This window comes from Pseudomonas sp. IPO3749, from assembly GCF_013386605.1.
GTDB classification, from domain to species: Bacteria; Pseudomonadota; Gammaproteobacteria; order Pseudomonadales; family Pseudomonadaceae; genus Aquipseudomonas; species Aquipseudomonas azotoformans_A.
In genome coordinates this window covers 1-43,425 of record NZ_JACARN010000069.1, presented here as the reverse complement: position 1 = coordinate 43,425, position 43,425 = coordinate 1, and the positions used below count along the sequence as shown (strand labels likewise).

The window sequence follows — 43,425 nt, the reverse complement described above, 5'->3', positions numbered from 1 at the left end:
CCTCCTCCACCGCCACCAATGTCTGGGGGGGCCGGTGGAGAAGGCGATTCATCATCTGCAAACAGCTCTGGAAAAAGCGCCTTCAACAATGCGAGCCAACTGTCAGATGCGTCTTTTTTTAACGCCTCGATAATCGCCTTGAACTTCTCCTCTCCGAGTTTCTTGCGCACCTCATTGAGCTTGTCACGCAAGTCCTGGACGGTTTGGCTCTTGGAGGTTTTCTGCGCCTCCTCCAATGCCTTCAGAAGATTGGATACCACCGCCTTATCGGCATCCAGGCTGTGAACACCATCGGTTTTGTCCTGGGTGTTTTCAGCACCAAAAGCAGCGGTTCTGTCGCTAAAATAAACCCGAGCCGTTTGGCCTGATATCTGTTGAGCCCATTGCATAAATTTCCCCCGCCCGTAAGCCACCGTTGGTGTACTTGGTAGGGAAAAGTGCGTCGGCCGTTCCAGTAAAAACGAGTGGTCTCGTAGGGACGCAGGCAGTACGAAAAGTCGCGCCTACAAAATGAACGCGCAAAAAAAACCCCTCGTTGAGGGGTTTTCTTTTACCAGCGTCAGACCAATGACATTACGTCATCTGAATGATGGTCTGCATGATGGTGCTCTGGGTGGAGATGGTCTTGGCGTTCGCCTGATAGTTGCTCTGGGCCTTGATCAGGTCCACCAGCTCGTTGGTCAGGTTGACGTTGGAGTTCTCCAGGGAGTTGGCCACGATCGAGCCCAGGGTGCCGGCTTGCGGGGTGTCATAACCTGGCTGGCCCGAAGCGAAGGTCTCTTTCCAGGTAGTGCCGCCGTTGGGCTGCAGGCCTTGTTCGTTGTTGAAGCTGGCCAGAGAGATCTGGCCAATGGCCTTGCTCTGCTGGTTGCTGAACGTTGCGAACAGTACACCGCTGCCGTCGATTTTCAGGCCGGTGATCTGGCCGGTGGCGTAGCCATCGGTGACCGGTGGGTTGCGGTACGTGGCCGAGTTGTACTGGGTAATGTTGGCCATGTTGACGGCGATGCCGGTCGGGTTGGCATTCGCACCATTGGCCTTCCACACACCATCAGTCACAGTGCCAGGGACCCAACCGGTAATAGTCAGAGTCTTGTCGGACACACCGCCGGTCACGACGCTAGTCAGCTTGCCATTGCCATCAAAGGTCAATGCCGACGGCACTGGCGGAGTCGATGGCGTACCGGTTGGCGCAGAACCGTTAGGGTTGCGACCATCGATCAGGGTATAGGCATTCCACTTATTGCCGTCGGTTTTCACCAGGTACTGCACCATCGGGTGTGCGTTGCCCTGGGAGTCGTACAAGGTGGTGCTGTATTGAGTGGTAAAGGTGCTGGTGTCGTTCGGGTTGAACGGCTTCGCCACCTGGTCGATCACCGGCTCCGAGGAGTTCAGGTTACTGGTGGAGTCCACTTTGGTGGACGCCTTCGGCGGCAGGTTCGACAGGTTCAATTGCAGGTCGGTCAGGCCGCCCTTGATGATCTTGCCGTTCTCGTCCGCGGCATAACCTTGCAGGCGCGAAGTGCCGGTGTTGTTGGTGATGTAGCCATCTTTGTCGGCACGGAAGGCACCACTACGGGTGTACTCCAGCGAACCGTCGCTGCCCTTCTGCACGAAGAAACCGCCGCCCTGGATCGCCATGTCCAGGATGCCACCGCTGCCGTTCACGTCACCTTGGGTGAACTGCTGGGACACGGCCGCCAGGTTCACACCGTTGCCGATACTGTTCTGGCCAGTACCCAGTTTGGAGGCGGCGTAGATGTCCGCGAATTCCGCACGGGACGACTTGAAGCCAGTAGTCGCGACGTTGGCGATGTTGTTGCCGGTCACGTCCAGTTGTTTGTTGGCCGCATAGAGGCCGCTAAGGCCGATGTTAAAAGACATGTTTCTCTCCCTCTGCCGTATTTAGCCGGCTCTATGTACCGATAGTCTGAATTTGCGACAGCTTGACGCTGCCCATGCCGCCAGCCAGGTTCAGCAGCATTTCGCCGCCGGTCTTGCTCAGGGTCACGCTCGTTACCGTTGCTGGCAGCGAAGTGGTCAGGGCAACGGCGTCACCCTTGTCATTCTTGGTGGTGGCATTGAAGGTGTAGGTGCCCGCAGGAGCGACCTCGCCCTTGTCGTTTTTGCCATCCCAGATAAAGCTCTGGCTGCCGGCACTCTGGGCGCCCATTTCGATGGTGCGCACCAGGTTGCCGTCTTTATCGGTGACCTTGACGGTGACGTTGCCCGTCGCCGTTGTCACATCCACCGAACCGGTCATGCTCTTGCTGGTATCCACCATGGCCTTGTCGGTCTGGATGATGATCGAGCGGCCTACCAGCGACGACGCCTGCAGCGCTTGCGACGAGCTGAAGTTGCTGGAGATCGCATTCACCGAGTCATTCAGGGTGTTGATGCCTTCCAGGCTGCTGAACTGCGCCAGCTGGGCCACGAACGCGCCGTTGTCTTGCGGCGACAGCGGGTTCTGGTTTTTCAACTGGGTAACCAGCAGTTGCAGGAACGCATCCTTGCCCAGCGACTGTTTGCCGGTCGCGGCCTTGGAAGCGTCACCCAGGCTGCTGGCGTTGTCTGTCGCGGTCTTGACCTTGGAGTTGAAAAGGTCCTGGACTGGCGTGTTGTTACTCGTATCAACAATGGCCATTATTTGGCGCCCCTTATCACTGACCCAGGGTCAGGACCTTCTGCATCATGGTTTTGGCGGTGTTCATCATTTCCGCGTTGGTCTGAAACGAACGGCTGGCGGAAATCATGTCGGCCATTTCCTCGACCACGTTGACGTTCGGGTAGTAGACATAACCCTTTTCGTTCGCGGCGGGATGGTTGGGTTCGTAGCGGGCTTCAAGGTTGCTTTGGTCTTCGACCACGCCGAGCACTTGCACACCGGAGCCTGCTGCACCTTGGTCCTGGAACAACGAATCGCTGCCGCCCGCCTGGCCGCCCTGGAACATGGTGGCGAACACCGGGTGACGGGCGCGGTAGGTCTGGTCAATGCTCGAAGACACGGTCTCGGCGTTGGCGATGTTACTGGCGACGGTGTTCAAACGCGTGGTCTGCGCGCTCATGCCACTGCCGGCAATATTGAAAACACTGGACAGGGACATGGCTTACTCTCCACGCAGGGCTGACATCAGCCCTTTGAATTTGCTGTTAAGCAGGGTGAAGCTGGCTTGAAAGTTCACCGAGTTCTCGGCGTAGGCCGATTGCTCCAACTGCGCGTCGACGGTGTTCTGGTCGATCGACGGCTGCATCGGCGTGCGATACAGCAACGACTCGTCACCATTGCTCAGGCCTTGGGCTTCGATATGACGGCTGTTGGTCATGTTCAAGGCGAAGGTGCCGTTCTTGGTCTTGTCCTGCTGTGCGGCGAGCACGGCGGAGAAGTCCAGGTCCCGAGCCTTGTAGTTCGGGGTGTCGGCGTTGGCAATGTTGTTGGCCAGGACTTCGGCACGCTGGGCGCGGAAGCCCAGGGCTTGTTCGTGGATACCGAGCGCTTTATCGAAGCTGATGCTCATGGCGGAAACCTTTAAGGGCTGACCTGCTTTTCGTTAACTGGGTTATAGCAAGGTGCATGCCAATCTTACGAAGGCCCGTATATCAAGGGTTTGGGGGGCGGTTGCCGGCGGCAATGCCAGAAAAGCGGCAAGCGGTTTCCGCGTGGCGCCAGTAAAGCGGCAATGGCGTTTGCCGCTTTGCGGCCAAAAAAATGGGAGGCCTTTGTGGGGCCTCCCATTGTTTGTTCAAGCGTGCGTCACTTGGCCTGGTAGATGATCCCCGGACTGCATTGCACCATCTGGTAATGATCCGGCAGACCGTTCAGCGCTTCGGAAGCACCGAGGAACAGATAACCGCCACGCTTGAGCGTGCCATGGATGCGCAGCAGGATGTCTTTCTTCACTTCGGCCGAGAAGTAGATCAGCACGTTGCGGCAGAACACCATGTCGAACTTGCCCAGGCTGGCGTAGCTGTCGAGCAGGTTGAACGAGCGGAATTCCACGCGGCTCTTGATCGGCGCCTTGACCGCCCAACGCCCTGCCCCTTTCGGGTCGAAGTAACGCTGCAGGCGTTCCTGGGACAAACCACGGCCCAGGGCCAGGCTGTCGTACTCGCCGGTCTTGCAGTTGGTGAGCATGGTGCCGGACAGGTCAGTGGCGACGATTTGCGCCCCAGCCTTCAACTGGCCCAGATTGGTCCGCTCGAACTCATCGATGGACATCGAAATCGAGTACGGCTCCTGCCCCGAAGAGCAGGCAGCCGACCAGATGCGCAGGCGCTGGCCGGGGCTGGCCTTGATGGCTTCCGGCAGCACTCTGCTCTTGAGCACTTCAAACGGGTAGGTGTCACGAAACCACAGGGTTTCGTTGGTGGTCATGGCATCGACCACCATCTCCTTGAGCCCGCTGCGCGGCTGCCCCTGGATGCGCTGGACCAGCTCACCCAACGACTTGATGCCCTGCTGCTCCATCAGTTTGTTGAGACGGCTGGATACCAGGTACTGCTTGTTTTCACCGAGCAATATGCCACAGGCTTTTTCCAGGAAGACCCGGAACTGTTCGAAATCCAAATTACCCGTAGACAATGATACCGCCTCTTAAATCGTGTGACCGCCAGGGGAAATCCCCCTAGCCGTGATCTGCTGCCTTGATCCGGTCGACTACCCGGGATGCCAGGTCATCAGGACGGAATTTGGCCAGGAAGTCATCGGCACCGACCTTCTTGACCATCGCCTGGTTGAAGACACCCGACAACGAAGTATGCAGGATGATATGCAATTTTTGCATGCGTGGATCGTTGCGTATCTCGGCCGTGAGGGTGTAGCCGTCCATTTCCGGCATCTCGATGTCGGAGATCATCATCAAGAATTCTTCTTCCGGCTTCTTGCCGTCATCCACCAGCTTGCGCAGGTAATCCAGGGCCTGGCGACCGTCATTGAGGGCCACCACTTCCACGCCGACCGTTTGCAGGCAACGGGTCACCTGTTTACGCGCCACCGAGGAATCGTCCACCGTCAGCACTCGCAGGGAAATTGCCTTGTGCGCAGTTTCGGCGTCCACCACCCCCACGGAAATCGATTCAGAGGTGGGGGCCACTTCGGCGAGGATCTTCTCCACGTCGATGATTTCCACCAACTGGTTATCGACCCGCGTCACCGCCGTCAGGTAGTGATCGCGACCGGTGCCCTTGGGCGGCGGATGGATCTCTTCCCAGTTCATGTTGACGATGCGCTCCACCGAGCGCACCAGGAAGCCCTGGGTCTTGGTGTTGTACTCGGTAATGATCACGAAGGGGTTCTCGCGGTCCTGCAAACCCGCCGAACCGGTTGCCAGGGCCAGGTCAAGAATCGGGATCGTCGCGCCACGGATGCTGGCAACGCCGCACACCACCGGGCTGGACTTGGGCATGATCGTCAGCTTGGGGCATTGCAGCACTTCCCGCACCTTGAACACGTTGATGCCATACAGCTGCTTGCCATCCAGGCGAAAAAGCAACAACTCCAGGCGATTCTGCCCTACCAGCTGTGTGCGCTGGTTTACTGAATCCATTACTCCTGCCATGCCCAGACTCCTACGCTAAAACCTTTAAAGGTGCGACGCGCACCCAACACTAAACGGCACGGCCTTTGCTATTTACAGATCATGGATATTAAAACGACAGTTTCCCGACGCCTTCACCTGACCCGGTTCTGCAGATTGCTCTGCGTACCGCTGGCGTTGCTTGCCTTGGGCCTGGGCGCCACGGCCCGCGCAGACAACGTCACCTTGCCTGATCTACTTATCGGCGTCACTCAAGGCTTTCTTGAGTTCACTGTAGAAGATTATCTGGCGACTACCCAGACGCCAGGGCGATATGAAATCCAGGTCAACCAGCTGGACCCACGGTTGCGCATGCCCATGTGCGACAAGGAATTGACAGCCACCCTGGAAAGCCCCGCCCAGCCCATCGGCCGCGTGACGGTCAAAGTGCGCTGCGACGGCGCCTCGCCCTGGACCGTGTTCGTGCCGGCGCAGGTCAAGCTGTTCCGCGATGTGGTAGTGGTTGCTCGGCCATTGAAACGCACCGGCATCATCGGTTTCGACGACGTTGTGCTGCGCGAACGCGACATCAGTATGATCAGCCAGGGCTACCTGACCTCACTCGACCAGGCGGTCGGGCAGAAATTGACCCGACCAGTGGTCACCGACCAGGTCATTACTTTGGTGCATCTTGAGCAGGCGGAGGTGATTCGCAAAGGCGACCAGGTAGTGATTTCCGCCAGCAGCGGCGCGTTGCAGGTCAAAATGCCGGGGGAAGCGTTGTCCAACGGCGGTATGAGCGAACAGATTCGCGTCAAGAACCTCAACTCCAACCGGGTGATCAAGGCGCGGGTCACCGCACCGGGTCAGGTGGAGGTGGCTTTATAGATTACTGGTATCGGACGCGCGCTTTTCCTACACTGTCGGTTGGATGCCGGCCTGCAGGTTTTATTGTCAATCGAGCCTAAAGTTTGTCCGGGTATGGCCGAAAACATGGCAAGCGTCCAAATACCCAGAGGTTTTTTGATCATGGTCATCGATTTCAGTCGTTTAAATAACACCCCGACTACGTCGGCCCCTACGCGAGCTACTGGCACCAAAGACAGCGTAGAAGCCAAGGCCCAGCCACTGCCCGCCAAGGCAGAACAGGCCAGCGCCAGCCAGAGCGGGGAATCCGTACACCTGAGCAATGAGGCTCAACAGTTGCAGAAGGTCACTGACTCGCTGCGCGATCAACCGGTGGTCAATAAAGCCCGTGTGGCCGAATTGAAACAGGCAATCGCCGATGGCAGCTATAAAGTCGACAGCAACCGTGTAGCCAGCAAGCTGCTTAATTTCGAAGCCGAGCGCTAGGCAAAGGCCTGCGCCGGGCTTTTGGACGCTTAAACCCCAAGGCCAGCCATGCATCACGACGAAAATCTGCTTCAACTGATCATTGATGATCTAGCGCCGACGCAACAGCTGCTCGAGCTGCTCAGGGAAGAATCCCTGGCCCTTTACGGCCGGGATATGCCCCTGCTGGAAGAAATCCTCGCGCGCAAGCAGTCGCTGATTGTCCTGCTGGAACAGCACGGCAAGAAGCGCAGCCAGATCCTCGCCAGCCTGGGCCTGCCGGCAGACCATGATGGCTTGGCGCAGTTGGCCAGCCACTCCACGGTCGGCGATCAATTACTGGCCCAGAGCAAAGAACTCAATCAATTGCTCACCCAGTGCCAGGAAGCCAACCTGCTCAACGGTCAGTCGATCCAGCTCCAGCAAGCCACGACCGCCAACCAGTTGCGTATACTTCACGGCGGAGAGCCTCCGGCGCTTTACAACGCTCAGGGTTCCACCTCGCGCCTGGTCAAGCCAAGCACCCGCAGCCAAGCCTGACGCCGCTTTACAGCGCGGCCTATCCAAGGCGCGCCACATACTGGCAGAATGCCTGCTCTTGCGTGTAGTCGTATTTTGTCTGGAGATGGAAGAACCGTGTTCAACGCCCTTAATGCGGAAGATGCCCCGCAGCCACCCAAGGTCCTCACCACGCCTCTGGAAATCGCCAGCACCCTACGGATGCTGCAAGACAGCCATGACCCGCTGATCATCACCTTCCACGAACGCAGCCAGCGCTTCCAGAGCTACCTGGTGGACGTTGACCGGGACAGCAAGACCCTGGCGCTGGACGAAATGATCCCGCGTGACGGTGAACGCTTCCTGGAAAGCGGCGAACCGTTTCGTATCGAAGGTTTTCATGAAGGCGTGCGCGTCGCCTGGGAAAGCAACGGCACCTACACCATCAGCGAAAAAGACGGTCACCGCATCTACACCGGCGCCATGCCCGACGAAGTGGTCTACCACCAGCGCCGCAATGCGTTCCGCGCCGCCTTGAAGCTGGCCCAACTGGTCAATATTGAATTGGGTGGCGAGAAGCTCAAAGCCCCCGTCAGCGGCAAACTGCTGGATATTTCCGCCACCGGCTGCAAACTGCGCTTTGAAGGGGATATCTCCGAGCGCCTGCAACTGGGCCAGGTCTACGACCGTTTTATCGCCGCCCTGCCCTTTGGCAGCATGACCACTTCGGTCGAACTGCGTTACCTGCACTTCGAAGAGAAGATCAACACCACTTTCGCTGGCGTGCGCTTCCACAACATGAGTGGCTTGGTGCAGCGCCAGGTCGAGCGCTTTGTGTACCAGTTGCAACGCGAAGCACGACGCTTTGACAAAGACGACGATTTTTAAAGCTTAAAGATCGCGGCAAAAAAAACGGGCAGATCCTGATGGGATCTGCCCGTTTTGCATTCAGGGTCGCGCCCTGCTCAAGTCGTGAGGATGCTCGTCTGGCCCCACAGGTTCAGGAGGCCCCACGAAAGGCGGTTCCTCTGCCTCCGGACTTGGCTCCGTTTGCGGTTCAGGCTCCGGGACAGTGGTTTGCATTTGTTCCTGCACCACCGCCTCATCCACCCGCGGATCAAGGCAGGCCACCAGTGGCGAGCTGGACATGCTGTCGGGCATCGCCACGTGGTGCAACGGCGCATCGTCCACCTGATGCAGGTTGGTGACCGCTTTTGGCCGGATGCGCCACACCAGGATCAATGCGCACAGACTGAAAAACGCATACAGCATGTGACTGCCGAACAGCTTCATCACCACACCGGCCAGCAAAGGCCCGACACTGGCGCCAACACCGTACGTCACCAGCAGCATGGCTGTCAGCGATACGCGGCGATCACCCTCCACATGGTCGTTGGAGAACGCCACCGCCAAGGGATAAAGACAAAACTGCACCAGGGAGCAGACGAAGCCTGCCACGAACAACACTTCCAGCGGCACCTTGGTCAGTATCGCCAACGGCAACGCCGCCACTGCCAGGCACAGCGCAAAGCAACGGATCAGCAGCGCGCGATCATAACGGTCAGACAACCAGCCCAACGGCCACTGCACCACCAGCCCGGCAAAAATACAGCTACCCATGAACAGACCCACTTGCTCGGTGGTCAAGCCTTGCTGAGAGGCATACAGCGGCGCCAGACCGTAGAACGAGCCGACAATCAACCCCGCCCCAAGCACCGTACTCAGCGACTGCGGCACCCGCTTGATAAAGAAGCGCGGCTCCATCGGCGCGGGGTGCAGAGGCGCCGGGTGAATCCGGCGCGTCATGGCCACTGGCACCAGGCACAGGGCAAAGCACAGCGCGACCAGCATCAGCAGTTCAAGGCCCAACTGCGGGTGCATGACCAGAATCAGCTGGCCGAGCACCAGGCCCAAGTAGGACGCGATCATATAGCCGCTGAACACCACGCCGCGCTGCTTGGCGTCGGCCTGCTCATTGAGCCAGCTTTCGATGACCATGTACTGGCACATCATGCCCAGGCCCACGATCATCCGCAGCACGATCCAGGCCGGCAACCAGTCGATCAGACCATGCCCCAACACCGCCGCACCGACGATCCCGGCGCAGGTGGCGTAGGCGCGGATATGCCCGACCCGGGCAATCAGGCGGTGCCCGATCTTGCCACCCAGCACCAGGCCAAAATAGTTGGCCGCCATCAACGCACCGACCCACAGGCTGTCGACATGATCGGCCGCCAGGCGCAGGGCCAGGTAAGTACTGAGCAGGCCGGAGCCGATCAGCATCATCAAGGAGGCAAAATAAAGGGCTCGAAAAGATTTCCAGATCTGGCGCATCGGCGTTCCGAGCGGCTCCTTGCGGTGAGAGACAGGGCTATCGGCATGATAGTCCGGGGTGGCCGGGTCCGGACAGGCGGTATGCGCTGTTTCCGGGGATTATTTTGCTTCAAGGCTCAGACGCTGCCTGGCTGCTCGCGGGATACACAGATTGCTATAAATACACGATGCCAGGGCTGTGAACCCAGAACCCCGGCAAGGTTCGACCCATCTTCGGAAAACGCCCACAAAAAAGCCCCGCCAGACGGATCTGTGCGAGGCTTTGAATCTGGTGTCCCAGGGCCGGTTCGAACGGCCAACCTTCCCCTTAGGAGGGGGATGCTCTATCCAATTGAGCTACTGGGACAAATGACAGCCGTTGCGCTAAAGGCGCGGCGACGGACGGCGTGCATGTTAACGGCCGAGGTAGGTTTTGTCATGTCGTCCGTGGGCTTTTTGAGTGTAGGTCGATGCCAGCCTTATTTATCCTGCCCTGACCCCGCAAACACGGGGCCTGCGAGGCCATCGTGCAAAATGCACTCCCCCAAAACGCCATCATTGCAAATTGCAACCTTCCAGCCGCTTAAAGTAGACTTAAGCACTTGATTTTATTGAAGTAATAGATTGGCACGACACCTGCAATACTTCTCCTACAAACCCAATAAGCCACGGCGTTAAGCGGAGAACATGACCATGAACAGTGCCCTTCTGTTAGCCCTCAACACCATAGCCCTGGCGACATTGCTGATGTTTCACTTTCAATCGACTGGCACCAATGACCCTGCGCAGCTAAGCCAGGCTGTGCCACATCATCTGCAACAACGCCCGCAACTGGCGGTGATGACACCCAACGCGCAATCGCCCGCACGCCTGACCCAAGACACTCAGTCCGCACCCGCTTCTGAACACTGGGTTTTCTGAGGAAGCCTCTGATGAATAAATTTGCCTGGCTGTTTTTGTGCCTGACCGCATTAACAGGGATTCTGGGCCTGGGGGCTGACTCCCAGGACAGCCAAACGACTGCATTTGTCGCCAGCGGCGTGTTTGCCAGCCTATTGTTGCTCACCTTGATCGTGGGTCGCCGCATCAAATTCGACCCCGTCCTGCGCTAACTCCCCCTCCCTACCTTATGTCGCCTCCCCCTCGCTAATCGGCAAATTGCCACTAGTCTTAAAATTAAGGGCAAAAGGCCACTTTGTTATAGGATGAGCGGCCTGAAACCCTGTGGTGGCCTGGACTTGCAGGAAGTTCCCTCGCGGATTCACGCGTGGAAAAGTTTTCCAACCAGTCCGCAAAAACGCAAATGAGTGCTGGCATAAAGCCTTTAGGCAGTTCAATATTTGTCACAGAATTGACGCCAAGGAAATGTCAAATCTGAGGCATGATGCGGCCTCTTTGCAATTCGGGTTGAACTTTGGTCGTGAGCCTTGTCTTAACACTCATCTTGCGGCCAATTCCAGAAACCGCTCCCCTGAACTAACCGGTTAAATATATGCGCCCATTGAAACAGGCAATTTATTCCAGCCGTACGGCTGACAAGTTCGTCGTACGTCTGCCAGACGGAATGCGGGAACGCATTGCCGAGGTGGCTCGCAATCATCACCGCAGCATGAACTCCGAAATCATCGCGCGCCTGGAACAAAGCCTCATTCAGGAAGGTGCGTTGGGCGAAGAGTTGAGCATGCGCCTGGACAGCCCCGAGCTGTCGCTGCACGAACGCGAACTGCTGCAGCGTTTTCGTCAGCTCTCCCACCGCCAGCAAAATGCTCTCGTCTCGCTTATCGCGCACGACGTTGAGGCGGCCGCAGAAGCCAATTGATCTGCACCTGAAAGCCGAAGCCAGCCATGTGCTGGCTTTTTTTTTGCGTGGGATTCGGGAAGAAGATTTGAGGCGGGGGCAGATTTGCCCCCGCGGGGTGGAATCAGAGCAGGAAGATCGTTGCCAGGCCCAGGAAGATGAAGAAGCCACCACTGTCGGTCATGGCCGTGATCATCACGCTGGCACCCATTGCCGGGTCGCGCCCAAGGCGGGCCAGGGTCATGGGGATCAACACCCCCATGAGCGCCGCCAGCAGCAGGTTGAGGGTCATGGCGGCGGTCATCACCACACCGAGCGACCAGCTGCCATACAGCAAGTAGGCCACCACACCGATCACCCCACCCCAGACCAGGCCGTTGATCAGGCCAACCGCCAACTCTTTGCGCAGCAAGCGCGACGAGTTCGCTGTACTGACCTGGTCCAGCGCCATGGCGCGCACAATCATGGTAATCGTCTGGTTACCTGAGTTGCCGCCGATCCCGGCCACAATCGGCATCAGCGCAGCGAGCGCCACCAGCTTCTCGATCGAACCTTCGAACAAGCCAATAACCCGCGACGCGATAAAAGCGGTGATCAGGTTAACGGCCAGCCACGCCCAACGGTTATGCAGTGAGCGCCAGACCGAGGCAAAGATGTCTTCCTCCTCACGCAAACCTGCCATGTTGAGGACTTCGGTCTCACTTTCTTCACGAATCAAGTCGACCATTTCATCGATGGTCAAACGGCCGATGAGCTTGCCGTTCTTGTCGACCACCGGCGCCGAGATCAAGTCATAACGCTCAAACGCCTGGGCAGCCTCGTAGGCGTCTTCATCCGGGTGAAAACTCACCGGATCACTGGCCATGACGTCGGCTACTTTCTTCTCAGGGTCGTTGACCAGCAGACGCTTGATCGGCAACACGCCCTTGAGAATGCCTTCGTAATCGACCACAAACAGCTTGTCGGTATGGCCCGGCAACTCTTTGAGACGACGCAGGTAACGCAAGACCACTTCCAAACTGACGTCTTCGCGGATGGTGACCATCTCGAAGTCCATCAGCGCGCCGACCTGATCCTCGTCGTAGGACAGCGCGGAGCGCACACGCTCACGCTGCTGGCCGTCAAGAGCCTCCATCAGCTCATGGACAACATCACGGGGCAGCTCGGGGGCCAGGTCGGCCAGTTCGTCAGCGTCCATTTCCTTGGCCGCAGCCAGGAGCTCGTGATCGTCCATGTCGGCGATCAGGGTTTCACGGACCGAGTCGGATACTTCGAGCAGGATGTCGCCGTCGCGGTCAGCCTTGACCAACTGCCAGAGGGTCAGTCGATCATCCAGTGGCAACGCTTCGAGAATGTAGGCGACGTCGGCGGAGTGCAGGTCGTCGAGCTTACGTTGCAGCTCGACGAGGTTTTGCCGGTGAACCAGGTTTTCGACCAGGTTGTTGTTCGGGCCGTCCTGGCGATGCGTAAGGTCTTCGACCACGCGTTGGCGCTGCAGCAGCTCGATGACTTGAGCCAGGCGATCCTGCAGGCTTTCTTGTGTTTTCTTTACTTCTACTTCGGTCATAGGCGAACTCCACTCCCAGCAGCGGGGCACGCCGGAAGGATCAATCAGTCAATTCATGATTGGTAAAGCGGGGTACTGAGCAACTACTGGGTAAGTCCATGGAGGTATTCCACAAGCCCCGGCGGGGCTGACGGGCGCAATGATACACCGCCCGGCCACTTTAAACGTCAAAAAACTGGAAAGAACAAGCGCTTGCGAGCCAAAGCTGAGCATTGGCTGTATCTATGAACTGCGACGACGCAGTGGAGGAGGAGAACACATGAAGGCGAGAGAAAAAGAAAAAATCCTACACAAACCCCAGACGGCAAAAAGCCCGCACTAGGCGGGCTTTTTGTTTGTATGGTGCACTCGACAGGATTCGAACCTGTGACCGCTCGGTTCGTAGCCGAGTACTCTATCCAGCTGAGCTACGAGTGCAGATTGTGTTTTTAGACCAGATCACAACTGGTTGTAACCGAATCACCTGCATGACTGCAACTGATTCTTAAATGGTGCACTCGACAGGATTCGAACCTGTGACCGCTCGGTTCGTAGCCGAGTACTCTATCCAGCTGAGCTACGAGTGCATTTGTTGCCGCGCATTATAGGCCGTTCAATCTCTATGTAAAGCTATTTTTTCGTTAATTTTCAACAACTTAGCGAAAAAACCAGATTGCAACGTACTAAGCAAATAATGGCGGAGAACGGGGGATTCGAACCCCCGACACCCTTTTGAGGTGTACTCCCTTAGCAGGGGAGCGCCTTCGGCCACTCGGCCAGCTCTCCGCAACACGGGGCGTATATTAACCACGTTCATCCCCGTTTGCAAACATAAAAAACGATAAAAATTAAAGGCTTGGTTCTTCGTCCTTCTCTTTCTTGATCCGCAGGTAGATTTCCTCGCGGTGTACCGCTACCTCTTTCGGAGCGTTAACCCCGATACGCACTTGATTGCCTTTGACGCCGAGCACGGTCACGGTGATTTCGCCATCACCGATAATCAGGCTTTCTGCGCAACGACGAGTCAGAATCAGCATACCTTTCTCCTCACGCATTTCAGTTCAGGAACAACAGTCTGCAAAAAAAAGGCCTTCAACCTACAACCCAAAGGCCATAGCCCTACCCGCCTAAGTATTGTCGAGCGCACGCAAAAGAACATGCGCCCTACAAAAAAAGGAAAGGCGCGGTAAACCGCGCCTTCCTGGCACTTCGTCACTCGCCCTGTCGGGCCGGAGCGTCCAGCTCAAAAGCGGTATGCAGCGCGCGTACAGCCAGTTCCAGGTACTTCTCTTCGATCACCACCGAGACCTTGATTTCCGACGTGGAGATCATCTGGATGTTGATGCTTTCCTTGGCCAGGGCCTCGAACATGCGGCTGGCAACGCCCGCGTGAGAGCGCATGCCCACACCCACGATCGACACCTTGGCGATCTTGGTATCGCCGACCACTTCACGGGCGCCGATTTCCTTCGCAGTGTTCTGCAGGATCCGCTCCGCCGCATCGTACTCGTTGCGGTGCACGGTGAAGGTGAAATCGGTGGTGTTATCGTGCGAAACGTTCTGCACGATCATGTCGACTTCAATGTTCGCGCCGCTGATCGGGCCCAGGATCTTGAAGGCCACGCCCGGGGTGTCTGGCACGCCACGGATAGTCAGCTTGGCTTCATCACGGTTGAAAGCGATACCGGAAATGATCGGCTGTTCCATGGATTCCTCTTCATCAATAGTAATGAGGGTGCCCGGACCCTCTTTGAAGCTGTGCAATACGCGCAGCGGAACGTTGTACTTGCCGGCGAATTCCACCGCACGGATCTGCAACACCTTGGAACCGAGGCTGGCCATTTCCAGCATCTCTTCAAAGGTGATCTTGTCCAGGCGCTGGGCCACGGACACCACACGCGGGTCAGTGGTGTAGACGCCGTCCACATCGGTATAGATCTGGCATTCATCGGCCTTGAGCGCCGCTGCCAGCGCCACGCCGGTGGTGTCCGAACCGCCACGCCCGAGGGTGGTGATGTTGCCCTGCTCGTCCACGCCCTGGAAGCCCGCTACAACTACCACGCGACCGGCTTTCAGATCCGTACGGATTTTCTGATCGTCGATCTGCAGGATGCGCGCCTTGGTGTGCGCGCTGTCGGTCAGGATACGCACCTGGCTGCCAGTGTAGGACACCGCCGGCACACCGCGCTTGTTCAGCGCCATGGCCAGCAAGGCGATGGTCACCTGCTCGCCGGTAGACACGATCACATCCAGCTCACGCGGGAGCGGCTGTTGATCACCACTGATTGCCTTGGCCAGATCGATCAGGCGATTGGTCTCGCCGCTCATGGCCGACAGCACCACCACCAGGTCGTCGCCGGCATCGCGGAATTTCTTAACCTTGTCGGCCACCTGCTCGATTCTTTCGACAGAACCGACCGAGGTGCCTCCAAATTTCTGTACGATCAAAGCCATTTCTAAGCCGCCTCAGCCCGTAAAGGGGCGCCTAATATCCAATCAACCAGCACCGAACAGGCCCGTGACTAGACCACGGGCCGGTTAACAGTGCCTTAAATACCTGCCTCGACAAACGGCACGGTCAGGGCCAGGGCTGCGTCCAGGCTGCCGGCGTCTACACCACCGCCTTGCGCCATGTCCGGACGACCACCGCCCTTCCCGCCCACTGTCGCGGCGGCTTGCTTCATCAAATCACCGGCCTTGAGTTGGCCAGTCAGGTCCTTGGTTACACCGGCAACCAGAACGACCTTATCCTCATGGACACCGCCGAGCAGGATCACTGCGCGGCCGAGCTTGTTCTTCAACTGATCGACCAAGGCCAACAGCGCCTTGCCGTCCTGACCGTCCAGGCGTGCGGCCAAAACCTTCACATCCTTGACGTCCACCGCCGAAGCCGACAGATCGTCGCCCGCCGCGCTGGCTGCCTTGGCTTGCAACTGCTCCAGCTGCTTCTCCAGGGCGCGGTTGCGCTCCAGCACAGCGGACAGTTTGTCGATCAGGTTGTCGCGGCTGCCCTTGACCAGGCTGGCCGCTTCCTTGAGTTGTTCTTCTGCCGCATTCAGGTAGGCCAGGGCCGCAGCGCCGGTGACCGCCTCGATACGACGCACACCGGACGCCACGCCACCTTCGCTGATGATTTTCAGCAGGGCGATGTCACCGGTACGGTTGGCGTGGATACCGCCACACAGTTCTACCGAGAAGTCGCCGCCCATGCTCAGTACGCGCACGCTGTCGCCGTACTTCTCGCCGAACAGCGCCATGGCGCCCTTGGCTTTTGCAGTCTCGATATCGGTTTCTTCGGTTTCTACTGCAGTGTTCTTGCGAATCTCGGCGTTGACGATGTCTTCCAGGGCCTTGATCTGCTCCGGCTTGATCGCTTCAAAGTGGCTGAAGTCGAAACGCAGGCGCTGGCTGTCGACCAACGAACCCTTTTGTTGCACGTGATCGCCCAACACCTGGCGCAGCGCAGCGTGCAGCAAGTGCGTGGCCGAGTGGTTCAGCGCGGTGGCGTGGCGCACGTCGGCGTCGACCTGGGTGTCGACCGGCGCACCGACCGTCAGGTTGCCCAGCACCATCACACCGTGATGCAGGAACGCACCGCCAGTCTTGGTGGTGTCGCGCACGTCAAAACGACCGGACGTCGAACTCAGGAAACCACAGTCGCCCACCTGGCCACCGGATTCGGCGTAGAACGGCGTCTGGTCCAGGACCACCACCGCTTCTTCGCCTTCGTTCAATACATCGACCGACTTGCCGTCTTTATAGATGGCAACGATCTTGGCCGAGCCCACGGTAGCGTTGTAGCCGGTGAACTCAGTTGGCACATCAACCTTGACCAAGGTGTTGTAGTCCAGGCCGAACGAACTGGCGGAACGTGCACGCACGCGCTGGGCTTCCATCTCGCGCTCAAAGCCGGCTTCGTCGATAGTCAGCTCGCGCTCACGGGCGATGTCGGCAGTCAGGTCCATCGGGAATCCGTAGGTGTCGTACAGCTTGAACACCACGTCGCCCGGCACCACGGTGCCCTTGAGACCAGCCAGATCCTGCTCGAGAATTTTCAGGCCGTGGTCCAGGGTCTTGGAGAACTGCTCCTCCTCCGCCTTGAGCACGCGCTCGATATTGCCTTGCTGCTGCTTGAGTTCCGGGAAGGCTTCGCCCATCTCGGCAACCAGTGCCGCAACGATCTTGTAGAAGAAGCTGCCGGTGGCGCCCAGCTTGTTACCGTGGCGGCAGGCGCGACGGATGATGCGGCGCAGCACGTAGCCCCGGCCCTCGTTCGACGGCAGCACGCCATCGGCGATCAGGAAACCGCAGGAACGGATGTGGTCCGACACCACCTTGAGCGAAGACTGGCTTTCGTTGGCGCAGCCAATGGCTGCCGCCGAGGCGCTCAGCAGATTGGTGAACAGGTCGATTTCGTAGTTGGAGTGAACGTGCTGCATCACCGCACTGATCCGCTCCAGGCCCATGCCGGTGTCTACCGACGGCGCAGGCAGCGGATGCAACACGCCATCGGCGGTGCGGTTGAACTGCATGAACACGTTGTTCCAGATCTCGATGTAACGGTCGCCGTCTTCTTCCGGCGAGCCCGGCGGGCCACCCCAGATGTCGGCGCCGTGGTCGTAGAAGATCTCGGTGCAAGGGCCGCACGGGCCGGTATCGCCCATGGTCCAGAAGTTATCGGAAGCGTACGGCGCGCCTTTGTTGTCGCCGATACGGATCATGCGCTCTTCAGGCACGCCGATTTGTTGGGTCCAGATGTCATACGCTTCGTCGTCCGTCGCGTAGACGGTGACCCAGAGTTTTTCCTTCGGCAGCTTCAGCACGCCGGTCAGGAAGGTCCAGGCGAAGGTGATCGCATCTTTCTTGAAATAGTCGCCAAAGCTGAAGTTGCCCAGCATTTCGAAGAACGTGTGGTGACGCGCGGTGTAACCGACGTTTTCCAGGTCACTGTTCTTGCCGCCGGCGCGTACGCACTTCTGGCTGCTGGTAGCGCGGGTGTACGCGCGCTTTTCCTGGCCCAGGAAGCAGTCCTTGAACTGGTTCATCCCCGCGTTGGTGAACAGCAGGGTTGGGTCATTGCCTGGGATCAAGGAGCTGGAGGCTACACGGGTGTGGCCTTGCTCTTCGAAGAAGCGAAGGAAGGCTTCACGGATTTCTGCGCTTTTCATTAGGTTCTTCCACGGAGGCTGCGGCCAAAGGCCAGTGCGCAACATCATCAGACGGAGCGACGGCAAAGGGCCGCATTATATCGGCCCTTTGCCGGTGGTACAGCGTGTTTATACGATTGAAACGTTCAATTAGACGGCCTGCACTGTCATTTCCGCGAAAATTCGACGAATGTCTGCGCTACCTGCTCGATCTGCGCCCGGCTGACATCCAAATGCGTGACCATGCGCAGGCGCGGGGCGGCGCTCAACGTGATCCCGCGTTCGGCGGCAAATGTCTTCAAGGCCTGTGCCTGGTCACCGATCTGCACGTAGACCATGTTGGTCTGCACCGGCTCCACCTCATAACCGGCTTGGCGCAACGCATCGCCCAGCCATTGGGCGTTGGCGTGGTCGTCGGCCAGGCGCTGAACCTGGTGATCCAGGGCATACAACCCCGCTGCCGCCAACGAGCCGGCCTGGCGCATGCCGCCGCCGACCATCTTGCGCAGGCGCCGGGCCTTGGCGATCAACGCCGTGGAACCGCACAGCACCGAGCCAATTGGTGCGCCGAGGCCTTTGGACAGGCACACCGACACCGAATCGAAATGCTGGGCAATCTCGCGCGCATCCACGCCGAGCTTGACCGCTGCGTTGTAGAGCCGCGCGCCATCCAGATGCAGGGCCAGGTCATGCTCACGGGTGAACGCCCGTGCCTTTGCCAGGTAATCCAGTGGCAATACCTTGCCTTGCATGGTGTTTTCCAGCGCCAGCAAGCGGGTGCGGGCGAAGTGGAAGTCGTCGGGCTTGATCGCCGCCAATACATGGTCCAGGTCCAGTGAGCCATCGGCCTGCACGTCCAGGGGTTGCGGCTGGATCGAACCGAGCACCGCCGCGCCACCGCCTTCGTATTTGTAGGTATGGGCCTGCTGGCCGACAATGTATTCCTCGCCGCGCTCACAGTGGGCCATCAACGCCAGCAGGTTGCTCATGGTGCCGGTCGGGACGAACAACGCAGCGGCAAAGCCCAGGCGCTTGGCCAGCTCGGCTTCGAGGTGATTGACGCTGGGGTCTTCGCCATACACGTCATCGCCGCTGACGGCAGCAGCCATCGCGTCCCGCATGCCGGGGGTGGGTTGGGTCACGGTGTCGCTGCGCAGGTCGATCACAGACATGAAACAAGCCTCTGAAGGGTTGAGTAAGTTCCTTTCGAGTGTGATTACTGCGGGCAACGCCACGGAATATCAAGCCCCCCACGCATTCAATCGAATACCAACCAAACAAACCGATATAGGTTATCGATACGGCAATCGTGCAGTTTTCGAAAAACCATGTTAAAAACTCTCCGCCGCCAGGGTTCTGGTGGCAACGTTCTCAGGGCGGGGTGCAATTCCCCACCGGCGGTAATTACACGCAATGTGTATAGCCCGCGAGCGCTTGGCGCCTCGAACTGCTCACGCAGGACGGCGACAAGGTCAGCAGACCCGGTGTGATCCCGGGGCCGACGGTCATAGTCCGGATGAAGAGAGAACGGGATTGGCACCTAAGGGCCGCTCGTCTTGCGTACCCTTAAATCCCATTCGATTCATAACGCCCTGTTTTTTTCTTAAACAGGAGTCAGAACATGCAACCCACCGCAATCGACAGCAAAAGCAAAAACCACCACGGCGAGCGCGTCGCATTTATCCAGGCCTGCTGGCACAAGGATATTGTCGACCAATCGCGCAAAGGCTTCCTCGCGGAAATGATCGCCCAGGGCTACCAGGAATCGGACATCGATTTCTTCGAAGTCGGCGGCGCCTTTGAAATGCCCCTGCACGCCAAGCTGCTGGCCAAGACCGGCCGTTATGCCGGTATCGTTGCTGCCGCGCTGGTGGTGGACGGTGGCATCTACCGCCACGAGTTCGTCGCTCAATCGGTGGTCAGCGGCCTGATGCAGGTGCAGTTGGAAACTGAAGTGCCGGTGTTCTCCGTATCCCTGACCCCGCATCACTTCCACGCGGGCAGCGAACACCAGACCTTCTTCTACGAGCACTTCGTGCACAAAGGCCAGGAAGCTGCACGCACCTGCGCCGATACCCTGCACAAGGTGCGTGCGATTCGTCGCAGCGAGCCACGGGCTGTAGCCGTCTAAGAGACACAAAAAACCCGGTGTAAAAACCGGGTTTTTTCTTTTTCAGGCCAGGCCAGCGTCCGTCGTCGGCACAATCAATATCCCCGCTCGCAAACCATTCTTCACCTTCGGGTTGGGGAAAATGATGCGCGCCCCCTCCTCCTCGATCACCCAGCGGGTCTTGGCCACGTCCTCAGCCAACAAATAGCCCTGCGCCAACGGCGAGAAGTTCTCCACATCCGCCGGCAGGTGCATCAGGAACGAATCGCTGTGCTTGATGATTTCACGGGACACGGCAAACAGTTGCAGACCATCCAGGCTCTCGGTTTCCGGCTCGTTGCCTTCAATGATCTGCTTCAGGCGGGTTTCCAGGCGGGACACGTCCACGCCCTCGTTCTGCCCGAACGGCCGCGCCTTGCCCAGTTCCAAGGTGAAAGCCTCAGCCTCCAATTGCTCGTAGGTAAACGCGGTGAAGGTGATCGAGGTCTTGTTCTGCAACAGCACCGCTTCCATGCCGGCAGCGCGCAGGCGGGCCAGTTCATGGCGCGAATGCTGACGGCCGTCCTTCCACGGGTACAACGCGAACTGCTCGATCTTCGAGCCACGAATGGCCGTGTGCAGGTCGTAATGCAGGCGTGAACGGCCAGGCTGGCAGAAGAAGCTACGAGCCAGTTGCTCAAGCTCGGCGGCACGCATGGCCTCGGGGCCGATGTTTTTTTCGTGACGGCCGTTGAACAGCCGGTTGACGTCAAGTTCCAGGTAACGTTCGCCGCGGCGCATGGCCTCGGGGTTGCCGAACAGGAACAGAATACGGGTACGGGGTTTGATTTCCCCACGGGCTATACCATGCAACAGGCGGTCGAGCAGTTCGATCGGCGCGGTTTCGTTGCCATGGATGCCGGACGACAGCAACAGGTCGCCGCCATTGTCCTTCGCTTCAGGTGGGCGCACTTCAAGCGCGCCTTCGCTGAGCCAGCGCATTTGCACGCCGTCGACAGTCAGTTGAATTTTTTGCGCCGGTTCACGACCGGCGAGGGTCAGTTCAAGCAGTTTGCCGAGGGCGAGCATACGCAGCTTCCTTAGTGGTTGCAGCCTGGGCCGTGGACGTGATCGTCGTCATCACCTTCAACGTCGGCCGGTTCCATTTCCAGTTGCAGGCTCATCAGGTTGGTGGCCAGTGGGCGCATCAGCAGGTTGGCGTACTCGGCGTCACCTTCTTCCACGTCCACGCCGATCAGCAGTTGGCCACGGCCGTCGTGCTGGATCCAGATCTCCTTGCCCTGCCAGACCACGGCGACGCGGGTGCAGGAAGTTTCCAGCTGGGTGCCGTCGGTGTCTTCAAGAATCAGTTTCAGGGTGTCGGTGGTCATAAATAGCTCTCAGCCATGCGGCGTTTAATTGATCTGGAAAGGATAAACAGCGCCCAGTTTAAGGATTTGCGTCAGTTCATCCAGTGCCGTCCGGCATTCAAGCAGCAATTGCGGGTCAGCCAAGTCGCTTTCGCGCAGGCTGTCGCGGTAGTGCTTGCCTACCCACTGAGTCAGTGTTTCGTACAACGGCGCGGTCATGATAACGCCTGGATTCACCGCCGCCAGCTCCGTTTCGTTCAACGCCACACGTAAACGCAGGCACGCCGGGCCGCCGCCGTTCTGCATGCTTTGCTTGAGGTCGAACACCTTCACTTCGCGGATCAGACCACCGGCAGCGGTCAGTCCTTGCAGGTACTGCCAGACGCGCTCATTGGCACGGCACTCTTCCGGCACGATCAGCAGCATCGAGCCGTCAGCGCGACTCAACAATTGGCTGTTGAACAGGTAGGAACGTACCGCGTCTTCGACACTGACCTGGGCGCGGGGCACGCAGACGGACTGGAAGTTGCCGCCCAGCTTGCCCAATTTCCCTTGCAGTTCGGCGAGCATCTGCTCGGTATTGAGAAACGCGTCCTCGTGATAGAACAGTACTTCGCCGTTGCCGACCGCAATCACGTCGTTGTGGAACACGCCCGCATCGATCACTGCCGGGTTCTGTTGGGCGTAGACCACGCCGTCATCCTTCAAGCCGTGCAGGCGTGCGACCGCCTGAGAGGCTTCAAGGGTCTGGCGCGCCGGATATTTCTGCGGCGCCGGGTAACGGGGGTCGAACGCGCTGCGACCAAACACAAAAAATTCGACGCCCGCTTCGCCATAGTCACGGCAGAAGCGCGTGTGGTTGGCCGCGCCTTCATCACCGAACTGCGCCACCGCCGGCAACGCGGCGTGGTGGGCGAAGTGTTTATCATCGGCAAACATCGCGCCCAACACACGACTGGTGGTCGGGTGTTCGATGCTGCGGTGGTATTTGCAGTTGAGGTTGGCGGCGGTGAAATGCACGCGGCCGTCAAAGGTATCGGCGCTTGGGCTGACGGTGGCGGCGTTGGCCACCCACATGCTCGATGCGGAGCAACTCGCGACCAGCAACGGCATCGCATCCTTGGCCGCTTGCTGGATCACTTGCGCGTCGGTGCCGCTGAAACCCAGGCTGCGCAAGGCGGCCACATCAGGACGTTCTTGAGGTGCCAACACACCTTGCACAAAACCCATGTCCATCAGGGCTTTCATCTTCTGCAGGCCCTGCAACGCCGCTTCCTTGGGGTTGGAATGCTGCTGGCTGTTGCTCTGGGACGCGACGTTGCCGAAGGACAAACCGCCGTAGTTATGGGTCGGCCCCACTAGACCGTCAAAATTGACTTCATAGGATTTCATCGGCGAGGCTCCACGAACATCTGTTTTTATAGGCATCAATAGCAATCAGGACAATCGCACGCCGGGTGTCAGCACGGCTGGCAACACCAGGCTCGGGGTCTCAAGCGAGGCCACCGGGTACGCGCAATAATCCGCCGCGTAATAGGCACTGGCGCGATGGTTGCCCGACGCCCCTACCCCACCGAACGGCGCGGTACTGGCGGCGCCGGTCAGTTGTTTGTTCCAGTTGACGATGCCCGCGCGGCTTTCCAGCCAGAACTGCTGGTAGCGCGCTTCGGAGTCCGACAACAAGCCGGCAGCCAAGCCGTACTGGGTGTTGTTGGCCTCGGCAATCGCCGCTTCGAAATCAGCGTAGCGGATCACCTGCAACAGCGGGCCGAACAGTTCTTCGTCTTCGCGCTCGCTCACGCCAGTCACGTCGATGATGCCAGGGGTCAGCAAGGCTGCCTGATCCTGGGGCTGAGTCATTTCCAGCAGCGCCACGGCGCCATTGGCGAGCATCAGTTCCTGGGCGTCCATCAAGGCTTTGGCCGCCGCGAGGGAGATCACCGAGCCCATGAACGGCGCGGGTTGCTGATCAAAAGCGCCCACCTCGATCGTCGCGCTGACCGCCACCAGGCGCGCCAGCAACGCATCGCCCCACGCGCCTTCCGGCACCAGCAGGCGTCGGGCACAGGTGCAACGCTGGCCGGCCGAGATAAACGCCGACTGGATAATGGTGTACACCGCCGCATCCACATCCGCGACTTCGTCCACCACCAACGGGTTATTGCCGCCCATTTCCAGCGCTAGGATCTTGTCCGGGCGCCCGGAGAACTGCTGGTGCAAGTGATTGCCGGTGCGACTGGAGCCCGTGAAGAACAACCCGTCGATACCAGGGTTGGCCGCCAGCGCAATACCGGTTTCCCGCGCGCCTTGCAGCAGGTTCAACACACCCGCCGGCAGGCCGGCTTCGATCCAGCATTGCACGGTCAGCTCGGCGACTTTAGGGGTCAGCTCGCTCGGCTTGAACAGCACGGTGTTGCCCGCCAGCAGCGCCGGGACAATATGGCCGTTGGGCAAATGGCCAGGGAAGTTGTACGGGCCAAACACCGCCACCACGCCGTGAGGTTTGTGGCGCAGCACGGCGGTGGCGTCGCCCAGCGGGCCGCTCTTCTCGCCGGTACGCTCGCGGTAGCTTTGCACCGAGATCGCGATCTTGTTGGCCATGCTGGTGACTTCAGTGGCCGATTCCCACAGCGGCTTGCCGGTTTCCTCACCGATGCAACGGGCGATTTCGTCGGCACGGTTTTTCAGGGTGGCGGCGAAGGTCTCCAGAATAGCGATGCGCTCTTCCAGCGGGCGCTTGGCCCAGGCCGGAAATGCCTGTCGCGCGGCCTGCACGGCGGACTCAACCTGCTCGGCCGTGGCGCCATTGCCGGCCCACAGCACCTGCTGGGTCACCGGGTTGCGCGATTCAAACAGCTCACCCTGGCCAGCCAGCCAGCTACCTGCGATATACAGCGAATTCATTATTTCGACTCCCGAGCAGCAGACAACGGAACAGCACGCACTTGATCACCCACCACCAGTTGCAGGCGCTTGGCAGTCTGTGGATCGACCACCAGCGTGCCTGCCGCCAGGCGAGCCGGTGCGGCGGTAATGCGGCACTCTTCGCGCTTGCGGTTATGGATCAGGAACGGCGTGGCGTCGTCCCCCGGCGTGCCGATGGCCAGCACCAGTGACTGGCTGTCGCGTACGGCGCGGATCTTGGTGGTTTCACATTCCACCGCAGGTCCCGCGTCGAAGATGTCGACATAGCCCTGGTAGCTGAAGCCTTCGCTTTTGAGCATGCTCAGCGCCGGCTCGGTGTCCGGGTGGACCTTGCCGATCACGTTGCGTGCGTCTTCGGACAGGAAGCAGCTGTACAGCGGAAACTTCGGCATCAGCTCGGCGATAAACGCCTTGTTGCCCACGCCGGTGAGGTAATCGGCCTGGCTGAATTCCATCTTGAAGAAATGCCGGCCCAGGCTTTCCCAGAACGGCGAACGCCCCGCTTCGTTGGAGACGCCGCGCATCTCGGCAATGATCTTGTTGCCGAACAGTTGCGGGAACTCCGCGATAAACAACATGCGCGCCTTGGCCAGCATGCGACCGTTGAGGCCGGTGCGGTAATCGGCGTGCAGGAACAACGAGCACAGCTCGGAGTTGCCGGTGAGGTCGTTGGCCAGGAACAGCGTCGGGATCTCGCGGTAGATGTTCAGCTCCTGGGAGGCGCTGACTGTCAGGCCGACCCGGAAGTTGTACCAAGGCTCACGCAGGCCAACGGCGCCAGCAATGGCAGAAATCCCCACCACGCGGCCTTCGTCGTTTTCCAGCACGAACAGGTAGTCGGCATCGCCGCGCCCGGCGTCGCCGCGAAAGGTTTTCTCGGCCCAGCCCACGCGGTGGGTCAGGCGCTCTTCGTTGGCCGGCAAGGTAGTGAGGCCGGTGCCGGTGCTGCGCGCCAGATCAATCAGGGCCGGTAAATCGCTGCTGCGTACGGGACGAACGATCATGCTATCTCCTCGAACGGGCCGCTGTTGTCAGCCACCCGCGAAACTCTCTTTTTAAACCGCTACCAGGCGCACACTCGCGCCTTCACCAACACCCAGGGCTTCGGCCGCAGCCAGGTCCAACGTCACCGGTTTACCCGGCGCGTAGTCCAGTTCCAGCATCACCGCGCGGTAATCCTGCAACTGCGCGTTGCTCACCAGGTACTGGCGACCGACACCCTTGACCATCTCACCGATCTTCACCGGTACCACGCGGCTCTGGGCAATCGAACGAATGCCCGACACCCGTGCATGCAGCGTCGGGCCACCGTCGAAGATGTCGATGTAATGGTCAGTCTCGAAGCCTTCGCGCATGAGGATGTCGAAGGTGATCTGCGCACGCGGGTGCACCTGGCCCATGGCTTCCTGGGCTTCGTCCGGCAGCAGCGGTACGTAGATCGGGTAGTGCGGCATCAGCTCGGCGAGGAAGGTACGGCTTTTCAGCCCACACAGGCGCTCGGCGGCGGCGTAATTGAGGTCGAAGAAGTTGCGCCCGATGGCGTCCCAGAACGGTGAGTCACCGTTCTCATCGCTGTAGCCGACGATCTCGGTCACCACCGAGTCGGCAAAGCGCTCGGGGTGGCTGGCGACAAACAGCAGGCGGCCACGGGAATTGAGTTCCGACCACGGCGAACCGACCAGCTCAGGCACCACGTAGAAACTGGTGAGCAGGCTGTTGCCGGTGAGGTCGTGGCACTGGGAAAGCACGTGGATCTTGTTGTGGATCTTCAGCTCGCGGGAGGCGTGCACGAAGGTCTCGTTACGGAAACTGTAGAAGGGTTCCGAGTAGCCGGCCGAGGCGACGATGGCCGAGCAACCGGCGAGCTTGCCGGTCTCGGTGTCTTCGAGCACGAAGAAATAACTCTCTTCGCCATTGAAACTGACCTCGGCCGCGAAAGACGCTTCGCTGGCGGCGATCTTGTCGCTGAGGCGTTCCACATCATCCGGCAAGGAGGTGACACCAATCGGGCTGTCCGCAGCCAGACGCTGTACCTCGCCCAGATCAGCCATTTGCGCGGGGCGCATCACCAGCATGGTGTCACTCCTTAACTCGAAAAACTCATAGAGGGAAAAATGCCGGACAGTGCCTGATTCAACTCAGGCCCAAATATGGGAGCGGGCTTGCTCGCGAATGCAATCTGTCAGTCAATGCACCTGGCGACTGAACTACCGCTTTCGCGAGCAAGCCCGCTCCCACATTTGGAAACGGTCCGGCAAGCAAAATGTGTTGCTATCAGGCTTGGGTCAGCGCCTTCACAGCACGCTCAAAACGGTCCAGGCCTTCCTTGATATCCGCCTCTTCCACCACCAAACTCGGCGCAAAACGCACCACGTCCGGGCCGGCTTGCAGGATCATCAGGTTTTCTTTCTCGGCCGCGTTGAACACGTCCTTGGCCTTGCCCTTGAACGCATCGCTCAGCACGCAACCGAGCAACAGGCCCATGCCACGCACTTCGGTGAAGATGCCGTACTGCTTGCCGATCTGCTCCAGGCGCGCCTTGAACAGGTCGTGCCTGGCATTCACGCCAGCCAGCACTTCTGGGGTGTTGATCACGTCGATTACCGCTTCGGCCACCGCACACGCCAGCGGGTTGCCGCCGTAGGTGGTGCCGTGGGTGCCGACGACCAGGTGCTTGGCCAGCGCTTCGGTGGTGAGCATGGCTGCGATCGGGAAACCGCCGCCCAGGCTCTTGGCGCTGGTGAGGATGTCCGGGGTCACGCCGTAATGCTGGTAAGCGAACAGGTGGCCGCTGCGGCCCATGCCGGTCTGCACTTCGTCGAACACCAGCAGCGCGTTGTTGGCGTCACACAGGTCGCGGGCGCCTTGCAGGTAAGCCAGCTCGGCCGGCAGTACGCCGCCTTCGCCCTGGATCGGCTCCAGTACAACAGCGCAGGTCTTGTCCGACACAGCAGCTTTCAGCGCAGCCAGGTCGTTATAAGGAACGTGCGTGATACCGGTGATTTTAGGACCGAAACCATCGGAGTACTTGGACTGGCCACCGACGTTGACGGTGAACAGGGTACGGCCGTGGAAGCTGTTCAGCGCCGCGATGATCTCGTACTTCTCGCTGCCGAAACGGTCGAACGCGACGCGACGGGCCAGCTTGAACGCGGCCTCGTTGGCCTCAGCGCCGGAGTTGCAGAAGAAAACACGCTCGGCAAAGGTGGCGTCGATCAGCTTGTGGGCCAGGCGCAGCGCCGGCTCATTGGTGAAAACGTTGGAGACGTGCCACAGCTTGTTGGCCTGTTCGGTCAGTGCACCGACCAGCGCCGGGTGGGCGTGGCCCAACACGTTGACCGCGATGCCGCCGGCAAAGTCGATCAGCTCGCGACCCGCCTGGTCCCACACGCGCGAACCTTCGCCACGTACAGGAATGAATGCGGCCGGTGCGTAGTTAGGCACCATGACCTGGTCGAAATCGGCACGTTGCACCGGGGCTTGCTCAACGGACATCGGAGTCTCCTGAAGAGGAACGCCTGCCTGGAACTGGCGGGCGATGCAGGGATTGTAAGGACAGTTTTCAGCGCGGCCTTGCCGCCAAGCGACAACTTCTTATAGCGCCAACCCGCGATTTTGGCGGGTTTACGCCAATGCGACAAATAGCGTCGCAATGGCGCAGTTTAAACTAACTATCTAGAGTCGGCGGCGCGAAACGCGCTGATCTACTGATGTGCTTTCCTGCCTATCAGAGATTCAGAATGAGTACTCCCTCGGTTCCTTCCGATACCGACCAACCCGACAGCCACTATGAGCTCTTGAAAACGGCCATTCCAACCTGGCTTGGGGCGGCCTCCAGCGCCAAACATCAGGCCCTGTCCCAGGCCCAGCCACGACCGTTACACGCCAACACGCAACAACAAGCTGAGCTAAAACGCCTGAACGCCGCTCACTGGGGCGCGCAGAATGCGGTCGATAGCGCCCTCAAAAACGTACAAGGCCCTCGGGAATTTGCCCGTGAGGCACTTGAAGAAGCCTTGTTGACCCGCTTTGGCCTGGACCTCAACAGCGAGACCGTCTACCTGCGGTTCTACATTCCCCTGACCGCCACCGTGTTCTCGATCCCCACCGGTGCCGCGCGCACCTGGACGGTGTCGCTGCTCGACGCCGCGCTGCACAACTTCGAACACGGCGAAACCGTCGAAGGTGCCTTTGAGCCCGAATCGGCATTTATCACTCAACCCTCTGCCAACGGCCAATTCGAAACCCTGCCTGCCATTCAACAAAAACTCAGCATTACCACGTTCACCGGCCTCTGCCGCGAGCTGGATATCGGCGCCCGCTATCAGTCTTATCTGCGCAAGCAACTGGGCCTGACCGAACCGGTCAGCGCCGCCGTGCTGCAGGCCAAGGTCGACGCCAGCCAGAAAGCCGCCCTGCGCGCGGCTCTTCACCTGGCGCGGCTACGCGGCGATATCCAGGATGACTACGCGCGGCAGCTCGAAAACCTGCTGCAAGGACACACCGGCTTGACGCTGGACACGCTGCCTTTGCAGTGCCACGACCTGCAGATGATGAACGCGCCGCTGACAGGCATTCTGCTGTTTGCCCCCAACCTGGAAACCACCCTCTCAGTGCAACGTTTGGTGGCCTACGTGCCGGACGACCCGCAGCACCCGCTGAAGGAATATGTGTCGCCGCTAGCCTTCAAACAGGAACTCACCCGCCAACTGCGCGACGCCGACTACCAGACGTTTTTCAGCCGCTTTGTCGCCCACGAACACCGCGGTGCATTTTTCGGCAACTTGAGCCAGCGCCTCGCGCGGATCACCTGGCACCCCCCCACACGCGGCAGCAATCTGGCGCCGTGGCGCAAGGACCCGACCGACGACCCCAAACTGCAATTTGTCGCGACGACGATCCCGGGTGATGTGTGGCTGCACCTCTATCAGCAAAAGCTCAACAAGATTCTCAACGACGCGCGCACCCAAGTGGTGTCCACGGCTACGGTCGACCGCAACGCCCGCTGGGCGCTGTGGGACTCGCTGGTGAATGTGGCTTCGTCGATCCTCAACGCCGCACTGTTGATCGTCGCGCCGTTTATTCCCGGGCTGGGGGAATTGATGCTGGGCTACATGGCCTATCAACTGCTCGATGACGTTTTTGAAGGCATCATTGACTGGGCCGAAGGCTTGCCCAAGGAGGCGTTGGGGCACTTGATGAGCCTGATGCAGACCCTGGTGCAAGCAGGCGTTTTTGTCGCTGGCAGCATTATCGGCGTCACCGAGATACGCAAAATCCTGCCCAAGGAGGTACTGGAATTCATTGACCGCTTCAAACCCGTCAAGCTGGCCAACGCCAAGAGAAGTTACTGGCGAGCCAACCTTGCCGCTTATCAACAAGACATCACCCTGCCGCCGCGCTTGGGCATAAGCAGGCTGGGCCTGCACGAGGTGCGCGGCGAAGCCATGCTGGCGCTTGAGGGCAAACTCTACGCCGTGAAAAAGTCCGACGACGGCGAAGGCTATGTAATCAAACACCCAACACGGCCCGACGCCTACACGCCGCGCCTGCAACACAACGGCGCCGGCGCCTGGCACACGGAACTGGAAACACCCTTGCAATGGGACCGCCCGACCCTGCTGCGCCGACTGGGCCATGGCGTCAGCGCGCTGAGTGAGGCCGACCGGGAACTGGCGCTGAACCTCAGCGGCGTGTCTGAAAACGCCCTGCGCAAGCTGCATGTCCGAGGCGACCCGGTGCCACCACTGCTGGATGACACCTTCGACCGCTTAAACATCGACCGCAACCTGCAAACCCTGATCGACCGGCTCGACAGCGAAGACCCTGGGCAGCACGCACACGTCGACCCGCAAGACATGCTCCAGTTACTCACTACTTACGGCAACTGGCCCAAGACCCGCTCCCTACGGATGCTGGATGCCAAAGGTAATACGACCTGGGAGTTTGGTGACCCCCGCATGCCAGCGGTGCAGATTACCGAAACACAACTGGCCAAGGACGAACTGCTCGAGACCGTCGTGCAAGCCCTGAGCCCGGAGGAAATCCGCGCGCAGTTCGGCGAACGTGCCGCCGACCCGGAGCTGAGCCTGGAAAACCGCGTGAAGCAACTGCGCAAACAACTTGCGCGGTTCGCTGAGAACCATCGCGCGACCTTGTTTGATTCGCGCTACGCCCAACGACAAATACCCGAGACACCACACGCGCAACACCTGATAGACAACGCTCCGGGCCTGCCGGCAACGGTCGCCGAGCAACTGCTCGCCGAGGCCAACGGTCATGAATTGCAGGCACTGGACGCCCGGCGCACGCCGCCACGCCTGGCCGAACTGGCCCGCCACGCGCTGGCCGAACTGCGGATGAACCGCGCCTATGAAGGCCAGCATCTGGAGGCCGTCAACAATATCGACAGTGATCGCCTGGCGCTGAACACGTTGAAACTGCAACCGGGGTGGTCGGATCAAATCCGCCTGGAGGCCAGGCACCTCACGCCCACGGGCGAGCGCTGGTTGCAGGTCGGCCCCGATGACGCGCCGGTGCTGCGCACACTGGTGCGCACCTCCACAGGCCGCTATGTGCCGCACGATGAGAAAGGTCCGCTGTTCGGTGAAACCGACTTGTACACCGCCATTCTCAACGCACTGCCGGACGCACAGCGAGACGCCTTGGGCATCCACATCAACCAGGGCAAGGTACTTAAAGAGCAACTGCGCCAGCGCCCGCTGGAACGCGCTGAACTGCGGCAAGTGCTGGGCGTCGAGACACCGCGCGAACCCAACCTGGACACCCTGCGCTTGCTGGGACTGGACCCTGGATACCCAGCCCAACCCGCACAGCCTGCACCGCAACCTACCTTGCAGGCACGTTTACACAACGTCTATCCGCAGCTCCGTGGACGCCAGATCCAGGAGCTGCTCAACCATCTGCACACCCTGCCAGGTGGCGCGGCCAATGAAATTGCGGTGCTCGCCCAGGAATATGCGCAAATGACGCAGGACCTGAGCACCTGGGAACAACAGGTTCCCAACAATCACCCGCGTACCGGCCACCCTCTATCGGCGATGGAGCAACGCATCGAACGTCGCAACCGCCGCCTCACTGCATCGAGGCTCAGACGCTGCTGGCGCCGCGAAACCCCGGTTGTTCATCCCGCCGACAATGTGGCCCACGACGGGTACAGCCTGCACCTGAATACGCCAACGTTCGGTCCGTTGCCGCCGATGAGCGCAAGCTTCGACCATGTATCACTGCTAACCCTGTCGGGAAGCGTCGACACCACTGGCGTAAACGCGTTTCTGGTGCGTTTTCGCCAACTGCAACACTTGCGCATCGATGGTTTTGACTTAGGCACCCCGCCGCCACAGATCTACGACATGCCACGCTTGACCGCACTGGACTTGAGCACCTGCAACATCACCCTCACCCCCACCAGCCGGGCGCAGATCGCAGCCATGAGCCGTTTGAAAGCCCTGGTGCTGTTTGACAACCCATTGGGGCAGGCACCGAGCGTAGAAGCCATGCCGGCACTGATCAACCTCGACCTCTCGCTGACAGGCATCACACAATTGCCCGACGGCTTGGTCAGCCGTACCCACTTGCGCACAGGCCTGTTCAGCGGTAATCAATTACATGAACTACCAGCCGCGCTCTTCGAGCGCCCTCCCAGACATTCGGATGAGTTTGACTTCAACGAAAACCCGCTGTCGCGCGCGACGATGGAACAGGTCAAGGCTTACTTTCAACGCTATGACACCTATTGGGAAGTCGACGCGCCGCCTACCGATATACGTGATGCTCAAGCGCTCTATCCGAGTTTGAACCAGGGCAGGCTCAATCGTTTTATCTACGGTCTACCCGGCTCGCTTGAAGCCGGCCAGATCGAGCTGGCCCGACTGGCCGGTGAGCTGCAAACCCTGCAAGAGCAACTCGCCCATTGGCAAAACGCGCCCGATCTTGCCTCGCAAGAGTTCGCCAGGAGAACCGCCCTGCGCGACTTGCTGGAACGGAGTTGGCGGCGTGAACCTGCAATTGCGGCAGATCCTGCACATGCGCTGATGATCCCCAGCACCCTGTCCGGGCAACTGCCGTCGATCAACGTTCGATTCAGCCACATCAGGGCGCTCCAACTGATGGGCACAGACCAGGCGATCAACTTCTCCGAATTCATCGCCTGCTTCCCTGAACTGCGCGTCCTCTATGTGGAAAAAATCATCTTGGGGGATATACCGCCGGCAATATTCGACCAACCCAACCTGTGGGTGCTCACAATGAGAAATTGTTCGATCACCCTCTCCCCGTCCTCCCGCGCTGCGCTGGAGCGCATGCCCGGCCTGCAGCACCTGAACCTGAATGGAAATCCCGTGGGAGAACTCCCGGACTTCACCCGTATGCCAGGTTTGAGCGCGATTATGTTGCAAAGCACAGGCTTGGACGCGGTGCCGCCGAGCCTGCTGAACGGGCTGCCGCGACACATCGTCAACCTGAGTGCCAACGCGATCGAACAACTGCCGCCTGCCCTTTTCACGCTGCCGGGAGATGTCACCCAGGCCTTTGATTTGTCGGGAAATCCGTTGTCGATGCAGGCCTTGGACCAGATAAAGATCTACTGCCAGCGCACCCAGGAGCACTTCAGGGCGCAGGCACCCGCCGCGCAACGTGCATGGGCCCAGCGCCTTTACCCCACCCTGAGCGAGAGCGCAGCGGATGCCTTCGTGTTTGAACTGCCCGGCAGAATGAGTGATGTCGACACTGCCCTCGGCCGCCTCGAAACGGAGTATGAACAGCTGACTGCCGACCTTCAGGAATGGGCCCTGGATGTCCCCACGCAACACCCAAATCTGGGGGTCCCACTTGACCTCGGTGCTCGCGCCGAAGAGCAACTCAACCGCCTCAACTTCAAACGCCAGCTGGAAGAAGCCTGGCGCCGGGAAAGCGCGCGGGACGAAGAAAACCTGGATGACAGCGCCACCTACACGCTGATAATCGAAACGCCAATCATGGGTGCGCTGCCTGAGCTGCGCGCACGCCTTGAGCACGTCACCTACTTCAGATTCTCAGGTGAGACAACCACCGTTCAGGTGGATAACTTCCTGCGCAGCCTCCCCAACCTGCAAACGCTGAGCCTGAGCCGGTGCACGCTAGGCCGCTTGCCTACCGCACTCTTCGAGCTGCCCAAGCTGACGACGCTCGAACTGCCCAGGTGCGCAATTACACTGACCGAGGCCACTGCGCGTTCCGTGAACGAACTGCTGACCCTGGAGTTCCTGAATCTGAGTGACAACCCTTTGGGTCACGCGCCGGACGTCAGTAACCTGCAGCAGCTCAACTCCCTGCACTTACGCAATACACGGATAACCGAACTCCCCAGCGGCGTGTTCCAACAAGCCAACTTGGCATACCTGGACTTGAGCCAGAACCAAATCCGCGAGATCACACCTGACTTGCTGGAAATATTGCAAACCTTCTATGAGGACTCCGACCTGAGCGGCAACCCCTGGTCAGCGCAAAGCCTTGGATACCTGCGCGATTACTATCGAAGGACTGGCATTGACTTCCAGGTCGCCGAAGCGACCATGGATGAGCTGGGCAACCCACTGCAACAACCCCTGGTGGAGCCCATGGAAGAGGAGTAACGGCTAACCCCGTTCAGCCGGCACCGACGACAATTCGAACGGGCTGCTGCTGCGCCGCTGGTTACGGTCTTCACGCGGCGTGGCGCCGAAGAAGTTGCGGTAGGCGCTGGAGAAGTGCGGCCCCGAGGAGAAGCCGCACGACAGGCCGATCTGAATGATCGACTTGCTGGTTTGCATGAGCATCTGTCGCGCTTTGTTAAGGCGCAATTCCAGATAGTACTGGCTGGGAACGCGATTGAGGTATTGCTTGAAGATGCGTTCCAGTTGTCGTCGCGACACACAGACGTGCTGGGCGATTTCGTCGGTGGTCAGCGGCTCTTCAATATTCGCCTCCATCAACAGCACAGCCTGGGTCAGCTTGGGGTGGCTGGAGCCCAGGCGGTTTTGCAGTGGAATGCGTTGGCGCTCGCCGCCTTCGCGAATGCGCTCCACCACCAGTTCTTCGGACACCGCACCGGCCAGTTCGGCGCCATGATCACGGGCCAGTACTGCCAGCAGCAGGTCGAGTACCGACATGCCACCACAAGCGGTGAGGCGATCGCGGTCCCAGTCGAACAGGTGGCTGGTGGCGATGACCTTGGGGAAACGCTCGGCGAAATCGTCCTGCCAGCGCCAGTGCACGGCGGCGCGGTAGCCGTCGAGCAGGCCGAGCTGGGCCAGTGGGTAAACACCGGCCGATAAGCCGCCGATCACGCATCCCGCCCGAACAAGCTGTTTGAGGGCGGTGCTCAGTTGGGAAGCAATGACCGTCGGCGGCTCATCGGCCAACAGGAACAGCTTCTGGAACCCTTCCAGCTTGCCGGCCCATGGCTCTCCCGGCAATTGCCAGGCGCCTTCGGTCGCAGGTTCGGCCTGCAGGAACGACAGCTCGTAGACCACGTCCGGATGCACCCGCTGGGCAACGCGCAAGGCCTCCTCAGCCAGCGCAAGCGTGAGTGCTTTTGTGCTGGGCCAAATCAGGAAACCAATGCGATGGGCGGTCATGGAGGGCTATCCGAAGCGAGTAACAGTGTTAAGGCCAAAAGTGGCAACCACCAACATAGTGCATGTTGCGCAAAGCGCGAAGCATGCCCTATATCAGTGCACAACGGCAGTCTTGATTATTTCAAGCTACCGGAAAGAAACTGCTGCAAACGCTCGGACTGCGGGTTCACCAGCACTTCACGCGGGTTGCCCCGCTCTTCGACGATACCTTTGTGCAAGAACACCAGTTGGTTCGACACTTCACGGGCAAAACCCATTTCGTGGGTCACCACTACCATGGTGCGGCCTTCCTGGGCCAGGTCCTGCATCACCTTGAGTACTTCACCGACCAGTTCCGGGTCGAGGGCCGAGGTGGGTTCGTCGAACAGCATCACCTCCGGTTCCATCGCCAGGGCGCGAGCGATAGCCACGCGCTGCTGCTCGCCGCCAGACATGTGGCCAGGGAACGCATCCTTACGATGGCCCACGCCGACCTTGGCCAGGTAATGCTCGGCCTTTTCACGGGCTTCTTTCTTCGACATGCCCAGCACGTGCACCGGGGCTTCCATCACGTTTTCAAGCGCGGTCATGTGCGACCACAGGTTGAAGTGCTGGAACACCATGGACAGGCGCGAACGCATGCGCTGCAGTTGTTTAGGGTCGGCAGCCTTCATGGCACCGTCCTTGTTGGCGACCAGCTTCAGCTCTTCGTTGTTGAGCAGGATCTTGCCGGCGTGAGGCTGCTCCAGCAGGTTGATGCAGCGCAAAAAAGTACTTTTGCCCGAACCACTGGAACCGATGATGCTGATCACATCACCGGCTGCGGCGGCCAGGGACACGCCTTTGAGCACTTCATGACTGCCATAGCGTTTATGCAGGTCTTGGACTTCAAGTTTGTACATGCGGTCGGTTCTCACAAAAACAGGTGGTCAGTCGTTGAGCAAGCGCCCGTGACGCAGCGCTTCGCGCCCCGCCACCTTGGCCAGCCAGAAACCCGCTTGGGCATAACGTAGCCGTTCAACGGCAAACAACACCCCCGAAGTACCTGCGCAAATAGTACTCACGCGGTCTTCCAGGGGATCAATCACTTCAAAAATCGGCTCGCCTTTTTCGATCCACTCACCGGCTTTACGCAGGTAGCTGATCACCCCGGCGTGGGGCGCGAACAACAATTCGGTGCCCTCGAAAGGCACGCCTTCGCAAGGTTCGAATTGCGGAGCAGGCCATTCGCCCTTGATCAGGCCCTGCTCAGCAAGGAACGCGAGAATACCTTCGGCGTGGAAAATCGCCTCGTCACGCCCGGTATCGGCCTGGCCGCCCAGCTCAAGCGTAGTCGCCAGGCAGGCCAACGGGATTTGCGCCTCAGGAAACATCTGGGACAGACGCAGCCATGGCAGCGAACAGGCCTCATCGAACGAACTGCCACCGGAGTCTTCCGCCAGCAGGCCGACCTTCACATTCAAATGCGCCGACAACGAACGCCACTGCGGCCAATGCTGAGGCAGTGCATACATGTGCAGGGCGGCTTCGGCGTCGCAGTGCAGGTCGAGCACCACATCGGCGGTGCAGGCATGGCTCAGCAATATACGCTGCATGCCTTGCAGCTGGCTGCTTGGCTCGGGCAACGCATTGAGCGCGTCAGCCATTGCTTGACGGATCATGCGCACATTGGCGTGAGGATCATCGCCCAGCTTGCCGTTGAGCAACTCGGCAACCGGCTCGCTCAACTCCACGAAGTCGCGATTGAAATTCTTGCCGCTGCCCACCTCGAAACGTCCCTGGTGACTGCCTTGCAGCAGTTGGCCCAAGCCCATCGGGTTGGCCACCGGCACCAGCTCGATCACACCGTTGAGCGCGCCTCGCTGTTCCAGTTCGGTGAGGCGCTTTTTCAGCTCCCACGCGGCGCGCATGCCGGGCAATTCATCAGCGTGCAGGCTGGCCTGGATATAGGCCTTGCGCTCGCCCTGGCCGAAACGGAATACGCTCAGTTGGCGCTCGCAGCCCAGGTGCCCCCAAGGCAACCGATGATCGATACGTTCCATATCAGTGCTTCCGTGGAGCCAGGTAGCTCAGCCAGCGGCGCTCGGCCAACTTGAACAGGCGCACCAGGATGAAGGTCAGGCACAGGTAGAACACGCCGGCGGTGATGTAGGCTTCGAACGGCAGGTAGAACTGGGCGTTCACCGTGCGCGCGGCACCGGTGATGTCGATCAGGGTGACGATGGAGGCCAGGCTGGTGGTCTGCAGCATCATGATCACTTCGTTGCTGTACTGCGGCAGTGCCCGGCGCAGGGCCGAGGGCAGCAGGATGCGACGGTACAGCTTGTAGCGCGACATGCCCATGGCCTTGGCCGCTTCGATCTCGCCATTGGGCGTGGCCTTGAGGCTACCGGCAATGATCTCGGCGGTGTAGGCGCTGGTGTTGATCGCAAACGCCAGGCACGCACAGAACGTGGCGCTGGACAGCAGTGGCCACATAAAACTTTCGCGCACGGCTTCGAACTGGGCCAAACCGTAGTAGATCAAAAACAGCTGCACCAGCATCGGCGTGCCACGGATCACGTAGGTGTAGAGCCAGGCCGCGCCATTGACGATCGGCTGCTTGGACACGCGCATCAAGCCCAAAGGCAAGGCGGCAAGCAGGCCGAAGAACAGCGAGATGGCGAGCAGTTTCAGGGTGGTCAGCAGGCCGCCAAGGTACAGCGGCATGGCCTCCCAGATGACGTTGTAGTCGAAGATCATAGATCAGCCGCCCTTACGCCTACCGAGTAGCGCTTCTCAAGATGACGCAGGGCCAGCAACGACACGCTGGTGATCACCAGGTACATCGCCGCCACTGCGAGGAAGAAGGTAAAAGGCTCGCGGGTGGCGTCTGCCGCCTGCTTGGCCTTGAACATCATGTCTTGCAGGCCCACCACCGAAATCAGTGCAGTCGCCTTGGTGAGGACCAGCCAGTTGTTGGTGAAGCCGGGGATCGCCAGTCGGATCATCTGCGGCACCATCACCCGGAAAAACACCTGGAAACTGCTCATGCCATACGCAAGGCCGGCTTCGGCCTGGCCCTTGGGAATGGCCATGAAGGCGCCGCGGAAGGTTTCCGACAAGTAGGCGCCAAAGATGAAACCCAGGGTGCCGATACCGGCGGCCAAGGGGTTCAAGTCGATATAGTCGTCGTAGCCCAGCATCGGCGCGACGCGGTTGAGCAGGTCCTGACCGCCGTAGAAAATCAGCAAGATCAGCACCAGGTCGGGGATTCCGCGGATCACCGTGGAGTACAAGTCACCCAGCCAGGCCAACCAGCGCACCGGCGACAGGCGTAACGCGACCCCGATCAGACCCAGAACAATGGCCAAGGCCATGGACGACAAGGCGAGCTGAAGCGTCAACCATGCGCCATCGAGGATGACGGCCCCGTAGCCTTTCAACATGATTCAGGTCCTCGAAAAGGGGGATGAAAAAATGGCGCAAACCTCAGGAATTCTGTTGCTTGCGCCATTTCGGACAGACCGCTAAGACGATTTACTTGGCTTCAGGGCCGTAAATGTCGAAGTTGAAGTACTTGTCTTGGATAGTTTTGTACTTGCCACTGGCGCGGATCGCCGCGATAGCCGCGTTGATGCGGTCCAGGTTTTCCTTGTCGCCCTTGCGAACCGCGATGCCTACGCCGTCGCCGAAGTATTTGACGTCGGTGAAGGATGGGCCGGTGAACGCGTAGCCTTTGCCGGCCGGGGTGTCGAGGAAACCTTCCTGCAGCAGGGTGGCGTCAGCCACGGTGCCGTCGAGGCGACCGGCTTCCACGTCCAGGTAGATTTCGTTCTGCGAGCTGTAAGGCACAACCGTGGCGCCTTTAGGGGCCAGGACTTCCTTGGCGAAACGATCGTGGATCGAACCGCGCTGTACACCGATTTTCTTGCCTTTGAGTTCGTCCAGGCTGTCGCTGACCGCAGTGCCTTCCTTCAATACCAGGCGTGCTGGGGTCAGGTAGTAGCGATTGGTGAAGTCCACGGATTTCTTGCGGTCTTCCGTGATGGACATGGACGACAGGATCGCGTCGATCTTGCGCACTTTCAGCGCTGGGATCAGGCCGTCGAACTCTTGCTCGACCCAAGTGCACTTGACCTTCATCTCTTCGCACAGGGCGTTGCCGATGTCGTAGTCAAAACCGACGATGCTGCCATCGGGGGCTTTGGAGGCAAACGGAGGGTAAGCCGCTTCGATACCAATTTTCAGGGGCTTGCCTTCAGCGAAAGCCTGCATGGACAGCACGGACAGCGCCAGGGCGCCCAACAGCACGAGTTTCTTCATCTTGGGACTCCATCGGTATAGGGCAAAACAGCAATATGAGCCATGGCCCACGATGCGACTTAAGGGAAACCGAATTGCGGTGCTGCGTCCTACACCAGTTACACACTGGAGACGACGAGCGAGTGATCGGCATTCTAACGACAGGCCGGAAGCCGATATTTCCTCAATGCGACAACAATTTACAGAAGCACCGAGAAAGCGGTTCCAGCTCATTGACAGCCCCTGTTTTTTATGCAGAGACAAAAGACATTAAACCTGTAGACGCTGCAAATTGCGGGCCTATTATTCGCAAACCCTTCTAGCACGGCAAGTCTGGCGTTTAATCTTATTTACCGGGGTGTCTAAAACGCGGTTTTTCGGGGCATGGGCGTAGCACTTTGCCTCATGTTTGGGCGGCGGGTTACACATTTGCGTTCGACGGTAACATTCAGAAATCTCCTACGAGAGAAACCGATATTTATTGGCTTGGTGGTTATGTGCGCCTGTCGGACCACCACCAATGCTCGCCATGAAATGCACTCCAAATGTGGGAGCGGGCTTGCTCGCGAGTGCGTTGGGTCAGCTACCTATGAGCCAACTGATCCACCGCATTCGCGAGCAAGCCCGCTCCCACAGGTGATCTCCGTTGCTTGCAATGCCTCCATAAAAAAGCCCCACGCGGTCCACACCGAATGGGGCTTTATCTGACTATCGCGCCTTACGCGACGTTCATAGTCTTGTGCGTCTCAATCAAATGCGCGACCACGCCTGGGTCCGCCAGTGTGGAGATATCCCCCAGCCCGTCGTACTCGGCCGTGGCAATCTTGCGCAGGATACGGCGCATGATTTTCCCCGAGCGCGTCTTCGGCAAGCCCGGTGCCCACTGGATCACATCCGGCGAAGCGATCGGCCCGATTTCCTTGCGCACCCAGTTTTTCAGCTCCAGGCGCAGGGCTTCGTTGGGCTCTTCGCCGTTCTTGAGGGTGACATACACATAGATGCCCTGGCCCTTGATGTCGTGCGGCACACCGACGACGGCAGCCTCGGCGACTTTCGGGTGGGCAACCATGGCGCTTTCGATCTCGGCGGTGCCCATGCGGTGGCCGGATACGTTCAACACGTCATCCACGCGGCCGGTGATCCAGTAGTAACCGTCTTCGTCACGACGCGCACCGTCACCGGTGAAGTACATGCCACGGAAGGTCTTGAAGTAGGTGTCGACGAAGCGGTCATGGTCGCCGTACAACGTACGTGCCTGGCCTGGCCACGAATCGAGGATCACCAGGTTGCCTTCGGCAGCGCCTTCGATCAGGTTGCCCAGGTTATCCACCAGCGCCGGCACCACGCCGAAGAATGGCCGTGCCGCCGAACCCGGCTTGAGCGCATGGGCGCCCGGCAGCGGGCTCATCATGTTGCCGCCGGTTTCGGTCTGCCACCAGGTGTCGACAATCGGGCAACGGGATTGGCCGACGTTCTTGTAGTACCAGTCCCACGCTTCCGGGTTGATCGGCTCACCCACCGAACCGAGCAGGCGCAGGCTGCTGCCGTCTGCGCCTTCGCACGCCGCAGTGCCGGACGCCATCATGGCGCGGATGGCAGTCGGTGCCGTGTAGAGGATATTGACCTTGTGCTTGTCGACGATCTTCGCCACCCGCGTGATATCCGGGTAGTTCGGCACGCCTTCGAACAGCAGCGTGGTCGCGCCATTGGCCAGCGGGCCGTAGACAATATACGTGTGGCCGGTGACCCAGCCGACGTCGGCGGTGCACCAGTAGATTTCGCCTGGGCGGTAGTCGAACACGCGCTCATGGGTCAGGGACGCATACAGCAGGTAGCCGCCGGTGGTGTGCTGCACGCCCTTGGGCTTGCCGGTGGAACCCGAGGTGTAGAGGATGAACAGCGCTTCTTCGGCGCCCATCTCTTTTGGCGCACACACAGTGCCCGCCACTTTCATCAGGTCTTCGTACCAGATGTCGCGATGCTGGTTCCACTTGATGTTGCCATTGGTGCGCTTGCAGACGATGACCTTCTGGATGCTGCTGGTTTCCGGGTTGGTCAGGGCGTCGTCGACGTTGGCCTTCAGCGGAATCTTCTTACCGGCGCGGATGCCTTCGTCGGCGGTGATCACCACCTTCGACTTACAGTCGATGATGCGACCGGCCAGGGCTTCCGGCGAGAAACCGCCAAACACCACGGAATGGATCGCGCCGATGCGGGTACACGCCAGCATGGCGACCACGGCTTCGGGGATCATCGGCATATAGATAGTCACCACGTCGCCGCGATGCACATCCTGGCCGCGCAGGGCGTTGGCGAACTTGCAGACTTCTTCATGCAGCTCACGGTAGGTGATGGTGCGGCTCTCGGCAGGGTCGTCGCCCTCCCAGATGATGGCCGCCTGGTCACCGCGCTCGGCGAGGTGACGGTCCAGGCAGTTGTAGGAAACGTTCAGGGTGCCATCGGCGAACCACTTGATGTCGACATGGTGATCGTCGAACGAGGTCTGCTTCACCGTGGTGAAAGGCTTGATCCAGTCAAGGCGCTTGGCTTGCTCGCGCCAGAAGCCATCGGGGTTGACCACCGACTGCTGGTACATGGCCTTGTAGGTCGCCTCGTCGGTCAGCGTGTTGGCTGCTACTTCGGGGCGAACGGGGTACAGGGAAGCCGCACTCATCTTTCTTACCTCGGTGACATAGTTGTTTTTGTATGGCCCTGTTGTAGCCGGGGCCGACCTATAGAACCATTCGACGATGGTAGTAACAAGCCCCTACAAATTGCCCTGATATCCCCTTGTGCACCTCAAGCCCGCGGCCTTCGGCGCTTGGCCGCTTTGTGAAAAAAGCTTTACCACGGGATTGTTACAAAAACCGCCAATAGTGTTTATCAAAAGTACGGGTATATGAATATAACCCGGGGGCCTAAAATCAACTCCGCCAACAAGGCACTGTGATTAACAACGCAACAGCCCCCACGAAGGCAACGTTAATCCGAACTTCCCAACTTTCAAGTTACACACGCGGCCTCACAAGGGCCCCGTGACCCCACTCGCCCTGAATAAGGTAAATAGAGAAATGAAAGCTTTAGTAGTTATGGCCCTCAGCAGCTTGTGCGCCACCGCCGCCCTGGCCGACGAAGCCCCGACTGACGTAGCTGGCCGCAACACCCCGATCGTCGAGGACTACACTTACAGCACCCACTTGGATGTTGCCAAAGTATTGTCCATGAGCACTATTCCGGAAGTCTGCGAAGTTGTACCGGTGAAGATGGAATATGAAGACTCACAAGGTCAGCGCCATATTCTTAATTACCACGTGATGGGCAATGGTTGCTCTAACGGGTAATAACCTGATGCGTTCGATCTGAACCTGCCCTTATTCGCCGCAAGAAATCGTTCTTGCGGCAAAGAACCCGCCCCCCCTCCTTACCTCGTTGTGCCCCCTCGAAAAAAATCCCGCCGCTCGTCCCTTCGGCCAACCCCAGCAAACCCGCGTCCTGGCTTGAAAAGCAGGCTTTTTGTCTGCGATCCGTGACCATCCGCCACAACACAAAGTCGATTTTTTCCCTATAATGCGCGGGTAAATCGGGCCTGCAATATCCCTTTACACTGGGATGAAGAGCCAGACCTGAGGCCTCCCGCTGGAGCAAGCACCTACCGCTCCGCACCTCAAGCCTCACGCAGACCACCCGTAACCCTATTCCGTTTAATGCGTGCGCTAGCTGCAACAAACGATTCCTTAAGATCCACCGCGGCCTCAGGGCCGTGTGAACACCCAACCATCCGGTTTCACACGGGCACCTTTGAGCCCTCACGCAGGAGACGACACGTCATGCTGAGCTGGGACGAATTCGACAAAGAAGAAGAAGGCGAAGTAGCCACCAAAGGCGCCAACGCCGGCCACGCCACCGAAGCCAACATGGACCGCCTCGACGGTGCCGGCGCTGCCGCCGCCATCGAAGCCCGCGCCGTCACCGCCAGTGACTCCGCCGCCATCGTGCGCGCCAAGGCCGCCCTCGA

At 59.5% G+C, this 43,425-nt stretch carries 36 protein-coding genes, 4 tRNA genes, 2 pseudogenes and 1 riboswitch; of the genes and pseudogenes, 11 read left to right on the top strand and 31 right to left on the bottom strand.

Annotated features, from left to right (window positions below; all coding sequences use genetic code 11):
- From HX812_RS24850 to HX812_RS24820, 7 genes and pseudogenes are all read right to left on the bottom strand, one after another.
- A pseudogene (locus HX812_RS24850) lies at nucleotides 1–389 on the bottom strand (hypothetical protein); the annotation flags it as partial.
- 184 nt (nucleotides 390–573) lie between these two features.
- Complete coding sequence (flgE, locus tag HX812_RS24845) at nucleotides 574–1,884, bottom strand: flagellar hook protein FlgE (protein ID WP_038846360.1); 1,311 nt, start codon at nucleotides 1,882–1,884, stop codon at nucleotides 574–576.
- A gap of 31 nt (nucleotides 1,885–1,915) precedes the next feature.
- A complete protein-coding gene (gene flgD, locus HX812_RS24840; RefSeq protein ID WP_038846362.1) occupies nucleotides 1,916–2,644 on the bottom strand; it encodes a flagellar hook assembly protein FlgD in 729 nt (242 codons plus the stop codon).
- Between the two features lie 16 nt (nucleotides 2,645–2,660).
- On the bottom strand, nucleotides 2,661–3,104 hold the full coding sequence (gene flgC / locus HX812_RS24835; protein WP_010208347.1) for a flagellar basal body rod protein FlgC: 444 nt from the start codon (nucleotides 3,102–3,104) through the stop codon (nucleotides 2,661–2,663).
- A gap of 3 nt (nucleotides 3,105–3,107) precedes the next feature.
- On the bottom strand, nucleotides 3,108–3,515 hold the full coding sequence (flgB, locus tag HX812_RS24830; RefSeq protein ID WP_010208346.1) for a flagellar basal body rod protein FlgB: 408 nt from the start codon (nucleotides 3,513–3,515) through the stop codon (nucleotides 3,108–3,110).
- A gap of 236 nt (nucleotides 3,516–3,751) precedes the next feature.
- On the bottom strand, nucleotides 3,752–4,579 hold the full coding sequence (gene cheR / locus HX812_RS24825) for a protein-glutamate O-methyltransferase CheR (RefSeq protein WP_038846364.1): 828 nt from the start codon (nucleotides 4,577–4,579) through the stop codon (nucleotides 3,752–3,754).
- A 43-nt stretch (nucleotides 4,580–4,622) separates the two neighbouring features.
- On the bottom strand, nucleotides 4,623–5,555 hold the full coding sequence (locus HX812_RS24820) for a chemotaxis protein CheV (protein ID WP_038846366.1): 933 nt from the start codon (nucleotides 5,553–5,555) through the stop codon (nucleotides 4,623–4,625).
- Between the two features lie 81 nt (nucleotides 5,556–5,636).
- On the opposite strand from HX812_RS24820, the gene flgA reads away from it, so the two are divergent.
- The 4 genes from flgA (at nucleotide 5,637) to HX812_RS24800 (ending at nucleotide 8,231) form a co-directional block, all read left to right on the top strand.
- The gene (flgA, locus tag HX812_RS24815) at nucleotides 5,637–6,401 is read left to right on the top strand and encodes a flagellar basal body P-ring formation chaperone FlgA (RefSeq protein WP_038846368.1); all 765 of its coding nucleotides are present in this window, start codon (nucleotides 5,637–5,639) and stop codon (nucleotides 6,399–6,401) included.
- A 141-nt stretch (nucleotides 6,402–6,542) separates the two neighbouring features.
- Nucleotides 6,543–6,866, top strand: coding sequence for a flagellar biosynthesis anti-sigma factor FlgM (gene flgM, locus HX812_RS24810; RefSeq protein ID WP_038846372.1), 324 nt, complete (start codon nucleotides 6,543–6,545; stop codon nucleotides 6,864–6,866).
- 48 nt (nucleotides 6,867–6,914) lie between these two features.
- Nucleotides 6,915–7,385, top strand: coding sequence for a flagella synthesis protein FlgN (locus tag HX812_RS24805; RefSeq protein WP_038846375.1), 471 nt, complete (start codon nucleotides 6,915–6,917; stop codon nucleotides 7,383–7,385).
- A 96-nt stretch (nucleotides 7,386–7,481) separates the two neighbouring features.
- Nucleotides 7,482–8,231 (top strand): flagellar brake protein, encoded by a 750-nt coding sequence (locus tag HX812_RS24800; protein WP_038846377.1) that lies wholly within the window; start codon nucleotides 7,482–7,484, stop codon nucleotides 8,229–8,231.
- Nucleotides 8,232–8,291: 60 nt separating this feature from the next.
- On the opposite strand, the gene HX812_RS24795 is transcribed toward HX812_RS24800, so the two are convergent.
- On the bottom strand, nucleotides 8,292–9,677 hold the full coding sequence (locus HX812_RS24795) for an MFS transporter (RefSeq protein WP_038846378.1): 1,386 nt from the start codon (nucleotides 9,675–9,677) through the stop codon (nucleotides 8,292–8,294).
- A 269-nt stretch (nucleotides 9,678–9,946) separates the two neighbouring features.
- Nucleotides 9,947–10,023 (bottom strand) — tRNA-Arg (locus tag HX812_RS24790).
- A gap of 326 nt (nucleotides 10,024–10,349) precedes the next feature.
- Here HX812_RS24790 and HX812_RS24785 point away from each other — a divergent pair.
- From HX812_RS24785 to HX812_RS24775, 3 genes are all read left to right on the top strand, one after another.
- Nucleotides 10,350–10,577 (top strand): hypothetical protein, encoded by a 228-nt coding sequence (locus HX812_RS24785; RefSeq protein ID WP_038846387.1) that lies wholly within the window; start codon nucleotides 10,350–10,352, stop codon nucleotides 10,575–10,577.
- Between the two features lie 11 nt (nucleotides 10,578–10,588).
- Nucleotides 10,589–10,768 (top strand): PA3371 family protein, encoded by a 180-nt coding sequence (locus tag HX812_RS24780; RefSeq protein WP_038846380.1) that lies wholly within the window; start codon nucleotides 10,589–10,591, stop codon nucleotides 10,766–10,768.
- A 380-nt stretch (nucleotides 10,769–11,148) separates the two neighbouring features.
- The gene (locus tag HX812_RS24775; RefSeq protein WP_003193592.1) at nucleotides 11,149–11,475 is read left to right on the top strand and encodes an Arc family DNA-binding protein; all 327 of its coding nucleotides are present in this window, start codon (nucleotides 11,149–11,151) and stop codon (nucleotides 11,473–11,475) included.
- Nucleotides 11,476–11,578: 103 nt separating this feature from the next.
- Here the strand turns inward: HX812_RS24775 and mgtE are convergent, their stop codons facing one another.
- From mgtE to ltaE, 8 genes are all read right to left on the bottom strand, one after another.
- The gene (mgtE, locus tag HX812_RS24770) at nucleotides 11,579–13,021 is read right to left on the bottom strand and encodes a magnesium transporter (RefSeq protein WP_033901295.1); all 1,443 of its coding nucleotides are present in this window, start codon (nucleotides 13,019–13,021) and stop codon (nucleotides 11,579–11,581) included.
- Nucleotides 13,022–13,361: 340 nt separating this feature from the next.
- Nucleotides 13,362–13,438, bottom strand: a tRNA-Arg gene (locus HX812_RS24765).
- A 72-nt stretch (nucleotides 13,439–13,510) separates the two neighbouring features.
- Nucleotides 13,511–13,587: transfer RNA gene (locus HX812_RS24760), tRNA-Arg, on the bottom strand.
- A gap of 108 nt (nucleotides 13,588–13,695) precedes the next feature.
- Nucleotides 13,696–13,786, bottom strand: a tRNA-Ser gene (locus HX812_RS24755).
- 62 nt (nucleotides 13,787–13,848) lie between these two features.
- A complete protein-coding gene (gene csrA / locus HX812_RS24750) occupies nucleotides 13,849–14,037 on the bottom strand; it encodes a carbon storage regulator CsrA (protein ID WP_003175645.1) in 189 nt (62 codons plus the stop codon).
- 175 nt (nucleotides 14,038–14,212) lie between these two features.
- Nucleotides 14,213–15,454 (bottom strand): aspartate kinase, encoded by a 1,242-nt coding sequence (locus HX812_RS24745; RefSeq protein ID WP_010208327.1) that lies wholly within the window; start codon nucleotides 15,452–15,454, stop codon nucleotides 14,213–14,215.
- A 95-nt stretch (nucleotides 15,455–15,549) separates the two neighbouring features.
- Nucleotides 15,550–18,168: an alanine--tRNA ligase gene (gene alaS, locus HX812_RS24740; RefSeq protein ID WP_038844126.1), complete on the bottom strand. Its 2,619-nt coding sequence runs from the start codon at nucleotides 18,166–18,168 to the stop codon at nucleotides 15,550–15,552.
- Between the two features lie 146 nt (nucleotides 18,169–18,314).
- Nucleotides 18,315–19,319: a low-specificity L-threonine aldolase gene (ltaE, locus tag HX812_RS24735; RefSeq protein ID WP_038844128.1), complete on the bottom strand. Its 1,005-nt coding sequence runs from the start codon at nucleotides 19,317–19,319 to the stop codon at nucleotides 18,315–18,317.
- 191 nt (nucleotides 19,320–19,510) lie between these two features.
- A riboswitch (FMN riboswitch) is annotated at nucleotides 19,511–19,680 on the top strand.
- Nucleotides 19,681–19,768: 88 nt separating this feature from the next.
- Between ltaE and HX812_RS24730 the strand changes: the two genes are divergently transcribed.
- Nucleotides 19,769–20,278 carry a 6,7-dimethyl-8-ribityllumazine synthase gene (locus tag HX812_RS24730; protein ID WP_038844130.1) on the top strand — a complete coding sequence of 170 codons (510 nt, stop codon included), beginning with the start codon at nucleotides 19,769–19,771 and terminating at the stop codon, nucleotides 20,276–20,278.
- A 42-nt stretch (nucleotides 20,279–20,320) separates the two neighbouring features.
- On the opposite strand, the gene astE is transcribed toward HX812_RS24730, so the two are convergent.
- The 7 genes from astE to HX812_RS24695 form a co-directional block, all read right to left on the bottom strand.
- Nucleotides 20,321–21,325: a succinylglutamate desuccinylase gene (gene astE, locus HX812_RS24725; protein WP_038844132.1), complete on the bottom strand. Its 1,005-nt coding sequence runs from the start codon at nucleotides 21,323–21,325 to the stop codon at nucleotides 20,321–20,323.
- Between the two features lie 11 nt (nucleotides 21,326–21,336).
- The gene (locus HX812_RS24720) at nucleotides 21,337–21,627 is read right to left on the bottom strand and encodes a hypothetical protein (RefSeq protein WP_003214319.1); all 291 of its coding nucleotides are present in this window, start codon (nucleotides 21,625–21,627) and stop codon (nucleotides 21,337–21,339) included.
- A gap of 24 nt (nucleotides 21,628–21,651) precedes the next feature.
- A complete protein-coding gene (gene astB / locus HX812_RS24715) occupies nucleotides 21,652–22,998 on the bottom strand; it encodes an N-succinylarginine dihydrolase (protein WP_038844135.1) in 1,347 nt (448 codons plus the stop codon).
- A 45-nt stretch (nucleotides 22,999–23,043) separates the two neighbouring features.
- Nucleotides 23,044–24,513 carry a succinylglutamate-semialdehyde dehydrogenase gene (astD, locus tag HX812_RS24710; RefSeq protein ID WP_161630231.1) on the bottom strand — a complete coding sequence of 490 codons (1,470 nt, stop codon included), beginning with the start codon at nucleotides 24,511–24,513 and terminating at the stop codon, nucleotides 23,044–23,046.
- Nucleotides 24,510–25,535 carry an arginine N-succinyltransferase gene (gene astA, locus HX812_RS24705; protein WP_033901301.1) on the bottom strand — a complete coding sequence of 342 codons (1,026 nt, stop codon included), beginning with the start codon at nucleotides 25,533–25,535 and terminating at the stop codon, nucleotides 24,510–24,512. Before astA ends, astD begins: the two co-directional genes overlap by 4 nt.
- A gap of 51 nt (nucleotides 25,536–25,586) precedes the next feature.
- On the bottom strand, nucleotides 25,587–26,606 hold the full coding sequence (gene aruF / locus HX812_RS24700) for an arginine/ornithine succinyltransferase subunit alpha (RefSeq protein ID WP_003175655.1): 1,020 nt from the start codon (nucleotides 26,604–26,606) through the stop codon (nucleotides 25,587–25,589).
- Between the two features lie 199 nt (nucleotides 26,607–26,805).
- Nucleotides 26,806–28,026, bottom strand: coding sequence for an aspartate aminotransferase family protein (locus HX812_RS24695; RefSeq protein WP_038848979.1), 1,221 nt, complete (start codon nucleotides 28,024–28,026; stop codon nucleotides 26,806–26,808).
- Between the two features lie 245 nt (nucleotides 28,027–28,271).
- Here HX812_RS24695 and HX812_RS24690 point away from each other — a divergent pair, with 245 nt between their 5' ends.
- Nucleotides 28,272–34,163: a dermonecrotic toxin domain-containing protein gene (locus tag HX812_RS24690; RefSeq protein WP_038848981.1), complete on the top strand. Its 5,892-nt coding sequence runs from the start codon at nucleotides 28,272–28,274 to the stop codon at nucleotides 34,161–34,163.
- Nucleotides 34,164–34,166: 3 nt separating this feature from the next.
- Here HX812_RS24690 and argR read toward each other — a convergent pair whose 3' ends face one another.
- The 7 genes from argR to acs form a co-directional block, all read right to left on the bottom strand.
- Nucleotides 34,167–35,147 carry a transcriptional regulator ArgR gene (gene argR, locus HX812_RS24685; RefSeq protein WP_038848984.1) on the bottom strand — a complete coding sequence of 327 codons (981 nt, stop codon included), beginning with the start codon at nucleotides 35,145–35,147 and terminating at the stop codon, nucleotides 34,167–34,169.
- 116 nt (nucleotides 35,148–35,263) lie between these two features.
- On the bottom strand, nucleotides 35,264–36,028 hold the full coding sequence (locus tag HX812_RS24680) for an ABC transporter ATP-binding protein (protein WP_005790637.1): 765 nt from the start codon (nucleotides 36,026–36,028) through the stop codon (nucleotides 35,264–35,266).
- A 27-nt stretch (nucleotides 36,029–36,055) separates the two neighbouring features.
- Entirely contained in the window at nucleotides 36,056–37,168 is a 1,113-nt protein-coding gene (locus HX812_RS24675) for a succinylglutamate desuccinylase/aspartoacylase family protein (protein ID WP_038848986.1), read from the bottom strand.
- Between the two features lies 1 nt (nucleotide 37,169).
- Nucleotides 37,170–37,868 carry an ABC transporter permease gene (locus HX812_RS24670; protein WP_038848988.1) on the bottom strand — a complete coding sequence of 233 codons (699 nt, stop codon included), beginning with the start codon at nucleotides 37,866–37,868 and terminating at the stop codon, nucleotides 37,170–37,172.
- Nucleotides 37,865–38,554, bottom strand: coding sequence for an ABC transporter permease (locus tag HX812_RS24665; protein WP_010208305.1), 690 nt, complete (start codon nucleotides 38,552–38,554; stop codon nucleotides 37,865–37,867). Before HX812_RS24665 ends, HX812_RS24670 begins: the two co-directional genes overlap by 4 nt.
- A gap of 91 nt (nucleotides 38,555–38,645) precedes the next feature.
- Entirely contained in the window at nucleotides 38,646–39,431 is a 786-nt protein-coding gene (locus HX812_RS24660; protein ID WP_038848991.1) for an ABC transporter substrate-binding protein, read from the bottom strand.
- Nucleotides 39,432–40,128: 697 nt separating this feature from the next.
- Entirely contained in the window at nucleotides 40,129–42,084 is a 1,956-nt protein-coding gene (acs, locus tag HX812_RS24655; protein ID WP_033902234.1) for an acetate--CoA ligase, read from the bottom strand.
- Nucleotides 42,085–42,481: 397 nt separating this feature from the next.
- Between acs and HX812_RS24650 the strand changes: the two genes are divergently transcribed.
- A complete protein-coding gene (locus HX812_RS24650; RefSeq protein WP_038850351.1) occupies nucleotides 42,482–42,751 on the top strand; it encodes a DUF2790 domain-containing protein in 270 nt (89 codons plus the stop codon).
- Between the two features lie 486 nt (nucleotides 42,752–43,237).
- Nucleotides 43,238–43,425: pseudogene (locus tag HX812_RS24645) on the top strand (ribonucleotide-diphosphate reductase subunit beta); the annotation flags it as partial.

Bases quoted from the DNA above. Each gene is read 5' to 3' on its own strand.
- flgE (WP_038846360.1), bottom strand. From the start codon at position 1,884: ATGTCTTTTAACATCGGCCTTAGCGGCCTCTATGCGGCCAACAAACAA.
- flgD (WP_038846362.1), bottom strand. From the start codon at position 2,644: ATGGCCATTGTTGATACGAGTAACAACACGCCAGTCCAGGACCTTTTC.
- flgC (WP_010208347.1), bottom strand. From the start codon at position 3,104: ATGTCCCTGTCCAGTGTTTTCAATATTGCCGGCAGTGGCATGAGCGCG.
- flgB (WP_010208346.1), bottom strand. From the start codon at position 3,515: ATGAGCATCAGCTTCGATAAAGCGCTCGGTATCCACGAACAAGCCCTG.
- HX812_RS24820 (WP_038846366.1), bottom strand. From the start codon at position 5,555: ATGGCAGGAGTAATGGATTCAGTAAACCAGCGCACACAGCTGGTAGGG.
- flgA (WP_038846368.1), top strand. From the start codon at position 5,637: ATGGATATTAAAACGACAGTTTCCCGACGCCTTCACCTGACCCGGTTC.
- flgM (WP_038846372.1), top strand. From the start codon at position 6,543: ATGGTCATCGATTTCAGTCGTTTAAATAACACCCCGACTACGTCGGCC.
- HX812_RS24805 (WP_038846375.1), top strand. From the start codon at position 6,915: ATGCATCACGACGAAAATCTGCTTCAACTGATCATTGATGATCTAGCG.
- HX812_RS24795 (WP_038846378.1), bottom strand. From the start codon at position 9,677: ATGCGCCAGATCTGGAAATCTTTTCGAGCCCTTTATTTTGCCTCCTTG.
- HX812_RS24785 (WP_038846387.1), top strand. From the start codon at position 10,350: ATGAACAGTGCCCTTCTGTTAGCCCTCAACACCATAGCCCTGGCGACA.
- HX812_RS24780 (WP_038846380.1), top strand. From the start codon at position 10,589: ATGAATAAATTTGCCTGGCTGTTTTTGTGCCTGACCGCATTAACAGGG.
- HX812_RS24775 (WP_003193592.1), top strand. From the start codon at position 11,149: ATGCGCCCATTGAAACAGGCAATTTATTCCAGCCGTACGGCTGACAAG.
- mgtE (WP_033901295.1), bottom strand. From the start codon at position 13,021: ATGACCGAAGTAGAAGTAAAGAAAACACAAGAAAGCCTGCAGGATCGC.
- csrA (WP_003175645.1), bottom strand. From the start codon at position 14,037: ATGCTGATTCTGACTCGTCGTTGCGCAGAAAGCCTGATTATCGGTGAT.
- HX812_RS24745 (WP_010208327.1), bottom strand. From the start codon at position 15,454: ATGGCTTTGATCGTACAGAAATTTGGAGGCACCTCGGTCGGTTCTGTC.
- alaS (WP_038844126.1), bottom strand. From the start codon at position 18,168: ATGAAAAGCGCAGAAATCCGTGAAGCCTTCCTTCGCTTCTTCGAAGAG.
- ltaE (WP_038844128.1), bottom strand. From the start codon at position 19,319: ATGTCTGTGATCGACCTGCGCAGCGACACCGTGACCCAACCCACCCCC.
- HX812_RS24730 (WP_038844130.1), top strand. From the start codon at position 19,769: ATGCAACCCACCGCAATCGACAGCAAAAGCAAAAACCACCACGGCGAG.
- astE (WP_038844132.1), bottom strand. From the start codon at position 21,325: ATGCTCGCCCTCGGCAAACTGCTTGAACTGACCCTCGCCGGTCGTGAA.
- HX812_RS24720 (WP_003214319.1), bottom strand. From the start codon at position 21,627: ATGACCACCGACACCCTGAAACTGATTCTTGAAGACACCGACGGCACC.
- astB (WP_038844135.1), bottom strand. From the start codon at position 22,998: ATGAAATCCTATGAAGTCAATTTTGACGGTCTAGTGGGGCCGACCCAT.
- astA (WP_033901301.1), bottom strand. From the start codon at position 25,535: ATGATCGTTCGTCCCGTACGCAGCAGCGATTTACCGGCCCTGATTGAT.
- aruF (WP_003175655.1), bottom strand. From the start codon at position 26,606: ATGCTGGTGATGCGCCCCGCGCAAATGGCTGATCTGGGCGAGGTACAG.
- HX812_RS24695 (WP_038848979.1), bottom strand. From the start codon at position 28,026: ATGTCCGTTGAGCAAGCCCCGGTGCAACGTGCCGATTTCGACCAGGTC.
- HX812_RS24690 (WP_038848981.1), top strand. From the start codon at position 28,272: ATGAGTACTCCCTCGGTTCCTTCCGATACCGACCAACCCGACAGCCAC.
- argR (WP_038848984.1), bottom strand. From the start codon at position 35,147: ATGACCGCCCATCGCATTGGTTTCCTGATTTGGCCCAGCACAAAAGCA.
- HX812_RS24680 (WP_005790637.1), bottom strand. From the start codon at position 36,028: ATGTACAAACTTGAAGTCCAAGACCTGCATAAACGCTATGGCAGTCAT.
- HX812_RS24675 (WP_038848986.1), bottom strand. From the start codon at position 37,168: ATGGAACGTATCGATCATCGGTTGCCTTGGGGGCACCTGGGCTGCGAG.
- HX812_RS24670 (WP_038848988.1), bottom strand. From the start codon at position 37,868: ATGATCTTCGACTACAACGTCATCTGGGAGGCCATGCCGCTGTACCTT.
- HX812_RS24665 (WP_010208305.1), bottom strand. From the start codon at position 38,554: ATGTTGAAAGGCTACGGGGCCGTCATCCTCGATGGCGCATGGTTGACG.
- HX812_RS24660 (WP_038848991.1), bottom strand. From the start codon at position 39,431: ATGAAGAAACTCGTGCTGTTGGGCGCCCTGGCGCTGTCCGTGCTGTCC.
- acs (WP_033902234.1), bottom strand. From the start codon at position 42,084: ATGAGTGCGGCTTCCCTGTACCCCGTTCGCCCCGAAGTAGCAGCCAAC.
- HX812_RS24650 (WP_038850351.1), top strand. From the start codon at position 42,482: ATGAAAGCTTTAGTAGTTATGGCCCTCAGCAGCTTGTGCGCCACCGCC.